The sequence below is a fragment of the Streptomyces sp. NPDC127595 genome, assembly GCF_042671685.1.
GTDB lineage: Bacteria > Actinomycetota > Actinomycetes > Streptomycetales > Streptomycetaceae > Streptomyces.
The window spans coordinates 279,011-331,860 of record NZ_JBHXWK010000010.1 but is presented as its reverse complement, the minus strand read 5'-3'; the positions used below and the strand labels follow the sequence as shown (position 1 = coordinate 331,860).

At 69.9% G+C, this 52,850-nt stretch carries 49 protein-coding genes, 3 tRNA genes and 1 riboswitch (1 of these 53 cut by a window edge); of the genes, 33 read left to right on the top strand and 19 right to left on the bottom strand.

Features of this window, described 5'->3' with window-relative positions; genetic code table 11:
• Window positions 1-67: 67 nt before the first annotated feature.
• The 3 genes from ACFVKT_RS30020 to ACFVKT_RS30010 all read right to left on the bottom strand — a co-directional run bounded on the left by ACFVKT_RS30020 (window position 68) and on the right by ACFVKT_RS30010 (window position 4,827).
• Complete coding sequence (locus tag ACFVKT_RS30020) at window positions 68-814, bottom strand: transglycosylase SLT domain-containing protein (RefSeq protein ID WP_385737317.1); 747 nt, start codon at window positions 812-814, stop codon at window positions 68-70.
• Between the two features lie 4 nt (window positions 815-818).
• Window positions 819-970, bottom strand: a riboswitch (cyclic di-AMP (ydaO/yuaA leader).
• Between the two features lie 335 nt (window positions 971-1,305).
• Window positions 1,306-3,309 (bottom strand): CocE/NonD family hydrolase, encoded by a 2,004-nt coding sequence (locus tag ACFVKT_RS30015; protein WP_385737315.1) that lies wholly within the window; start codon window positions 3,307-3,309, stop codon window positions 1,306-1,308.
• 9 nt (window positions 3,310-3,318) lie between these two features.
• Window positions 3,319-4,827, bottom strand: coding sequence for a peptide MFS transporter (locus ACFVKT_RS30010; RefSeq protein WP_385737314.1), 1,509 nt, complete (start codon window positions 4,825-4,827; stop codon window positions 3,319-3,321).
• A gap of 354 nt (window positions 4,828-5,181) precedes the next feature.
• Between ACFVKT_RS30010 and ACFVKT_RS30005 the strand changes: the two genes are divergently transcribed.
• The 4 genes from ACFVKT_RS30005 to ACFVKT_RS29990 all read left to right on the top strand — a co-directional run bounded on the left by ACFVKT_RS30005 (window position 5,182) and on the right by ACFVKT_RS29990 (window position 9,619).
• Window positions 5,182-6,192, top strand: a complete 1,011-nt coding sequence (locus ACFVKT_RS30005) for a polyprenyl synthetase family protein (protein ID WP_385737312.1) — start codon at window positions 5,182-5,184, stop codon at window positions 6,190-6,192.
• A gap of 250 nt (window positions 6,193-6,442) precedes the next feature.
• Window positions 6,443-7,660 carry an outer membrane lipoprotein carrier protein LolA gene (locus tag ACFVKT_RS30000; protein ID WP_385737310.1) on the top strand — a complete coding sequence of 406 codons (1,218 nt, stop codon included), beginning with the start codon at window positions 6,443-6,445 and terminating at the stop codon, window positions 7,658-7,660.
• A gap of 44 nt (window positions 7,661-7,704) precedes the next feature.
• Complete coding sequence (locus tag ACFVKT_RS29995; RefSeq protein ID WP_385737308.1) at window positions 7,705-8,733, top strand: ABC transporter ATP-binding protein; 1,029 nt, start codon at window positions 7,705-7,707, stop codon at window positions 8,731-8,733.
• Window positions 8,734-8,737: 4 nt separating this feature from the next.
• Window positions 8,738-9,619: an ABC transporter permease gene (locus ACFVKT_RS29990; RefSeq protein WP_385737306.1), complete on the top strand. Its 882-nt coding sequence runs from the start codon at window positions 8,738-8,740 to the stop codon at window positions 9,617-9,619.
• A 17-nt stretch (window positions 9,620-9,636) separates the two neighbouring features.
• On the opposite strand, the gene ACFVKT_RS29985 is transcribed toward ACFVKT_RS29990, so the two are convergent.
• The gene (locus tag ACFVKT_RS29985) at window positions 9,637-10,218 is read right to left on the bottom strand and encodes a flavodoxin family protein (RefSeq protein WP_385737304.1); all 582 of its coding nucleotides are present in this window, start codon (window positions 10,216-10,218) and stop codon (window positions 9,637-9,639) included.
• Between the two features lie 308 nt (window positions 10,219-10,526).
• Between ACFVKT_RS29985 and ACFVKT_RS29980 the strand changes: the two genes are divergently transcribed.
• A complete protein-coding gene (locus tag ACFVKT_RS29980) occupies window positions 10,527-11,891 on the top strand; it encodes a tetratricopeptide repeat protein (protein ID WP_385737302.1) in 1,365 nt (454 codons plus the stop codon).
• A gap of 67 nt (window positions 11,892-11,958) precedes the next feature.
• Here the strand turns inward: ACFVKT_RS29980 and ACFVKT_RS29975 are convergent, their stop codons facing one another.
• The gene (locus ACFVKT_RS29975; protein ID WP_385737300.1) at window positions 11,959-12,900 is read right to left on the bottom strand and encodes a M28 family metallopeptidase; all 942 of its coding nucleotides are present in this window, start codon (window positions 12,898-12,900) and stop codon (window positions 11,959-11,961) included.
• A 158-nt stretch (window positions 12,901-13,058) separates the two neighbouring features.
• Window positions 13,059-13,517, bottom strand: a complete 459-nt coding sequence (locus ACFVKT_RS29970) for a VOC family protein (RefSeq protein WP_385737298.1) — start codon at window positions 13,515-13,517, stop codon at window positions 13,059-13,061.
• 37 nt (window positions 13,518-13,554) lie between these two features.
• Between ACFVKT_RS29970 and ACFVKT_RS29965 the strand changes: the two genes are divergently transcribed.
• On the top strand, window positions 13,555-14,163 hold the full coding sequence (locus ACFVKT_RS29965; protein ID WP_385737346.1) for a CGNR zinc finger domain-containing protein: 609 nt from the start codon (window positions 13,555-13,557) through the stop codon (window positions 14,161-14,163).
• A gap of 599 nt (window positions 14,164-14,762) precedes the next feature.
• Here the strand turns inward: ACFVKT_RS29965 and rarD are convergent.
• Together rarD and ACFVKT_RS29955 are read right to left on the bottom strand one after the other, a co-directional pair.
• Window positions 14,763-15,785, bottom strand: a complete 1,023-nt coding sequence (gene rarD / locus ACFVKT_RS29960; RefSeq protein WP_385737296.1) for an EamA family transporter RarD — start codon at window positions 15,783-15,785, stop codon at window positions 14,763-14,765.
• Window positions 15,786-15,927: 142 nt separating this feature from the next.
• The gene (locus ACFVKT_RS29955; RefSeq protein WP_385737294.1) at window positions 15,928-16,782 is read right to left on the bottom strand and encodes an SDR family oxidoreductase; all 855 of its coding nucleotides are present in this window, start codon (window positions 16,780-16,782) and stop codon (window positions 15,928-15,930) included.
• Window positions 16,783-16,871: 89 nt separating this feature from the next.
• On the opposite strand from ACFVKT_RS29955, the gene ACFVKT_RS29950 reads away from it, so the two are divergent.
• Window positions 16,872-17,243, top strand: coding sequence for a winged helix-turn-helix transcriptional regulator (locus tag ACFVKT_RS29950; protein WP_385737292.1), 372 nt, complete (start codon window positions 16,872-16,874; stop codon window positions 17,241-17,243).
• Window positions 17,244-17,291: 48 nt separating this feature from the next.
• Here the strand turns inward: ACFVKT_RS29950 and ACFVKT_RS29945 are convergent, their stop codons facing one another.
• From ACFVKT_RS29945 to ACFVKT_RS29925, 5 genes are all read right to left on the bottom strand, one after another.
• Window positions 17,292-18,371, bottom strand: coding sequence for a 2-oxoacid:ferredoxin oxidoreductase subunit beta (locus ACFVKT_RS29945; RefSeq protein ID WP_385737290.1), 1,080 nt, complete (start codon window positions 18,369-18,371; stop codon window positions 17,292-17,294).
• Window positions 18,364-20,295: a 2-oxoacid:acceptor oxidoreductase subunit alpha gene (locus ACFVKT_RS29940; RefSeq protein WP_385737288.1), complete on the bottom strand. Its 1,932-nt coding sequence runs from the start codon at window positions 20,293-20,295 to the stop codon at window positions 18,364-18,366. The genes ACFVKT_RS29945 and ACFVKT_RS29940 overlap by 8 nt, the downstream gene beginning before the upstream one ends.
• 347 nt (window positions 20,296-20,642) lie before the next feature.
• The gene (locus ACFVKT_RS29935) at window positions 20,643-21,332 is read right to left on the bottom strand and encodes a response regulator (RefSeq protein ID WP_385737286.1); all 690 of its coding nucleotides are present in this window, start codon (window positions 21,330-21,332) and stop codon (window positions 20,643-20,645) included.
• A 215-nt stretch (window positions 21,333-21,547) separates the two neighbouring features.
• The gene (locus ACFVKT_RS29930) at window positions 21,548-22,903 is read right to left on the bottom strand and encodes a sensor histidine kinase (protein WP_385737284.1); all 1,356 of its coding nucleotides are present in this window, start codon (window positions 22,901-22,903) and stop codon (window positions 21,548-21,550) included.
• Between the two features lie 291 nt (window positions 22,904-23,194).
• Window positions 23,195-24,445 (bottom strand): sensor histidine kinase, encoded by a 1,251-nt coding sequence (locus ACFVKT_RS29925; protein WP_385737282.1) that lies wholly within the window; start codon window positions 24,443-24,445, stop codon window positions 23,195-23,197.
• Between the two features lie 303 nt (window positions 24,446-24,748).
• On the opposite strand from ACFVKT_RS29925, the gene ACFVKT_RS29920 reads away from it, so the two are divergent.
• The 14 genes from ACFVKT_RS29920 (at window position 24,749) to ACFVKT_RS29855 (ending at window position 38,749) form a co-directional block, all read left to right on the top strand.
• A complete protein-coding gene (locus ACFVKT_RS29920) occupies window positions 24,749-25,192 on the top strand; it encodes an NADH-quinone oxidoreductase subunit A (RefSeq protein WP_385737281.1) in 444 nt (147 codons plus the stop codon).
• Entirely contained in the window at window positions 25,183-25,863 is a 681-nt protein-coding gene (locus tag ACFVKT_RS29915) for an NADH-quinone oxidoreductase subunit B (RefSeq protein WP_385737279.1), read from the top strand. Before ACFVKT_RS29920 ends, ACFVKT_RS29915 begins: the two co-directional genes overlap by 10 nt.
• Window positions 25,860-27,413: an NADH-quinone oxidoreductase subunit C gene (locus ACFVKT_RS29910; RefSeq protein WP_385737277.1), complete on the top strand. Its 1,554-nt coding sequence runs from the start codon at window positions 25,860-25,862 to the stop codon at window positions 27,411-27,413. Before ACFVKT_RS29915 ends, ACFVKT_RS29910 begins: the two co-directional genes overlap by 4 nt.
• The gene (locus ACFVKT_RS29905; RefSeq protein WP_266831156.1) at window positions 27,410-28,378 is read left to right on the top strand and encodes a complex I subunit 1 family protein; all 969 of its coding nucleotides are present in this window, start codon (window positions 27,410-27,412) and stop codon (window positions 28,376-28,378) included. Before ACFVKT_RS29910 ends, ACFVKT_RS29905 begins: the two co-directional genes overlap by 4 nt.
• A gap of 2 nt (window positions 28,379-28,380) precedes the next feature.
• On the top strand, window positions 28,381-29,133 hold the full coding sequence (locus tag ACFVKT_RS29900) for a NuoI/complex I 23 kDa subunit family protein (protein WP_385737275.1): 753 nt from the start codon (window positions 28,381-28,383) through the stop codon (window positions 29,131-29,133).
• 35 nt (window positions 29,134-29,168) lie between these two features.
• Window positions 29,169-29,921 (top strand): NADH-quinone oxidoreductase subunit J, encoded by a 753-nt coding sequence (locus ACFVKT_RS29895; protein WP_385737344.1) that lies wholly within the window; start codon window positions 29,169-29,171, stop codon window positions 29,919-29,921.
• On the top strand, window positions 29,921-30,346 hold the full coding sequence (gene nuoK / locus ACFVKT_RS29890) for an NADH-quinone oxidoreductase subunit NuoK (RefSeq protein WP_385737273.1): 426 nt from the start codon (window positions 29,921-29,923) through the stop codon (window positions 30,344-30,346). The genes ACFVKT_RS29895 and nuoK overlap by 1 nt, the downstream gene beginning before the upstream one ends.
• Window positions 30,343-32,334, top strand: a complete 1,992-nt coding sequence (locus ACFVKT_RS29885; protein ID WP_385737271.1) for an NADH-quinone oxidoreductase subunit L — start codon at window positions 30,343-30,345, stop codon at window positions 32,332-32,334. Before nuoK ends, ACFVKT_RS29885 begins: the two co-directional genes overlap by 4 nt.
• Before the next feature lie 6 nt (window positions 32,335-32,340).
• A complete protein-coding gene (locus tag ACFVKT_RS29880) occupies window positions 32,341-33,918 on the top strand; it encodes an NADH-quinone oxidoreductase subunit M (RefSeq protein ID WP_385737269.1) in 1,578 nt (525 codons plus the stop codon).
• Window positions 33,915-35,438 carry an NADH-quinone oxidoreductase subunit N gene (locus ACFVKT_RS29875; RefSeq protein WP_385737267.1) on the top strand — a complete coding sequence of 508 codons (1,524 nt, stop codon included), beginning with the start codon at window positions 33,915-33,917 and terminating at the stop codon, window positions 35,436-35,438. Before ACFVKT_RS29880 ends, ACFVKT_RS29875 begins: the two co-directional genes overlap by 4 nt.
• A 188-nt stretch (window positions 35,439-35,626) precedes the next feature.
• Window positions 35,627-36,487, top strand: coding sequence for a zinc metalloprotease HtpX (gene htpX, locus ACFVKT_RS29870; RefSeq protein WP_385737265.1), 861 nt, complete (start codon window positions 35,627-35,629; stop codon window positions 36,485-36,487).
• Entirely contained in the window at window positions 36,484-36,876 is a 393-nt protein-coding gene (locus tag ACFVKT_RS29865) for a YccF domain-containing protein (RefSeq protein WP_385737264.1), read from the top strand. Before htpX ends, ACFVKT_RS29865 begins: the two co-directional genes overlap by 4 nt.
• A gap of 15 nt (window positions 36,877-36,891) precedes the next feature.
• Complete coding sequence (locus ACFVKT_RS29860) at window positions 36,892-38,061, top strand: barstar family protein (RefSeq protein WP_385737262.1); 1,170 nt, start codon at window positions 36,892-36,894, stop codon at window positions 38,059-38,061.
• 121 nt (window positions 38,062-38,182) lie between these two features.
• Window positions 38,183-38,749, top strand: a complete 567-nt coding sequence (locus tag ACFVKT_RS29855; RefSeq protein ID WP_385737260.1) for an SMI1/KNR4 family protein — start codon at window positions 38,183-38,185, stop codon at window positions 38,747-38,749.
• Between the two features lie 151 nt (window positions 38,750-38,900).
• Here the strand turns inward: ACFVKT_RS29855 and ACFVKT_RS29850 are convergent, their stop codons facing one another.
• On the bottom strand, window positions 38,901-40,202 hold the full coding sequence (locus tag ACFVKT_RS29850; protein ID WP_385737259.1) for an APC family permease: 1,302 nt from the start codon (window positions 40,200-40,202) through the stop codon (window positions 38,901-38,903).
• 204 nt (window positions 40,203-40,406) lie between these two features.
• Here ACFVKT_RS29850 and ACFVKT_RS29845 point away from each other — a divergent pair, with 204 nt between their 5' ends.
• Window positions 40,407-40,673: a GlsB/YeaQ/YmgE family stress response membrane protein gene (locus ACFVKT_RS29845; protein ID WP_385737257.1), complete on the top strand. Its 267-nt coding sequence runs from the start codon at window positions 40,407-40,409 to the stop codon at window positions 40,671-40,673.
• 155 nt (window positions 40,674-40,828) lie between these two features.
• Here the strand turns inward: ACFVKT_RS29845 and ACFVKT_RS29840 are convergent, their stop codons facing one another.
• The gene (locus ACFVKT_RS29840) at window positions 40,829-41,317 is read right to left on the bottom strand and encodes a YajQ family cyclic di-GMP-binding protein (RefSeq protein ID WP_385737255.1); all 489 of its coding nucleotides are present in this window, start codon (window positions 41,315-41,317) and stop codon (window positions 40,829-40,831) included.
• Between the two features lie 200 nt (window positions 41,318-41,517).
• Between ACFVKT_RS29840 and ACFVKT_RS29835 the strand changes: the two genes are divergently transcribed.
• Both ACFVKT_RS29835 and ACFVKT_RS29830 read left to right on the top strand, forming a co-directional pair.
• Window positions 41,518-41,599 (top strand) — tRNA-Tyr (locus ACFVKT_RS29835).
• Between the two features lie 116 nt (window positions 41,600-41,715).
• On the top strand, window positions 41,716-41,928 hold the full coding sequence (locus ACFVKT_RS29830; RefSeq protein ID WP_385737253.1) for a hypothetical protein: 213 nt from the start codon (window positions 41,716-41,718) through the stop codon (window positions 41,926-41,928).
• Between the two features lie 118 nt (window positions 41,929-42,046).
• Here the strand turns inward: ACFVKT_RS29830 and ACFVKT_RS29825 are convergent, their stop codons facing one another.
• A complete protein-coding gene (locus tag ACFVKT_RS29825; RefSeq protein ID WP_385737251.1) occupies window positions 42,047-42,703 on the bottom strand; it encodes an SDR family oxidoreductase in 657 nt (218 codons plus the stop codon).
• 129 nt (window positions 42,704-42,832) lie between these two features.
• Here ACFVKT_RS29825 and ACFVKT_RS29820 point away from each other — a divergent pair, with 129 nt between their 5' ends.
• Window positions 42,833-43,870: a hypothetical protein gene (locus ACFVKT_RS29820; protein ID WP_385737249.1), complete on the top strand. Its 1,038-nt coding sequence runs from the start codon at window positions 42,833-42,835 to the stop codon at window positions 43,868-43,870.
• Window positions 43,871-44,105: 235 nt separating this feature from the next.
• Here the strand turns inward: ACFVKT_RS29820 and ACFVKT_RS29815 are convergent, their stop codons facing one another.
• Window positions 44,106-45,350 carry an amidohydrolase family protein gene (locus ACFVKT_RS29815; protein ID WP_385737342.1) on the bottom strand — a complete coding sequence of 415 codons (1,245 nt, stop codon included), beginning with the start codon at window positions 45,348-45,350 and terminating at the stop codon, window positions 44,106-44,108.
• Between the two features lie 602 nt (window positions 45,351-45,952).
• Between ACFVKT_RS29815 and ACFVKT_RS29810 the strand changes: the two genes are divergently transcribed.
• From ACFVKT_RS29810 to ACFVKT_RS29775, 8 genes are all read left to right on the top strand, one after another.
• Window positions 45,953-46,025, top strand: a tRNA-Thr gene (locus ACFVKT_RS29810).
• Between the two features lie 46 nt (window positions 46,026-46,071).
• Window positions 46,072-46,144: transfer RNA gene (locus tag ACFVKT_RS29805), tRNA-Met, on the top strand.
• Between the two features lie 89 nt (window positions 46,145-46,233).
• Window positions 46,234-46,398 (top strand): 50S ribosomal protein L33, encoded by a 165-nt coding sequence (gene rpmG, locus ACFVKT_RS29800; RefSeq protein WP_004571794.1) that lies wholly within the window; start codon window positions 46,234-46,236, stop codon window positions 46,396-46,398.
• A 211-nt stretch (window positions 46,399-46,609) separates the two neighbouring features.
• Window positions 46,610-47,056 carry a MaoC family dehydratase N-terminal domain-containing protein gene (locus ACFVKT_RS29795; RefSeq protein WP_385737245.1) on the top strand — a complete coding sequence of 149 codons (447 nt, stop codon included), beginning with the start codon at window positions 46,610-46,612 and terminating at the stop codon, window positions 47,054-47,056.
• A 2-nt stretch (window positions 47,057-47,058) separates the two neighbouring features.
• Complete coding sequence (locus ACFVKT_RS29790) at window positions 47,059-47,487, top strand: MaoC family dehydratase (RefSeq protein ID WP_385737242.1); 429 nt, start codon at window positions 47,059-47,061, stop codon at window positions 47,485-47,487.
• Window positions 47,488-47,610: 123 nt separating this feature from the next.
• Window positions 47,611-48,210, top strand: coding sequence for a TetR/AcrR family transcriptional regulator (locus ACFVKT_RS29785; protein WP_385737240.1), 600 nt, complete (start codon window positions 47,611-47,613; stop codon window positions 48,208-48,210).
• Between the two features lie 148 nt (window positions 48,211-48,358).
• Window positions 48,359-49,798: a DHA2 family efflux MFS transporter permease subunit gene (locus tag ACFVKT_RS29780; RefSeq protein ID WP_385737237.1), complete on the top strand. Its 1,440-nt coding sequence runs from the start codon at window positions 48,359-48,361 to the stop codon at window positions 49,796-49,798.
• 115 nt (window positions 49,799-49,913) lie between these two features.
• Window positions 49,914-50,969 carry a UDP-N-acetylmuramate dehydrogenase gene (locus ACFVKT_RS29775; RefSeq protein ID WP_385737234.1) on the top strand — a complete coding sequence of 352 codons (1,056 nt, stop codon included), beginning with the start codon at window positions 49,914-49,916 and terminating at the stop codon, window positions 50,967-50,969.
• A gap of 4 nt (window positions 50,970-50,973) precedes the next feature.
• On the opposite strand, the gene ACFVKT_RS29770 is transcribed toward ACFVKT_RS29775, so the two are convergent.
• Together ACFVKT_RS29770 and ACFVKT_RS29765 are read right to left on the bottom strand one after the other, a co-directional pair.
• Window positions 50,974-52,002 carry an adenosine deaminase gene (locus tag ACFVKT_RS29770; RefSeq protein WP_385737231.1) on the bottom strand — a complete coding sequence of 343 codons (1,029 nt, stop codon included), beginning with the start codon at window positions 52,000-52,002 and terminating at the stop codon, window positions 50,974-50,976.
• 141 nt (window positions 52,003-52,143) lie between these two features.
• On the bottom strand, window positions 52,144-52,850 hold the 3' portion of the coding sequence (locus tag ACFVKT_RS29765; RefSeq protein WP_385737228.1) for a pyridoxal phosphate-dependent aminotransferase. Its footprint extends 520 nt past the window's final position; the window shows 707 of its 1,227 coding nt (coding positions 521-1,227); the start codon falls outside the window, past its right edge; its stop codon occupies window positions 52,144-52,146.

Sequence of the window (52,850 nt, the reverse complement as noted above, 5' to 3'; positions counted from 1 at the left end):
CGTCCGCCCCGGGCACCCGCTCGCCCGGGGCGGACGCACCCGACAGCCATACGTCTGAACTGCCGCGTCAGTAGGCCCCGTTGACGTTGTCGATCGAGCCGTACTTGTCCGCGGCGTAGTTGCAGGCCGCCGTGATGTTCGCGACGGGGTCGTAGGGGTCCATCGAGGTGCCGGCCACGTGGTAGGCGGCGAAGGTCGGGTCGATGACCTGGAGAAGACCCTTGGAGGGGGTGCCGGCGGCGGCGTTGGAGTCCCAGTTGTTGATGGCGGTGGGGTTGCCCGCGGACTCGCGGATGATGTTGCGGTAGATGCCGTCGTAGGTGCCCGGGATCCCGGCCTTGGCCATGACGGCCAGGGATTCCTTGATCCAGCCGTCGAGATCGTTGCTGTAGGTCGCGGGGGCCGCCGCGGACTTCGTGGTCGAGGTGGCGGTCGAGGCGGTCGACGCCCCGGACTTCGTGCCCACGGTCAGGGTGGTGCCCGGGCGGAGCAGCGCCGGGTCGGAGCCGATGACCGCGGCGTTGGCCTTGTAGAGCGCCTGCCAGCCGGCGTCCTTCGTCTGTTCCCGCGCGATCTTGGACAGGGTGTCGCCCGCGACGACCTTGTACGTGACGAGCTTGACGTCGGGGACGGCGGCCGGAGCGGCCTTCGTCGCGGCGGTTGCCTGAGCCGGAACACTGGTCGCGGTGGCGGCGTGCGCGCCGGTCGCGCTCACCAGGGGGAGTGCGAGCGCGGCTCCGCCCGTTCCGGCGGCGACCATGCCGCGGGTGAGGTGGCTGGTCCTGGGGCGGCGGTGTTTGCCTCGTGCGGGCATGACGAATTCCTCTCCGGCGCCTGCGAGGTGAGCTGTCGGGTTCGGGCGGGAGCTGCCCGGCCGCATGGGTGGGTGCGGCTTCACCCCTAGCCGTTCCGGTACGCGGATCGGCGGCTTACCTGGGTCCCCCGCTCCTGCCGTGAGCGTGTGGATGGCTGGGTTCCGGGCGGCGGCAGGATTCGGCGTTCCGCCTGGATCGACGTGAACGTATGCGAGAGCACATGTCCGGAACAAGGCCCGATTTGACGCCGTAGATCGCTTTCGCCTGCGCGCACAACAGGGGGAATCGCCCGATTGTGCCCGGAATATGAAACTCAACTTACCTTTTGCGAATGGGCAATTGCGCGGCATTGTGAGGCGGACCGAGAAGTCGATCTTGCCCGGACGTGACCCATTTCACGCGACCAAGCATGAACAAAGCGGCACCGCAGGCAATCCGGGTGCAATACGGGCATCCATCAGCTCGGCTCCACCCCGCCGCCGGCCGGGTCCTACCCCGCCGTCCGCGGGATCCTCTTCTCCCACGTCCGGTGGAAGACCACCTCGTCCCCGTCCCGGCAGATCACCTCGTTCGAGGTGATGAAGTCATCGGCGTCGCAGGAGATTTCGGACCTCGTCGAGACCCGCGCGTCCCACGGCAGGTCCGGGCGGTGCAGCCGGATCGACCACGTCGAGCGGGCGCGGGCCGACAGCGGATCCGACTCGTCGATCGTGTACGTCTCCTGTGCGTCCTCCGTGAATTCGAGGCCGTCGGGATAGACACGGGTGCCGCCGTAGCGGGGGTCGACCTCGAGGCGCCACTCGCCCTTGGCCACGTCGCGCACGACAAGGCGTTCGGGGCGGGGTTCGTCCAGGGTCGCCGGCAACACCACGCCCAGGGGTTCGGACTGCTCCGGCTCCTCGAAGGCGATCGGGAACGCCGACTGCCTTGCCCGTACCGGGAGTTCGAGGACGCTGCCCGCCGGGTCCAGGGTGAAGCCGGCCTCCGAGCCCGGCTGGGGCCAGATCCAGGGCCAGTACGCGGAGGAGACCGCGAGGCGGATCCGATGACCGGGCGGGAACGCGTAACCGATGCCGTTCAGGTCGAGAACCACGTCCTCCGTGGAGCCCGGTGTCCAGGGAACCGCCTGGTCACGGCCATGGCGCGCCGACAGATTCAGTACGCCTCGGGTGACGAGTGTGGAGGAACCGTCGGGCGCCACGTCGCAGAGCCGGGCGATCACCTGGCCGCGCGCGGCCTCCGACGTCAGCCGCAACCGAACCTTCGGACGGCCCAACACCCATGTCTCCTGCGGGACTTCGAACTCGAAGCACGCGGAGCGCCCGTCCTCCTCCCGCTGGTCCGGCGGCAGATCCGCGTCATTGCCGAAGGGGAAGAAGCGGCCCGCGTCGACGCCCGTGTGCTGCGGCGAGCGCACCAGCACCGGTGCGCCTCGGAGGCCGTACGAGACCGGTGTCACGGAGGGGGAAGGCCAGGCTTCGTCGCCCACCCAGCGGCCGGGCAACTCGGCGTACACCGTGGCCGGACGGTGCGAGTCCATGACGTACGAGCGCAGGAGCGGCTCCGCCATCACCCCGGTGTCACCGTCGCGCAGCCAGTGGTCCCACCAGCGCAGTGTCTCCTGGAGGAAGCCGATCGCGGGGCCGGGCGGCAGGCCCCGGTCGGGGTACTGGTGCGACCAGGGGCCGATCAGACCTCGTACGCGATCCGGTGGAAGGTTCTCGACCAGGCGCAACACCGTGTCCCGGTACGGGTCGTGCCAGCCGCCGACCGCCAGGACGGCGGCCCGGATCGCGCCGTAGTCCTCGCAGACGCTGCCGTGCTTCCAGTACGCGTCCCGGGTCTGGTGCGACAGCCAGGGGTGGAGGTACGGCTCCACCGCCTCAAGGCGTTTCACCCACAGGTCGTGCCACATCACCTCGCCGACGTGCACCGGGTCCGGCGGGCGGGCGACGAAGGCGAGCATCGTGGCCGCCCAGGCGTGCATGTCGACGGCGAGGACGGAACCGCCCATGTAGTGCACGTCGTTGTCGTAGCGGTCGTCCGTGGAGCAGACCGTGACGACCGCCTTGAGCGGCTCGGGCGCGAGGGCCGCGATCTGGAGTGAGTTGAAGCCGCCCCAGGAGATCCCGAACATGCCGACCCTGCCCGAGCACCAGGGCTGGGACGCGAGCCAGTTGACCACCTCCACCCCGTCGGCGAGCTCCACCTCCGAGTACTCGTCCGTCGGCATGCCCTCCGAGTTGCCGTGGCCGCGGACGTCCACGCGGACGGAGGCGTAGCCGTGGCCGGCGTACCAGGGATGGCGTTGCCAGTCGCGCGGCGCGGTCCAGTCCGTGAGGCGGTAGGGGAGGTATTCGAGGAGCGTCGGTACGGGCTTGTCGGTCACGGGGCGCCAGATGCGGGCGTACAGCCGCGTGCCGTCCGGGAGGGGGATGAGGACGTCCTCGTGAGCGGACCGGTAGGGGAAGGACGTACGGATGTGCGTGCTCATGGGATCACCTCAGTGGACGGGGTGCATCGTGCGGCGCAGCCAGGGGGCGAGTGCCATCACGGCGAGGCCCGCGGCCACCGCGATCGCGCCGTTCACGCCGAAGTAGGCGGGCTTGGAGACGTCGTCGTAGAGCTTCACGGTCTGCGCCTGGATGCCGTTGGCGAGCGCGAGGGACAGGAACCAGAGGGACATCGTCTGGCTGGAGAAGGCGACGGGGGCGAGCTTGGTGGTGGCGGACATGCCTGACGTCTCCAGGAGGATGTCGCCGAGGCCGAGCAGCAGGTAGGAGCCGACGATCCACCAGGCCGACATCAGGTAGTCGTCGCTGCTGTGGCCGCTCGTCGGCAGCACGATCAGGAGGAAGGACAGCCCGCCGAGTACGACCCCGATCGCGATCTTGTTGGAGGCGTGCGGCTGGTTGCGGCCCATCCGGACCCACAGCGCGGCGACCACGGGCGCGAGGGCGACCTCGAAGGCGCCGAGCGCGGAGGCGTACCAGCCGGCCGGGAAGTCGTAACCGAGGATCCTGCTCTCGGCGTTCGAGGCGGCGAGCAGCATCATCGTCGAGTACGCCTGGAAGAGGATGAAGTTGAAGACGGTAGAGGCGAGGAAGAGGACGATGTACGGGCGGAGCCGGCCGCGTTCCGCGTCCGTCACACGGGGGCTCCTGAACATCACCGCGAGGTAGACGACCGGCGCGACCACCGAGATGAGCGTGAGCAGGTCGACGAAGCGGTCCATCGTCAGATAGCCGGCCAGGGCGAGGAAGGTCGCGAGGACGGCCGCCGCGAGGAGGCCGAGCACGATCAGCCGGACTGTGCGGCGCATCGCCTCGGGTGCGAGGGCGAATTCCGCCGCGTGCCTGCGTCCGGCCAGGTGACGGCGGCCGGCGACGTACTGGATCAGGCCGAACGTCATGCCGACCGCCGCGGCCGAGAAACCCCAGTGCCAGCCCCGGTGGTCGCCGAGCCAGGCGGTGACGAGCGGGCCCGCGAAGGCGCCGATGTTGATCGACATGTAGTAGAGGGCGAACCCGGCGTCACGACGGTCGTCCTCGGTGCGGTAGAGCTTGCCGACCATGGTGGCGACGTTGGGTTTGAGCAGGCCGGTGCCCGCGCTGATCAGGCCGAGGCCGACCCAGGTCATGGTGGCCGTCGGGACGGCCATGGAGTAGTGGCCGCAGGCGATCAGGATGCCGCCCCACAGGACCGCGCGGTATGAGCCGAGCATGCGGTCGGCGAGCCAGCCACCGGCGACCGAGACCAGATAGACGAGCGTTCCGTACGCGGCCGACACGGAGGCGGCCGTGCCCGAGGCCATGCCCAGGCCGCCGTGGGCGACGGTGTCGGCGAAGTAGAGGACGAGGATCGCCTGCATGCCGAGGAACGAGAAGCGTTCCCAGACCTCCAGGCCGGAGAGGGTGAGCAGGCCCCGGGGCTGGCCGAAGAAGGCGTGGTCGTCTCCGGGAGGAGGCGGCGGCTCGCTGCCTGGCTCGGATTCGACGGTGCTGTGGGACACGGCGGCCGGTCTCCTTACGAGGCGCTGACGGGCCAGGGGAAGTGTGGCAAGAAGGCGGATATCGGGTCGTATTAATTGATCAAGAACATACCGCTCGTGATGTCGCACCGCCGGACGTGGAGTCGCCTCCCGTTCGGGTGGAGGTTCCGTTTCTCTGGCGCCGTGGACTGTCCGTCCCGCCCGGGGGAAGTCGTGAGGGAAGTCGGCGATGGGGACGGTGGGCGCTCGTGGTGATCGAAACGTGACCGGATACGCTGACTTGAGTGATGGCAGCGACACATCGACAAACCGCGTCACCGACCGAATGATCGACCGAGTTCGCCATGTGATCGTCAGCAGACAGGAGAACCTCTCGTGACCGTCGTCGGGCCGTTCGGGCTGAGCGTGCGGGACCAGGCTCTCGAAGCCGATGTCCAGGCCGGATTGGCGGCTGTCGAGGAGGGTTTGCTCGAAGCCACCAAGAGCGAGGTTCCGTTCATCACGGAGGCCGCCCAGCACCTGGTGCGGGCCGGCGGCAAACGTTTCCGGCCACTGCTCGTGACGCTCGCCGCGCAGTTCGGAGATCCCTACGCGCCGGGTGTCGTGCCCTCGGCCGTGGTCGTCGAGCTGACGCATCTCGCCACGCTGTACCACGACGACGTGATGGACGAGGCGGACGTACGGCGCGGAGTGCCGAGCGCCAACACCCGCTGGGGCAACTCGGTGGCCGTCCTCACCGGCGACTTCCTCTTCGCGCGCGCCTCCTACATCCTGGCGGACCTCGGTCCCGACGCCGTCCGCATCCAGGCCGAGGCGTTCGAACGGCTCGTCACCGGACAGATCCTGGAGACCGCGGGTCCGCGCGACGGCCGTGACCCGGTCGACCACTATCTCGATGTGCTCAGCGGCAAGACCGGTTCCCTGGTCGCGGTCGCGTGCCGGTTCGGCGCGATGATGTCGGGGGCCGAGGAGACGGTCGTGGATGTGCTGACGCAGTACGGGGAGCGGCTGGGCGTCGCCTTCCAGCTCGCGGACGACGTACTGGACATCGCGTCCGACTCGCACGAGTCGGGCAAGACGCCGGGCACGGATCTCCGTGAGGGGATCCCCACGATGCCGGTGCTGCGACTGCGGGAGCGGGTGGCCCGGCTCGGTCTCCCCGAGGACATCGCCCTCAGCGAGCTCCTGGACTCCGACATGACCGACGACGCCCGGCACGCCGAGGCGCTCGCCCGGCTGCGCGCGCACCCGGCCCTTGAGCAGGCCCGGCGGGACACCGTGCAGTACGCGGAGGACGCGCGGGCCGCACTGGCCCCCCTGCCGGAGTGCGACGCGAAGGCGGCGCTGGTGGAGCTGTGCGACGCGGTGGTGCATCGCGCGGGGTGACCCGAACCGGGGTAGGAAATCCGCACGCAACCCGTAGGAGCCTTTCCGACCCCTACGGGTTGCGGGAGGCACCACCGCGTTACGTCATACCCCAGGAGTACGTGGAGTTGAGTCCGGGGTCTGACGCATCTCTGCCGCCGATTTGGTCAGATGGTGAACACCACTCCTCACCGGTTCGGGTGAGAATGGCGGCTGAGAGTGGACCAGTGCAGTACGACGAGCCGCCGCCGACGACGGAGGTAAGGCACACATGGCACCGTACGAATCCGACCACAGCACGAACGCCGACGAGGCCGATGACGTGCGCGCCGGCCGGCGGAAGGCGGCGCGTTACGTCGTCCCGGTCGCGGTGATGGGAGTGGCTGCGGCGACCATCGGGCTGGTCCCGGCGCTCGCCGACTCCGGTGACCCCGATCTGCCCAAGATCAGCGCCCAGCAGCTCATCGAGAAGATCGCCAAGTCGGACGTGGAGCAGCTGTCCGGCACCGTCAAGATCAGCACCGACCTGGGGCTTCCCGACCTCGGTGGCCTGGAGAGCAGCTTCGCCTCCGGGGCCGTACAGGGCGGTGACAGTGGCGGTTCGTCCGCCGATCCGTCTTCCAAGCTCCTGGAGCTGGCCACCGGCACGCACACGCTGCGCGTCGCGGCCGACGGCCCGGACAAGGCCAAGGTCTCCCTCCTGGACAGCGCTTCCGAGTACAGCGTCATCCACAACGGCACGGACCTGTGGGGCTACGACAGCAAGTCGAACGAGGTCTACCACTCGACCGCGTCCAAGTCCGGCACGGACAAGGACCGGGCGGAGGAGGTCCCGACCACTCCCCAGGAGCTCGCCGACGAGGCCCTGAAGGCCGTCGACGACACCACCTCCGTGACCGTCGACGGCACCGCGCAGGTCGCGGGCCGTGACGCCTACAAGCTGCTCATCAAGCCGAAGCAGTCCGGTTCCACGGTCGGCGCGATCACCATCGCCGTCGACTCCGAGACGGGGCTGCCGCTGAAGTTCACGCTCACCCCGGCAAGCGGCGGCGCGGCCGTCGTGGACGCGGGCTTCACCAAGGTCGACTTCTCCAAGCCGGCCGCGTCGACCTTCGACTTCACCCCGCCCAAGGGTGCGAAGGTCACCGAGGGCGACGACGTCAAGGCGCCGGAGTCCTCCCCGGGGTCCTCCCCGAAGTCCGGCGAGGACCTGGACAAGGGGCTCGAAGGACTCAAGACCATCGGCGAGGGCTGGAACGCCATCGCCGAGTTCGACACCGGTGGCGAGGGCGTACCGACCGGCTCCTCCGGCAACAGCGACGTCGACGGGTTCCTGAACTCCCTCGGCGACCAGGTCACCGGCAAGTTCGGCTCGGGCACGGTCTTCTCGACCCGCCTGGTCAACGCGCTGATCACGGACGACGGCAAGGTGTACGCCGGTGCCGTCACCAAGGACGCACTGGTCAAGGCGGCCAACGCGGCCCAGTAGTCCTCGTATGGACAGGCCGGAGCACAGGACGAATTGAGGAGTCCATGGAGGAGCTGTCCGCCGCGGAGCCCGACCCGGTGGGCGACACGGGAGGGGCGGTGAGCGCGGTAAGGGCGACAACGGTTGAGGTGAACTCGGCTGAGGACACCGTGATCGTCACCCGCGCGCTCACCAAGCGCTTCCGCGGCGGACAGCTCGCCGTCGACGGCCTGGACCTGACCGTCCCGGCGGGCAGCGTCTTCGGCTTCCTCGGGCCGAACGGCTCGGGCAAGACCACCACCATCCGCATGCTGATGGGCCTGATCCAGCCGACCTCGGGCACGGCGCGTGTCCTGGGGCAGCCCATGCCCCGGGCCACCCGCGCCGTGCTCCCGCAGGTGGGCGCCCTCATCGAGGGTCCCGCGCTGTACGGCTTCCTCTCCGGCCGCGACAACCTCCTCCGGTACGACGCCGCCGACCCGACCGCCGACCCGCGCACCCGGCGCACGCGCGTCGCCGCCGCCCTCGACCGCGTCGGGCTCGCCGCCGCCGCGGGCAAGAAGGCGAAGGCTTACTCACTCGGCATGAAGCAGCGGCTCGGGCTCGCGGCGGCGCTGCTCCAGCCCCGCCGCCTGCTCGTCCTGGACGAGCCGACCAACGGCCTCGACCCGCAGGGCATGCGTGAAATCCGTTCCCTGGTAAGGGAGTTGGCCTCGGACGGCACGACCGTCTTCCTCTCCTCACACCTGCTCGACGAGATCGAGCAGGTGTGCACACACGCGGCCGTGATGGCGCAGGGCCGGCTCATCACCCAGGGCGCGGTGGCCGATCTCGCGGCGGGCGCGCGCGGGCGTCTCGTCGTGACGACTCCCGATCCGGCGGACGCGGCGCGCGTACTGAAGGAACAGGGAGTCGGGGATCTCGTCGTGACGGACACCGGGGTGACCGCCGAGCCTCCGGAGCGCGAACTCGCCGAGCTGAACGCCGCGTTGGTCACGGCGGGCGTCCGGGTCCGCGGTTTCGGGGTCGAACGGGCCTCGCTGGAGGACGCGTTCGTGGCGCTGACGGGGGAGGGCTTCGATGTCGCGGGCTGAGGTCATGTCCCAGGCTGAAGCAGTGAGTGTGCGTTCCCCCAGTCCACTGTGGACGTTCGGGCTGTTCCGCAGCGAGCTGGTCACCACCTTCCGCAGGTGGCGGACCATCGCGCTGCTCGGCGTACTCGCGGCGGTGCCGGTCCTCATCGGTATCGCCATCAAGATCGAGACGAGCGACGCGTCCGGGGGCGGCCCGGGCGGCGGCGGTGGCGAAGGGCCGGCGTTCATCTCGCAGATCACCAACAACGGCCTGTTCCTGGTGTTCACGGCGCTGGCCGCGACGCTCCCCTTCTTCCTGCCGATGGCGATCGGCGTCATCGCGGGCGACGCGATCGCGGGCGAGGCGAACGCGGGAACCCTGCGCTACCTCCTGGTCGCACCCGCCGGCCGCACCCGCCTCCTCCTCACCAAGTACGCGACCACCATGACGTTCTGCCTGGTCGCGACCCTCGTCGTGGCGGCCTCGGCGCTCGCGACGGGGGCGCTGCTGTTCCCCCTGGGCGAGCTGACGACGATCTCCGGAACCCGGATCAGCTTCGCGGAGGGACTCGGCAGGGCCCTGCTGATCGCCCTGGTCGTCGCCGCCTCACTGATCGGTGTCGCGGCGCTCGGCCTGTTCATCTCGACGCTGACGGGCAGCGGCATCGCCGCGATGGCGACGACCGTCGGCCTCCTCATCACCATCCAGATCCTCGACCAGATCCCCCAACTCCACGCGCTCCAGCCGTACTTCTTCTCCCACTACTGGCTGTCCTTCGCCGACCTCATGCGCGACCCGGTGTACTGGGACGACCTGGTCCACAACCTCGGCCTGCAAGCCCTGTACGCGGCGGTGTTCGGATCGGCGGCCTGGGCGCGGTTCACGACGAAGGACATCACGGCCTGAGACCTGGCCTTGGCGGCTCAGTTGTCGTAGGGGAAACGGGCGAGGGGCGGGTCCTGCGCGAAGAACGTCTTCGCGCGGGCCAGGGCCTCGCTGTCGTCGAGTACGTCACCGGGCTTGCTGCCGTTGCCCAGCAGGACTCCGCCGAAGCGCATGCCCATGTACGCGGCCGAGTGGTTGAGGGTGCCGATCAGCGGGTCGGCGACCTCCTGCTCCTCGTGCGCCAGCGCGGTGACACCCCAGAGGGTGCGCCCCGCCATCGTGGCCTTGAAGTCGACGCCGGGGGTGCGCAGCCAGCCCGACCAGTAGTCGAGGTAGCGCTTGGTGGTCGCGGAGACCGAGTACCAGTACAGCGGCGAGGCGATGACGATGTCCGTCGCGGCGAGCGTCGCGTCGAGGAGCAGGCCCGTGCTGCCCTCGGTCGGGCGTACGTGGTCACTGTCGTGCCGCAGGTCCGCGAAGTCCGGCAGCGGATGCTCGGCGAGGCTGAGCCACCGTTGCCCGGCCTCCGCGGGGAGCTGGTCGGCGGCCTCGCGGGCCAGCAGCTCGGTGTTGCCGTCGGCGCGGCTGCTGCCGAGCAGGAACAGGAAATGGCGGCTCATGGGTCCCCCTAGGGTGCGTGCGCGAACGGCGGCTGCCGCGACTACATGCGTGGACAATATATGCGCACGCATCTATTCGTCCAGTGGGTTCCCCTTGCGGACCCCCGGCCAGGGCCGGAGTGGAGCGGGAGGCGAGGATGGGTACGAGGGCGATCGGCACCGGGGCCGTCCCCGCCCGCGACCGTCGGCGTTGACGCACTGTGGTCCGCGGGACCAGGGTGGACCGGTGGGCACACGCGCGGACATCCTTCTCGGCGCCGACCTCCCTGTCCCCCCTTCCTCCCCCGATCACCCCGAGTGAGGGCACGATGTCTCGACTCAGCCGCGAACAGAAGCGGGAACTCAAGCGGCGGCGCGCTGAGGAGGGTGCCGATTCCGGGGAGTATCCGGACCCCGCGGTGACGCCGGTGGAGGTGCGGGTGCCCGCCTCCGCGGGGGGCGCCGCGGCCGGCGACGGGGCCACGGTCGGCGGCGTGCCGGTCTACGCCGCCCCCGGCCAGACCGTCCAGGCCGCCGTCCTCGACCACCTCCACCGCCTGGCCCTCACCACCGGCCGGCCCGTACGCGCCGCGATCCACGACGAACGCACCGGCTTCGTCGTACCGATTCAGGTGTACGTGGACGGGTCGAGCTCGTACATGGGGGAGCCGCGCCGATTCCAGCCGCACCCACAGCCGCAGCCGTACTCGGACCCGCAGTCGCAGCCGTACTCGGACCCGGAGCCCCAGTCGTACTCCGACCCGCAACCGCACTCGCACGCGCCGGAGCCCGTCCGTGGCGACGAGGGCGGGCAGGTGCGACAGCCCCCGATGCCACCGCCACCGCCCCCGCTGCAGTCACCGCCGCCACCGCCGCCGGTTCCGTCCGTGCCGCCGGGCGGGACGCCCCCGGTGCCCCCGGCCCCGCCGGCCGACCCGGTATGGCCTCCGGCGCCCACCGACCCCGCGCCGAGCGTCCTCCCTCCCTCGGCTTTCGCGCTGCGGACGCTGCCGGAGCCGACGGGGCATACGCCGACCGGGGTCGCCGGACCCCCGACGGGCGAGTTCGGCCCGCCGCCCGACCTGACCCCCGCGCGGAAGGCCGCCAGGTCCCCGATCGCGCTGAACCTGGATCTGGAACCGGCCCCCGAACCGGAGCCGAAGCCCGTTCCCGTGCGGGGCTTCGATGCCGTCGCCGAAGCGGTACTGGCGCCGGTGCCGGAAGGCGCGGGCGAGGCGGCCTTCCTGTCGGAACGCCTGACGCGGATCAACGAGGCCGTGCAGGAGGGCAGGATCGACGAGGCCACGGGCCTTGCCGAGCGCGCCGTCGCGGAGGCCGCGCAGACGCTGGGCCCGGAACACCCGGAGGCGCTGCGGGTGCGCGAACTGACCGCGTACATCGCCTACTTGGGCGGCGACGCGCCCCGGTCCTTCCAGCTCTCGCTCGAACTGGCCAGGGTGCACAGAAGGCACCGGGACGCGGACGCCGCGTACGGGAACGTACAGAGCGCGGCCACCGCCTGGCGCGCCGTCCGCGACCCCGCGCAGGGTCTGGACCTCGGACGCGACCTGATCGGCGTGTGGACCGAACTCACGGCCGACGGCGGCCCGGCCGCCGACGACATCGAGCAACTCGAGAAGACCCGCACCCGCATGGGCCGCCTGACCGAACGCGCCCGCGGCCGGTCCGACTAGCCCTGCACCCACCAGAACAGGGGAACTACGAGGAACTACGGGGGGCTACGGGCGAACTGCGGGGGAGTCAGAAGGACAACTCCCACACCGCGTAAGCCAGCGCGTCCCCGTTCCGGTCCAGAGCCGTGTCGTTGATGTTCGACGCAGTGTCGCAGGACGCGTGGTAGCAGCGGTCGAAGGCCAGGCCGGCCGTGCCGCCCCACTTGGCGGCCTGGGCCGCGGTCTTGATGTAGTCCGCGCCGCTGAACAGACCGCCGACCGGGATGCCCGCACTGTCGAACGGCGCGTGGTCGGAGCGGCCGTCGCCCTCGGTCTCGATCTCCGTCGCCACACCGATCCCGGCGAAGTAGGTCTGGAAGGTCTTCTCGATGGCGGGGTCGTCGTCGTAGACGAAGTACCCCGGGTTCGGCGAGCCGATCATGTCGAAGTTCAGATAGCCGCTGATCCGCTGCCGGTCGGCGGTGGCAAGGCTGTTGACGTAGTAGCGCGAGCCGACCATGCCCAGCTCCTCGGCGCCCCACCAGGCGAACCGCAGGTGCTTCGTGGGCTGGTACCGCGCCCGCGAGACGGCGAGCGCGGTTTCCAGCACGGCCGCCGAACCCGACCCGTTGTCGTTGATGCCGGGCCCCGCCGTCACGCTGTCGAGGTGCGAGCCTGCCATGACGACCCGACCCGTGTCACCGCCGGGCCAGTCGGCGATCAGGTTGTACCCGGTACGGCCACCGGACGTGAACTGCTGGACGGTCGTGGTGAATCCGGCGGCGTCCAGCTTGGCCTTCACATAGTCGAGTGAGGCCTTGTATCCGGTGCGGCCGTGCGCGCGGTTGCCGCCGTTGGCGGTCGCGATGGACTGGAGCTGTGCGAGATGGGCCTTGATGTTGGCCACGGGGAGATCAGGCGCGGCGGCCACACGTGCGGGCGCCGCGCCGGCTATCGAGCCGGTGGTGAGAAGCGTGACCACGGCGACGACAGCAGCGGCACTGGCACGCCCGGTAGCGGAGAGCTTCATGTGGGGGGCTCCGAATTCCGCGGGAATCCACAGGGATTCCACAGTGAATGGGGTGCCTGGATGGTGAAGCTGTGACTGACTCTCCGTCAAGAGCGCTATTTGGTCAGGTGAGTTCGCATAGCGGGGCAAGGGTTGATGAAGGTCCCCTGTGCGACGCTCTACTGAACACAGAACTCGTTCCCCTCGGGGTCCGTCATCACCACCCACTCGCCGCCCGGCTCCTTCACCTGCCGCAGCACCGCCGCCCCCAGCTCCTCCAGCCGGGCGACCTCGTCCGAACGCCGCTCGGCTCCCGCGTGCAGATCGAGATGGAGCCGGTTCTTGACGGTCTTCGGCTCCGGTACGCGCTGGAAGAGCAGCCGTCGCCCGAGCCCGGTCCCGCTCTCCTCCTCGTACGGATCATCCGGATGCCGTACGGCGATCAGATCCCGGAAGGCCCGGTGACCGTGGGACTCCACGGTGAGCTCGGCCGGTACGGCACCGAGGCCCAGCAGCTTTTCGACGAGCGCGCTGTTGTCCTCGACCTCGTAGCCGAGGGCGGCGGCCCAGAAGTCCGCCTGGGCGTGCGGGTCTTCGGCGTCGATGACGAGCTTCCAGTGCAGGGTCGCGTGGGTCATGGTAACCACTTATAGTGGTTACGTGAGCGACCGCGCAATGGAATCGCCGGGGTTGACCCTCGTGTCGTACGGCGGAAAGTCCTACCGCTTCGACCCCGGCGCGCTCTGCCTGGAACTGCTGACGACGGGCGGTCCGGGCGAGTTCGCCCGCTACGAGGTGCTGCACGAGCCGTCGGACCTGGCGCACTGGGCGGCTCGGAGCCGCCTCGCGCCGAACCTCGAACTGGCCACAACCCAGCGGGAGTTGGAGCAGGCGCGAACCGTTCGCGATGGACTGTTCCTACTGACCGCCGCCCGCGCCCACGGCCGCCCGCCGAGCCCCCGCGACCTGGCCGTCGTCAACGCCGCCGCGGCCGAACCGCCCCTGGTCGCCCGCATCGCGCCGGACGGCACACACGCCTGGGCCCCCGGCGCCACCGGCACCCAGCTCCTCTCCACCGTCGCGCGCGACGCCGTCGCCCTCTTCACCGGCCCGCACGCCGACCGCATCCGCGAGTGCGGCTCCGACAACTGCCACCTGCTCTTCGTCGACACCTCCCGCCCCGGCCGCCGCCGCTGGTGCGCCATGGAGCACTGCGGCAACCTCCACAAGTCCCGCACCCACAGGGCCCGCCGAGCGGAGGCGCCCCGCCCGCCCGGCGACTGAGGACGGAGAGACCCCGCCTCTTGAGCCTCGGCCGGCAACCATCAGCCCGTCCGGCGCTTGAGGGCGACCCGGCGCCATCCCGATCCCTCACCCACCCGTGGGGACTGCGCCCCGTTTCAGCTGGTCCGGCGGTTTGAGGGCGACCCGGCGCCTTCCCGATCCCTCACCCACCCGTGGGGACTCCGCCCCGTTTCAGCTGGTCCGGCGGTTTGAGGGCGACCCGGCGCCATCCCCATCCCCCACCCACCCGTGGGGACGGCACACTTCAGCCCCGGCCGAGGTAGATCTTTCAGCCCGTCCGGCGTTTGAGGGCGACCCGGCGCTTCCCGCTCCCCCACCCACCCGTGGGGACGGCACACTTCAGCCCCGGCCGGGGTAGATCTTTCAGCCCGTCCGGCGTTTGAGGACGAGCGCGTTCAGCGCGATGCGGGGGTCTGGGGGCGGCAGCCCCCAGGAGCAAGGGACGGGCAGGGGCGGAGGGGGCGAGAAAAGCCGGTCGGCCCTCGGCGGGCAGAGTCGGAACAGGGCCTGGCGAGTGGGCTGTTGACCACGGCGACGCAGTTCGGCTCGGCGATCGGGATCTCGGCGGTGACCGCGGTCTACGGCTTGGCGTCGACGGGATCGGGGCCGGGTGACCCGGCCGCCAGCCTGTCGGCCTTCCGCGCGGCGCTGACCGTGCCGGTCGCGATGGTCGTCCTGGGAACCCTGGTCTCGGCCCCGAGTGCCCGAGCCGCCCGGCGCGCGGTGCGCAGCGCGTCGAACGTGAGCAGCGACAGCGCGAGCCAGACCAGCGCGAACCCGGCCCAGCGCTCGGGCGGCATGGCCTCGTGGAAGTAGAGGATGCCGAGCAGGAACTGGAAGACCGGTGCGAGGTACTGCAGCAGCCCCAGCGTGGACAGCGGTACGCGGATCGCGGCGGCGCCGAAGCAGACCAGCGGAATCGCGGTCACCACACCCGTCGCCGCGAGCAGCGTCATGTGCCCGGCGCCCTCCGCGGCGAAGGTCGCCTTCCCGGTCGACCCCAGCCACAGCAGAAAGCCCAGCGCGGGCAGGAACTGGACGGCCGTCTCGGCGGCGAGCGACTCGATGCCGCCGAGGTTGACCTTCTTCTTGACCAGCCCGTAGGTGCCGAAGGAGAAGGCGAGGATGAGGGAGATCCAGGGCGGGCTGCCGTAGCCGAGGGTGAGGACGGCCACCGCCGCGAAGGCGACGCCGACAGCCGTCCACTGCAGGGGCCGCATCCGCTCCTTGAGGATCAGTACACCCAGCGCGATGGAGACCAGCGGGTTGATGAAGTAGCCGAGCGAGGCCTCGACCACGTGCCCCGAGTTCACGGACCAGATGTAGACGCCCCAGTTCACGGTGATGAGGGCCGCGGCCAACGTGATCAGTCCGAGTTTGCGCGGCTGCCGGATCAGCTCACCGGCCCAGGCCCAGCGGCGCAGCACGACGAGCGCGATCCCGACGAAGGCCAGCGACCACACCATCCGGTGGGCGAGGATCTCGGCCGCCCCGGCGGGTTCGAGCAGCGGCCAGAACAAGGGGACGAGGCCCCACATGCCGTACGCGGCGATGCCGTTCAGCAGACCTATGTGCTGCTCGCCCCTGGCCTTCACCGCCACCGCGTCCTCCTCGCCCGTACGGCCGTGCTCGTACGGCCTTCAAGAAGGTAGCGCCGAGCGCCCCCGCCTGTCATGCCCGTATCGCCATACGGTCATGACAGGCGGGGGCGCCCGAAAGCGGCAGCGAGGGCCCGAGGGGGAATCAGCCCTTCAGTGCCGCCGCGACCGACTCGGCGATCGGCGTGGTCGGGCGGCCGGTCAGCCGGGACAGATCGCCGGTCGTGACCGCCACCTCACCCTTCTCGACGGACGCGTCCACGCCCACCATGATCGTGGCGAAGGCCTCGGGCAGCCCGGCGCCGGTCAGGACGCCGAAGTAGACGTCGGCGGGAACGGAGTTGTACGCGATCTCCTTGCCGGATTGCTTCGCCACCTCGGCGGCGTACTCGGCGTAGCCGAACGTGGTGTCGCCGCTCAGCTCGTACGTCGTGTTCTCGTGGCCCTCGCCGGTCAGCACCGCCACGGCGGCATCGGCGTAGTCGGCGCGCGCGGCACTGGCGATACGGCCGTCACCGGCGGCCTGGACGACGGCGCCGTGCTCGAGGACGGGGGCGAGGTTCTCGGTGTAGTTCTCGTTGTACATGCCGTTGCGCAGCAGGGAGTACGGCAGCCCGGACGCGAGGATCGCCTCCTCCGTGGCCCGGTGGTCGTCGGCCAGGGCGGCCGTGAGACTGCCGGGAGCGCTGGTGTACGCGAGGAGCGCGACCCCGGCGGCCTTGGCGGCGTCGATGACGACCTGGTGCTGGCCGACGCGGCCGAGGTGGAACTCGTTCCCGGAGATCAGCAGCACCTTGTCGCCGGCGGCGAAGACGCCGTCGAAGGTCTCGGGGGCGTTGTAGTCGGCGACCGCGATGTTCACCCCGCGGGCCGCGAAACCGGCGGCCTTCGTCTCGTCCCGGACGACAGCGGTGATCTGGTCGGCCGGAACCTTCTCCAGCAGTCCCTCGATGACGTGGCGGCCGAGGCTTCCGGTGGCTCCGGTGACGACGATGCTCATGTTTGCTCTCTCCTTGAGGGGGGCTTGGCACTAACCCTAGGAGCTGCACTAACTTCTCGAAAGTACCCACTTTGAAGTAAGGTACTGGCATGTCCGTAAGCAAGTGGAGCGTCGAGGGCGAGGCCATGTGCCCGCACCGCCTCGTCCTGGAGCACGTCACCAGCCGCTGGGGCGTCCTCGTCCTGATCGAGCTGAACGAACGCCCGTACCGCTTCAGCGAACTGCGCCGGGCGATCGGCCGTGTCAGCGAGAAGATGCTGACCCAGACCCTCCAGACCCTGGAGCGCGACGGTCTCGTCCATCGCGACGCCAAGCCCGTGATCCCGCCCCGGGTCGACTACTCCCTCACCGATCTGGGCCGCGAGGCCGCCCAGTTGGTGAGTGCGCTCGGGGTCTGGACGAATGAGCGGATGGACGACGTGGTGAAGGCGCGCGAGGTGTACGACAGGGCCCGGACCTGATGGCCCGGGCCCTGTAGCTGTAGCTGTACCTGCGGGCGTACGGGCCGATCAGCCGACGACCGTCCAGGTGTCGCCGCCCGCGAGCAGCGCGGCCAGGTCGCCCTTGCCGTTCTGTTCGATGGCTGTGTCGAGCTGGTCGGACATCTGGGTGTCGTAGACCGGCCGTTGGACGGAGCGCAGGACCCCGATCGGGGTGTGGTGCAGGGTGTCGGGGTCGGCGAGGCGGGACAGCGCGAACGCGGTCGTGGGCGAGGCCGAGTGCGCGTCGTGGACCAGGATGTCGGTTTCGTTATCCGGGGTGACGTCGACGACCTTCAGGTCGCCGCTCACCGGGTCCCGTACGACGCCCCTGGCCAGGTCGGTGCCGAAGCGGATGGGCTGCCCGTGCTCCAGGCGGATCACCGCCTCCTGGGCCTGCTGCCTGTCCTTCAGCACCTCGAAGGCGCCGTCGTTGAAGATGTTGCAGTTCTGGTAGATCTCCACCAGCGCCGTACCGGGGTGGGCGGCGGCCTGCCGCAGCACGTCGGTGAGGTGCTTGCGGTCGGAGTCGACGGTGCGGGCCACGAAGGAGGCCTCGGCGCCGATGGCCAGCGACACCGGGTTGAAGGGTGCGTCCAGCGAGCCCATCGGCGTCGACTTGGTGATCTTGCCGATCTCGGAGGTGGGCGAGTACTGGCCCTTGGTCAGGCCGTAGATCCGGTTGTTGAAGAGCAGGATCTTCAGGTTCACATTGCGGCGCAGGGCATGGATGAGGTGGTTGCCGCCGATGGACAGCGCGTCGCCGTCACCGGTGACCACCCAGACGCTCAAGTCCCGTCTGCTGGAGGCGAGTCCGGTGGCGATGGCGGGAGCGCGGCCATGGATGGAGTGCATCCCGTAGGTGTCCATGTAGTACGGGAAGCGGGAGGAGCACCCGATCCCCGAGACGAAGACGATGTTTTCCTTCGCCAGGCCGAGTTCGGGCATGAAACCCTGCACGGCGGCGAGGATCGCGTAGTCACCGCAGCCGGGGCACCAGCGCACTTCCTGATCGGACTTGAAGTCCTTCATGGACTGCACGCCCTCGGCCTTGGGGACGAGAGAAAGCGCCTCGATCGTGCCCGTGCCTTCCGTGGTCGTCTCAGCCATCGATGGCCTCCTTGAGAGCCGTGGCGAGCTGCTCAGCCTTGAACGGCATGCCGTTGACCTGGTTGTAACTGTGGGCGTCCACCAGGTACTTCGCCCGGATGAGCGTGGCGAGCTGGCCGAGGTTCATCTCGGGGATCACCACCTTGTCGTAACGCTTCAACACCGCGCCCAGATTCCGCGGGAAGGGGTTGAGGTGGCGCAGATGGGCCTGCGCGATGGACTCCCCGCCCGAACGCAGCCGCCGTACCGCCGCCGTGATGGGTCCGTAGGTCGAACCCCAGCCCAGGACAAGGGTGTTGGCGGCCGCCGACGGGTCGTCCACGTCCACGTCCGGGACATCGATGCCGTCGATCTTCGACTGCCGGGTGCGGACCATGAAGTCGTGGTTGGCAGGGTCGTAGGAGATGTTGCCCGTGCCGTCCTGCTTCTCGATGCCGCCGATGCGGTGTTCAAGACCCGGGGTGCCCGGGATCGCCCACGGTCGGGCGAGGGTCTGCGGGTCGCGCTTGTAGGGCCAGAACACCTCGGTGCCGTCGTCCAGCGTGTGGTTGGGTCCCTGGGCGAACTGGACGCGGAGGTCGGGGAGTTCGTCGGTGTCCGGGATACGCCACGGCTCGCTGCCGTTGGCCAGATAACCGTCGGAGAGCAGGAACACCGGCGTGCGGTAGGTGACCGCGATACGGGCCGCCTCGATCGCGGCGTCGAAACAGTCCGCCGGCGTCCTGGGGGCCACGATCGGGACCGGGGCCTCGCCATTACGGCCGAACATCGCCTGCAACAGGTCCGCCTGCTCCGTCTTCGTCGGCAGACCGGTCGAAGGCCCGCCGCGCTGGATGTCGATGACCAGCAACGGCAGTTCCAGCGACACTGCGAGGCCGATGGTCTCCGACTTCAGCGCCACACCGGGGCCCGATGTGGTGGTGACGGCGAGCGAGCCGCCGAAGGCCGCGCCGAGCGCCGCGCCGATACCGGCGATCTCGTCCTCCGCCTGGAAGGTGCGGACGCCGAAGTTCTTGTGCTTGCTCAGCTCGTGCAGGATGTCCGAGGCCGGAGTGATCGGGTACGAGCCCAGGTAGAGGGGCAGATCCGCCTGCTTCGAGGCGGCGATCAGGCCGTACGACAGGGCCAGGTTCCCGGAGATGTTGCGGTAGGTGCCGGTCGGGAACGCCGTCGACGCCGGCGCGACCTCGTAGGAGACAGCGAAGTCCTCCGTCGTCTCGCCGAAGTTCCAGCCCGCGTGGAACGCCGCCAGGTTCGCCTTCATGATCTCGGGCTTCTTGGCGAACTTGGCCTTCAGGAACCTCTCCGTGCCCTCGGTGGGCCGGTGGTACATCCATGACAGCAGCCCGAGGGCGAACATGTTCTTGCTGCGCTCGGCCTCCTTGCGGGAGAGGTCGAACTCCTTGAGCGCCTCGACGGTCATGGTGGTGAGCGGGACGGGGTGGACGCTGTAGCCGTCCAGGGAGCCGTCCTCCAGCGGATTCGTGGCGTAGCCGACCTTCGACATCGCCCGTTTGGTGAACTCGTCCGTGTTGACGATGATCTCCGCGCCGCGCGGCACATCGGCGATGTTCGCCTTCAGGGCCGCCGGGTTCATGGCGACCAGGACGTTCGGCGCGTCGCCGGGCGTCAGGATGTCGTGGTCGGCGAAGTGCAGCTGAAAAGACGAAACGCCCGGCAGGGTGCCTGCGGGCGCTCGGATCTCGGCGGGGAAGTTCGGAAGGGTCGAGAGGTCGTTGCCGAACGACGCCGTCTCCGAGGTGAAGCGGTCGCCGGTGAGCTGCATACCGTCACCCGAGTCACCCGCGAACCGGATGATCACCCGGTCCAGCCGACGGAGCTCTTTCGCCCCTGCCGGTTTGCGCTGTTCTCCTACGACGGCTCCGTCGGCCTGTTCCGCTGCGCTACTGACCTGGCTGGTCACTGAACTGGACCTCCCTCGAGGCGGCTGTCTGGGAGCGGCCTTCCCGCAGGCCATCCCAGGATCAACCCTACGTCTGTAAGGGTCGCCTTCCCGGGGTCATTCGCACAGTGGACACCATTTTGAGACTGCTTGACGGCCTGACTTGTCATGACTTGCCCGCCCCCCGACGCTTCCCTTGAAGACGCTCCCGCTCATCCTTCGGTTCTCGTACCGCTCGGCCGGCTCCCGCTCATCCTTCGGTTCTCGCACTGCTCGGCCGGCTCCCGCTCATCCTTCGGCTTCTTGCCGCTCGGCCGGCTCTCGCTCTGCCCGGTATTTTCACTGCCATCTGACACAGTGTCAGATGATCAGGACTTCAGATAGGTGAGGACCGCCAGGACACGTCGGTGGTCTCCGTCGCTGGGGGAGAGCCCCAGCTTCAGGAAGATGTTGCTGACGTGCTTCTCGACGGCCCCGTCACTCACGACGAGCTGCCGGGCGACGGCGGAATTGGTCCGGCCCTCGGCCATCAGCCCCAGGACCTCCCGTTCCCTCGGGGTGAGCCCCGCGAGCACGTCCTGCTTGCGGCTGCGCCCGAGCAGCTGCGCGACCACCTCCGGGTCCAGGGCGGTACCCCCCTTGGCCACCCGCACCACCGCGTCCACGAACTCCCGCACCTCCGCCACCCGGTCCTTGAGCAGATAACCGACGCCACGGGTCGAACCGGCCAGCAGTTCGGTGGCGTACTGCTCCTCCACGTACTGCGACAGCACGAGCACACCGAGTCCCGGATGCGCCTTCCGTAGCTGTACGGCGGCCCTGACCCCCTCGTCGGTGTGCGTCGGCGGCATCCGGACGTCGGCGACGACGACGTCCGGCAGCTCGTCCCGGTCCGCGAACTCGGTGATCGTCTTGATCAGCGCTTCCCCGTCCCCGACCCCCGCCACGACGTCATGCCCGCGATCCGTCAACAACCGGGTCAGGCCCTCCCTGAGCAGCACTGAATCCTCGGCGATGACGACCCGCACTCGGTCCTCCACGATTTTCGGCCCCCCCATTTGTGTGACAGCTCCCCAGCATTCCAGCATTGGGGCCGGAGGGGAGCGGTTCAGCCCGTCCGGCGTTCGAGGACGAGGCCGTTCAGGCCGACAGCGGGGGTCTGGGGGCGCGGCCCCCAAGTACGGGAATGGGTAGGGGCGGCGCGGGGCGAAAAAACGCCCCACGCCGCCCAGGCCCCCCCTTTTTTTCGGGGCTCAACCCCCTTTTTCGGGGCTCACCCCCGCCAGGGCAGCTCCGCGGTGATCCGGGTGGGCCCGCCCACCGGTGAGTCCACCACCAGAATCCCGTCCACCGCCCCGAGCCGCTCCGCGAGCCCCGCCAGCCCCGACCCGGCGGAGCCATCGGCGCCGCCCACCCCGTTGTCCACGACCTGAAGCATCAGCCGGTTCTCGACGCGCCAGACGTCCACCGTGGCGCGCGTGGCCCGGGAGTGCTTGCTGATGTTCTGCAGCAGCTCGGAGACCGTGAAGTACGCGATTCCCTCGATCGCGGGCGCCGGCCGGGCCGGCAGATCCACATCGACCTGCACCGGCACCGTGCACCGCGAGGCCACCGCGGACAGCGCGGCGTCCAGGCCGCGGTCGGTGAGGACCGCCGGGTGAATACCGCGGGCCAGATCCCGCAGCTCCTGCAAGGCCGTCTTCACCTCACCGTGCGCCTCGCCCACCATCCGCGCGGCCGCCTCCGGGTCCTCCGTAAGCTTCTCCTTGGCCAGCCCCAGATCCATCGCCAGGGCGACCAGCCGGGCCTGCGCCCCGTCGTGCAGATCGCGCTCGATACGCCGCAGGTCGGCCGCCGCGGTGTCGACCACGACCCCCCGGTCCGACTCCAGCTCGACCACCCGCGTCGCCAGCCGAGAAGGCCCGAGCAGCCCGCGCACCATCAGCCCGTCCACCGTCGTCAGCCCGCGCACGATCCACGGCGTGGCCATGGTGAACAGCAGCCCCACCAACGCCGTCACGGTGACCTCGAAGGGGTTGTTCAGATAGACGCTGTGCGCGTCGTCGCCGTAAAGCTGGAGCCCGTCCTGACCCCCGTACATCGGGAAGATCCAGAACCACAGCGGATACGTCAGCAGCGCCCACCCCCACGCCCAGAAGTTCAGCGCCACCACGAACGAGAACACCGACCACGGGAACTGCACCACCGCGTACAGCAGATGCCGCCAGGACGCTCCGCTCCTGAGTACGGCACCCATCCACGCCATCGCCCCGTTCTTCCGCATCCGCAACGGCTCGGGCGCGGCCACCTCGACCCCGAGCAGCAGGCGCGCCCGCGCCCGCTCCAGCGAGCCGAACCCCCGGCAGCCGGCCAGGGCACCGGCGAGCACCGGGACTCCGAGGAAGGTGATCAGCAGGCCCGCGCCGAGCGAGAACATCGTGACGGCGTACGTGAACATGAGGATGCCGAGCGGCAGGCTCAGCAGCACAAAGCCGAACTCGCGCCAGCTGCGGGCCTCGATCGGCGCCCGCAGCGGGGCCGGAAGACGCAGCCGCCGTTCACCGGCACCCGCCCCGTGGAATCCGGGCCCACCCTGCTGCCCGTACCCCTGTCCGTAATCCGTGGCCATCGGTCCCGTCCGTTCTACTCGTCCTGCTCGTCTGCTCGTACCTCAACCCTGCTGTCCAGCGCGCCCGGCGACCATGGAGCGCGTCGGCGTCTCGGAGCGGGGGTTTTCCCTACCTCGGAGGACGGGCGGGACGGCGGTGGTACGGGGTGCGTGCCGAATCCGGCCGTACGGCTACGTGTGCGTGCTGGGCCTTGGCCGTACGCGCGGATCCGGCGGCGTCGGGCCGCACGGGGGACGGGGGACGGGGGACGGGGGACGGGCGCGGCGTGACGGTGACCGCTATCGCGCTGGCTAGTTCCGCCGGTCTCGGTCTCGGTCTCGGTCCCGGTCTCGGTCCTTGCCTCCGCCGAGGCCCCGGTCCCGCCAGGGCAGCTCCGCGGTGATGACGGTCGGACCGCCGGGTGGCGAATCGATGACGAAGAGGCCGTCGACCGCGCCGAGCCGGTCGGCGAGCCCCGCCATCCCCGTGCCGCCGTCGATGCTGGCCCCGCCGTTCCCGTCGTCCCACACCTGGATGAGCAGCCGCTCGTCCGTCCGCCACACGTCCACGGACGCGGACCGCGCACCGCTGTGCTTGCTGATGTTCTGCAGGAGCTCGGAGACGGTGAAGTACGCGATTCCCTCGATCGCCGCGGCCGGTCGCGCATCCAGGTCGGCCGTCACCTTCACCGGCACGGTGCAGCGCGAGGCGACCGCGGACAGCGCGGCGTCCAGACCGCGGTCGGTGAGGACCGCCGGGTGGATGCCGCGGGCCAGGTCGCGCAGTTCCTGCAACGCGAGCTTCACCTCGCCGTGCGCCTCGTCGACCATGGCCGCGACGGTGTCGTCGGCCTGGCCCTCCAGGAGCTTCTCCTTTGCCAGCCCGAGCCCCATCGCCAGGTTGACCAGCCGGGCCTGCGCCCCGTCGTGCAGATCGCGCTCGATGCGTCGCAGGTCGGCGGCGGCGGTGTCGACCACGACCCCCCGGTCCGACTCCAGCTCGGCGATACGCCGCTCCAGGTCCTCGGAGGGCGACAGCAGCCCGCGCACCATGGCCCGGTCCACGTTCGTCAGCCCCCGCGCGAGGAACGGCAGTACCGGCCACAGCACGAACAGCGACGTCAGCGTGACCGTGAAGGTGAGGATGCCCCAGGGCAGCCGTATGAAGTCGTACAGGACCGTCCGCCAGCCCACCGGGTCCTTCAGCGCCAGCCACAGCTGGGCGAAGAAGCCGCCCCGGCCGCGCAATGGCAGCGGGCTAGGCTCGTCGATCCGCACCCCGAGCAGCGCCCGGGCCCTGGCCCGCTCCATCTTGCCCAGCAGGCGCGCACCCATCAGCCCGGCCGCGAGCAACGGCAGTCCGATCACGGTCACGGTCAGCCCGACGCCCGTGAACAGCACTGTCACCACATAGGTGAATCCGAGCAGTGTCACCGGCAGATTGGCCAGCAGATGCGCGATCTCCTTCCACGTCTGCCGGTCGAGGGCGAAGCGCGCGGGAGGGAGCCGGTCGACGTCGGACGTTCTGTCCGGCGTTCCGGGGAGCGGGATGCGTTCGGTCATATCCGCTAGCGTGCCCGGCCGCGAGCCGCGGCGCCATGAGGTGGGCCTCCGGGATCCACTGGGGAAAACCCCACCCCCGGAGCGGACCCGGGTGACGACTCAGCTCGTGCCCGGGTGACGACTTCGCTCGTGTCCGGGTGACGACTCCACTCGTGTCCGGGCGATGACTCCACTCGTGTCGAGGCGATGACTTCGCTCGTGTCCGGGCGCGACGGGCTGCTTACCGTTTCTTTAGCAGGCCCTAGACTCCCGTCCGTACAGATCGTCGAACGAGGCGCAGCACAGAGGGAGTGAGGGGCTGAAGTGCCGGAACCGACCGTTGTCACGGCAACCGGGACCGCCGTCGCGGCGGACTACTTCCACGGGACCGCTGTCGCGGCGGACTACTTCCAGTCGTACTCGGTCGTCGGACTTCTCGCCGTCGTCGGCGTGCTGTTCGTCGCCGTCGCCTTCGGCGCGGGACGTCTGCTGCGGCCGATCGTCCCCACCCCCGAGAAACTTCTGACGTACGAGTGCGGCGTCGACCCCGTCGGCGAGGGCTGGGCCCATACCCAGGTCCGCTACTACGTCTACGCCTTCCTCTACGTGATCTTCGCCGTCGACTCGATCTTCCTCTTCCCCTGGGCGACCGTCTTCGCCGCACCCGGCTACGGCGCGGCGACCCTCGTGGAGATGTTCATCTTCCTCGGCTTCCTGGCCGTGGGCCTGCTGTACGCCTACAAGAAGGGCGTCCTGGAATGGACGTGACCCCCGAGACCGAGCCCTCCGGGCAGCCGACGACCGCTGGTCAGGTGGTGAGTTCCGGGCAGCCGGTTTTCGTGCCGGAGCCCCAGCGCCTCGGCGCGCTCTCCCGCCTGGCCCCCGAGCCGATGAAGGTGGTCCTCAACTGGGGCCGCCGCTACTCGCTCTGGGTCTTCAACTTCGGCCTCGCCTGCTGTGCCATCGAGTTCATCGCCGCGTCCATGGCCCGGCACGACTTCATCCGGCTCGGCGTGATCCCCTTCGCGCCCGGCCCGCGCCAGGCCGACCTGATGGTGGTGTCGGGCACGGTCACGGACAAGATGGCGCCGGCGGTGAAGCGCCTCTACGAGCAGATGCCGGAACCGAAGTACGTCATCTCCTTCGGCGCCTGCTCCAACTGCGGCGGCCCGTACTGGGATTCGTACTCCGTCACCAAGGGCGTCGACCAGATCATCCCCGTGGACGTCTACGTGCCGGGCTGCCCGCCCCGCCCGGAGGCCCTCCTCCAGGGCATCCTGAAACTCCAGGAGAAGATCGCGCGCGAGTCGCTGGGCGAGCGGTACGGGTCGGTGTCGCGGCCGTCGCCGGCCGCCCTCCAGAGCGGTCTGGTCCAGCCTCCGGCTCCAGCGGCTCCGGCTCCGGCGGCTCCGGCCTCGGACTTGGGAGACGCCCGATGACCGGCTGGCTCCCCGCTCCTGTCGAGGAACTGTTCGGCCCCGAGGCCACGGCAGAGGAGTCGTACGAGGTCCTGACGGTCGACGTCCCGCCCGCCTCCTGGACCGCGGCCCTGGAGACCTCCCGCGAGGTCCTGGGCTGCACCTACTTCGACTGGCTGAGCGCCGTCGACGAACCGGCCACGGGCTTCCGCGTCATGGCGCATGTGGCGGCACTGGGTCCGCTACGGCGCCTTCTCCTCCGTACGACGGTCCCGCACTCCGCGCCCGTCCTCCCGTCGGCCGTATCCGTGTACGCCGGAGCCGGCTGGCACGAGCGCGAGACCCACGAGATGTTCGGCGTCACCTTCGAGGGCCACCCGGGCCTGGACCACCTGCTCCTGCCGGAGAGCTTCGAAGGCCACCCCCTCCGCAAGGACTTCGTCCTCGCCGCGCGCGTCGCCAAGGCCTGGCCCGGCGCGAAGGAGCCCGGCGAGTCCGAACACGGCGGCCCCAAGCGCCGCCAGATGCTCCCGCCCGGCGTCCCCGACCCCAACGAGTGGGGCCCCCTCAAGGGCCAGCTCCCACCGGCCCCGGCCCGCCCCGCCCGCGGCACCACCCGCCCGCCCGGCGACCGCCCGGCCCGCCGTGCCCGCACGGCGGGGGAGGGGCCGGCCGGCCAGGTCGCGAGTGCGGATACCGCGGGTACGGGTCCGGCGGAGGCAGGGTCGGCGGAGGCGGGGTCGGCGAATACAGGGTCTGCGAATACGGGATCTTCGGATACGGGGTCTTCGGATACGAGGTCGGTGGGCGCGGGCTCTGCCGGGCCCGGGGCCCGGGCTTCAGGAGCGCCGCGTCGGGCTCGGAGCGCGAGTCAGGGGTCTGCCAGTCAGCAGGGGGCGACACCAGTCCCTGGGTCCGAGACAACTCCGGACGCTCCGGCGGCCGTTGAACCGACGGCCGTTGAACCGGCGGCGACTCCTGTCCCGGAGGCTGGGGCAACTCCGGACGGCCCGACGGCCGTTGAACCGGCGGCGACTGATCCCGCGGCGACTGAACCGGCGGCTCCTGCCGGTCCGCGCCGCGCACGCAGTGCGAGCCAGGGCTCGGCGACGCAACGCGCGGAGGGCACCGAACCGGCGGCCCCCGCCGCGCCTCCAAGCCCCGCCCCGCCGCGCAGCTCGGACGCCCCTTGGCACCACGCACACCCTGCTTTCGACGAGCAGAAGCCGGAACCGGAACCGGAGCCGGCGCAGAAGTCGGATCAGAAGCAGGAGCCGGATCCGCAGAAGCCGGTGCCGGAGCCGGAACAGAAGCCGGAACGGGAACCGGAACCGGAGCCGGCGCAGAAGTCGGAACAGAAGCAGGAGCCGGAACCGCAGAAGCCGGAGTCGGAGCCGGAACAGAAGCGGGAGCCGGAACCGCAGAAGCCGGAACCGGAGCCGGCGCAGAAGCCGGAGCCCGAAGCCACCCCGAAACAGCCGGCCGCACCTCCCGACCTCGACCCCAATACCTCCACCCCGCCCCCCACTCCAACCCGCGACCCCGACGACCCCTCCGGAGGCACGCAGTGAACGACGCTCTCGACGTCGCCCTGCGACTCCTCGTCGTCTTCGTCGTGTTCCTGACGTTCCCCCTGATCGTCGGGCAGACCGAGCACAAAGTGATGGCCCACATGCAGGGCCGCCTGGGCCCGATGTACGCGGGCGGCTTCCACGGCTGGGCTCAACTCGTCGCGGACGGCGTCAAGTTCGCGCAGAAGGAAGACATCGTCCCGGCCGGGGCGGACCGCCGTATCTTCCAACTGGCCCCCGCCGTGGCCCTCCTCCCGTACCTCCTGGTCCTCCTCGCCATCCCCATCGGCCCGGGCGAGGGCGCCGTGGGGGAGGTCGTCGACGCGGGCATCTTCTTCGTACTCGCCGTCATGGGCGTGGGCGTCCTCGGCTCACTCATGGCGGGCTGGGCCTCGGCCAACAAGTTCTCCCTCCTCGGCGGCCTCCGTACCGCCGCCCAACTCCTCGCGTACGAACTCCCGATGCTCCTCACCGCCGCCTCCGTCGCGATGGCGGCCGGCACCGTCTCGCTCCCCGGCATCGTGGACGCCTTCGAGTGGTGGTGGCTGCCCTGGCAGATCGTCGGCGCGATCGTCTTCTTCGTGGCCGGCCTCGCGGAGCTGCAACGACCCCCCTTCGACATGCCCGTCGCCGACTCGGAGATCATCTTCGGCGCGTACACCGAGTACACCGGCCTCCGCTTCGCCCTGTTCCTCCTTGCCGAGTACGCCGGAATCGTCGTCCTGTGCGGTCTGACCACCGTCCTCTTCCTGGGCGGCTGGCACGGCCCCTGGGGCGCCGACGGCCTCGGCTGGGTCTGGACCCTCCTCAAGGCGGCCGTCCTGGCCTTTGTCGTCATCTGGCTGCGCGTCACCTACCCCCGCCTCCGCGAGGACCAGCTCCAGAAACTCGCCTGGACCCTCCTCGTCCCCCTCGCCCTCGCCCAGATCGCCCTCACCGGCATCGTCAAGGTGGTGATCTCCTAACCATGGCTGAGCCTCTCCCGCCCACCCGTCCCCGCATTCCCGGCTCCGGCCTCGCCAAGGGCCTGGCCGTCACCCTCCGCACGATGACGAAGAAGACCGTCACCGCGCAGTACCCGGACGTCCAGCCCGAACTGCCGCCCCGCTCCCGAGGCGTCATCGGCCTCTTCGAGGAGAACTGCACGGTCTGCATGCTCTGCGCCCGGGAGTGCCCGGACTGGTGTATCTACATCGACTCCCACAAGGAGACGGTGCCGCCCGTCGCTCCCGGCGGCCGCGAGCGCAGCCGCAACGTCCTCGACCGCTTCGCCATCGACTTCGCCCTGTGCATGTACTGCGGTATCTGCATCGAGGTCTGCCCTTTCGACGCGCTGTTCTGGTCCCCGGAGTTCGAGTACGCCGAGACCGACATCCACGAACTCACTCACGAACGCGACAAGCTCCGCGAGTGGATGTGGACGGTTCCCGCACCGCCCGCCCTGGACCCCGCCGCCGAGGAGCCCAAGGAACTGGCCGCCGCCCGCAAAGCAGCCGAAAAGCTCGCGGCAGCCCAGACCGAGCCGTCACCCCCTCCCTCTGTCTCCGCCTCGGCCCCGGCCCCGGCCCCGGCCCCGGCCCCGGCCCCGGCCCCGGCCTCGGCCCCGGCCCCGGCCTCGGCCTCGGCCCCGGCCCCGGCCCCGGCTCCGACTGAACCGCCCGCCCGGCCCGAGCCCTCCGCCCGGCCCGACTCCGCCAATCCGCAGGAGGGCGAGTCGTGAGCGTCGCAGCAGCCACGGTCACGGCGGCGCACGCCATGACTACCGCCGCCGCCAACTCGGCAGGCGCCGAAGGCCATGGCTTCCTCTCCCCGACCGGCGTCGAGATCGCCTTCCTCCTCGTCGGCCTGGTCACCCTCGGCGCCGCGATCGTCACCGTCACCACCAAGCAGCTGGTGCACGCCGCCCTGTGGCTGGTGGTGGCGCTCGGCGGCCTCGCCGTCGAATACCTCCTGCTCACCGCGGAGTTCATCGCCTGGGTACAGGTCCTCATCTACGTCGGTTCCGTCGTCGTCCTCCTCCTGTTCGGTCTGATGCTCACCAAGGCACCCATCGGCCGCTCCCCGGACGCCGATTCCGGCAACCGCTGGGCCGCCCTGACCGTGGCCGTCGCCTCCGCGGCCGCCCTGGTCTGGGTCGTCGTCGACGCCTTCCGCACGACCTGGATGGATCTGGAGGGCGCGGCCGCCGGCTCCACCGAGGTGACCGGCAAGGCCCTCTTCCAGAACTGGGTCCTCCCCTTCGAGGCCCTCTCCGTCCTTCTCCTCGCCGCCCTGGTCGGCGCGATCGTCCTCTCCCGCAAGGCGAACGAGGACACGGCGACCACGACCGGCGCCCCGGCCCCCCGGAGCATCCCGCCCACCGGCACGGCTCCCACCGCCCCGGCCCCCCGGAGCATCCCGCCCACCGGGACCGCCCCCACCGCCCCGCCGGCCCGGAGCGAGACGCCGCCGGCTTCCCGGAGCGAGACGCCGCCGGCCCCCCGGAGCGAGAAGGAAGGCACCCGCTGATGCACCTCGCTTACCCCGCCGTGCTCTCCGCCCTCCTCTTCTGCACCGGCCTGTACGGAGTCCTCGCGCGCCGCAACGCGATCCTGGTCCTGATGTCCGTCGAGCTGATGCTCAACGCCGTCAACCTCAACCTCGTCGCCTTCGACGTATGGCTGAGCAAGACCGCCCAGGACACCCTGCACTCCGGCCAGGCCCTGACCCTGTTCACCATCGCCATCGCCGCGGCCGAGATCGGCATCGGCCTGGCGATCGTCCTCGCCGTCCACCGCAACCGCGGCACCTCGGACATCGACAAGCTCCGCGACACCGCCGAGGGCCCGGACACAGACGGCCCCGACGACTGCCCCGACAGCGACGGCTCCGGCAGCGGTGGCCCCCAATCAGCCGCCGCCCCGCCGGTCGAGAAGGCTGAGGCCACCGCGTGACCACGACCACCCTCGCCGTCCTCGTCCCCCTCCTTCCGTTCCTGGGCGCAGTGACCGGCCTCCTCCTCGGCCGCACAGCCCCCGGTTTCGTACGCCCCCTCGCCGTACTTCCCACTCTCGCGGCGTTCGCCCTCGCCGTCCTGGTAGCCGTACGTCAGGGCGGCGACCAGGCCGTCGACGCCGCCACCGAACTCACACCCACCGGCTCCGTCCCCATCGAGCTCGCCCTGCACATCGACGGCTTCGCCGTCCTCGTCGCCGTCCTGGTCGGCCTGGTCGCCTCCTGCGTGCAGATCTATTCGACGGGGTACCTGCGCGACGACCCGCGCTACCCCTCGTACGCCGCCCTTGTCTCCCTCTTCACCTCCGCGATGCTGCTCGTCGTCTACTCCGGCGACCTGATCGTGCTCCTGGTCGGCTGGGAGATCATGGGCATCTGCTCGTACTTCCTGGTCGGCCACTACTGGGAGACCCCCGAGGCCCGCGCCGCCTCGATCAAGGCCTTCCTGGTCACCAAGCTCGGCGATGTCCCCTTCCTGATCGGCCTGTTCGCCCTCGCCACCGACGCCGGGTCCTTCCGCATCACCAAGGTCCTCGGCACCGTCGCGAGCGGCGGCCTCGATCACCCGACGCTGATCGCGCTGCTGCTCCTCGCCGGTGTGGCGGGCAAGTCGGCGCAGTTCCCGCTGCACACCTGGCTGCCCGACGCGATGGCGGGCCCGACTCCCGTCTCCGCGCTGATCCACGCCGCGACGATGGTCGCCGCCGGTGTCTACTTCATCGCCCGTCTCCTCCCGGTCTTCGAGGCCTCCTCGGCCGCGATGGTCGTCCTCGCCGTCATGGCCGCCGTCACGATGGCCGGTTCAGGGCTCGCCGCACTCGCCCAGGACGACATCAAGCGCGTCCTCGCCTACTCGACGATCGGCCAGCTCGGCTACATGACCGGCGCACTCGCCGTCGGCGACCGTGGTGCCGCCGTCTTCCACCTCCTGTCCCACGGCGCCTTCAAGGCGCTGTTGTTCCTCACCGCCGGCGTGATCATCCACGCCTCCGGCACCAACTCGCTCGCCGCCATGTCCCGTATGAAGGACCTGCGCGCCCGCGTCCCCGACGCCTACTGGACGATGACCGTGGCGCTGCTGGCACTCATCGCGATCCCGCCGTTCAGCGGCTTCTTCTCCAAGGAGGCCGTCCTCGGCGCCGCCGAGCACGTCGCCACCGGCCACACCGAGCACGCCCCCGGTGTCGCGGGCTGGATCGTGCTCGTCGCCGGCCTGGTCAGCGCCGTACTCACCGCCGCGTACGCCACCCGGCTGTGGCTGCTCGCCTTCCACGGCCGGGGCGTCGAGGCCCCCGACCACGGCAGACAGCCGTTCACCATGACCGCCGTGCTGTGGGTGCTCGCCGTACCGTCGCTCGCCCTCGGGCTGGCATACGGCCCGCTGCCCGACTGGTTCGACGGCCGCGACCTGACGCCGGTGCTCACCACCTCCGTCCTCGGCACGGGTCTCGCGCTGGTCGGCGTGATCGTCACCTACGGCGCCTGGCAGCACACCAGCGCGCTGGCCGCCCACATCCCGCTGGGAGCGGTCGCCGCCCATCCCGACGCCGATGCCGGCCTGGTCGAGGCCGAGGCGATCGCAAGCCACGCGCCCGCCTACGGAGACGTGGCCTACACCCCCGACCCGGCGGACCCGGGCCGACTGCTCCTCGGCCCGCTGCACCGCCACGCGGCCGTCGGCTTCCACCTCGACGCCGTGTACACGGCACTGTTCGTCCGCCCGGTCCAGGCCGGAGCGGCACTCGTCCAGTTCCTCGACCGAGAGGTCGTCGACACCTACGTACGCGGCGCGGCCGCCCTGCCCCGCTGGTTCGGCGAGGCGGTCCGGCGTGCCCAGACCGGCAATGTGCAGACCTATGTGAGCGCGCTGCTCGCCGGCGCCGTCGTCCTGGTGGTCGCCGCCCTCCTAGTCGCCACGGGAGCGTGAGCAGGCGTGATCGATATCAGTGAATCCGTGATGCAGATCCTTCTGGCATTCATCGTCGTCGGCCCGCTCATCGGCGCCGCCGCGGCTCTTCTGCCCGCCCCGCCCGGACTGAAGGGAAAGTCGCCCGAGCAGGCCGTGCTGCGGCACGGTGTGACCGTCACCGGCGCAGTGCTCATCGCCGCGATCGTCCTCACGCTCGGCTTCGACCACGACCACCCGTCAAGGATGCAGGCCACGACGGACATCAGCTGGATCCCCGCACTGGACGTGCGGATCCACCTCGGCATCGACGGCATTTCCCTCCCCCTCCTCGTCCTTACCGCGCTGCTGACCTTCCTCTGCGCGCTGTACAGCTACTTCAAGATGCCCGCGGGCCCGACCCCGAAGGCGTTCGTCGCACTCGTCCTCGTCCTCGAGTCAGGCACCCTCGCCACCTTCGCCGTCCTCGATCTCCTGCTGTTCTTCCTCGCGTTCGAGATGGTGCTCATCCCGATGTACTTCCTCATCGCCCGCTGGGGCGGTGAGCAACGGACCCAGGCCGCTTGGAAGTTCATCCTCTTCACCCTCCTCGGATCCGTCGTCATGCTGCTGGGCCTGCTCCTGATCGGAATCAAGTCCGGCACATTCGACATGGTGGCACTCGCCACTGACAACGGCCGGTCGCTGACCACATCCGTGCAGGTCATCGCCGTTTTGGCGATCGGAATCGGGCTCGCGGTCAAGACGCCGATGTGGCCGCTGCACAGCTGGCTGCCGGACGCCCACACCGCCGCGCCCACCGTCGGCTCGGTCCTGCTGGCCGGCGTCATGCTGAAGATGGGTACGTACGGTTTCGTCCGCATTCTGCTGCCGATCGCACCCGAGGGCATGCGCACCTTCGCCCCGTACCTCGCAGCCTTCGCCGTGGTCGGAATCATCTACGGATCCCTGGCCTGCCTCGCCCTCGTCAGACAGGGCGCGAAAGGCGACCTCAAGCGGCTCATCGCCTACTCGTCCGTCGGCCACATGGGCTTCGTACTTCTCGGCATCGCCACGATGACGCCGACCGGCGTGAACGGCGCGCTCTTCGCCAACATCGCCCACGGCCTCATCACCGGCCTGCTCTTCTTCCTGGTCGGCGCGCTCAAGGACCGCACGGGCACCACCGACCTCGACGCCCTCGCCGAGGAGACCGGAGCCGCCCTCTACGGCAAGGCACCCCGCTTCGGCGGCCTCCTCGCCTTCGCCGCGGTCGCCTCGCTCGGGCTGCCCGGCCTCGCCGGATTCTGGGGCGAGATGCTGGCACTGTTCGGCGCGTTCAAGCCCGCCGACGACCTCAGCCGCCCCGCGTTCCTGACGTTCATGGCGATCGCCGCCTTCGGCACGCTGCTGACCGCCGCGTACATGCTCCTCGTGGTACGCCGCGTCTGCATGGGCGCCACCCCACAGCCGGAGAGCCCCAGGCTCGCCGACATCAAGAGCTACGAGTTCGCCGCCTGGGCCCCGCTCGTCGCCCTCACGGTCGTCGGCGGACTCTGGCCCAAGGCCCTCCTCGGTCTGACCGACCCGGCCGTACAGCAGCTCTTCGCAGGAGGCACCCGATGAGCTCCCTGGCCCAGCCCGTGGCTCAGTCCCTCGTCCAGTCCGTCGACTGGCTCGCGATCGCGCCCCCCACCATCGCCGCGGTCGTCGGACTCGCCGTGCTCGTCGCCGACCTCTTCCTCGGCGACGCCAGGAAGACGATGCTCGGCTGGGTGTCGGTCGCGGGACTCGCCGCCGCCACGCTCATGCTGCTGCCCCTCCTGGACGGCGACCGCGCCACCTTCTGCCTGACCGGTGACGGCGATGTCTGCAGCTACACGGCGGACCGCTTCACGCTCGTCATCCAGCTCCTGGTCCTCGGCGGCGCCCTCCTGACGGCACTCCTCTCGGTCACCGCCCTGAAGGACGCCAACAGGGAACTCCCCGAAGGGGAGTACTGGTTCCTGTTGCTCTCCTCCGCCGCGGGCGCCGCCCTGCTCCCCGCCTCGCGCGACCTCGCCACCCTGATCGTCGCCCTGGAAGTCGCCTCCCTGCCCGCCTTCGCCCTTGTCGGCATCAAGCGCGGCGACAAGAAGTCCTCCGAAGCGGCCCTGAAGTTCTTCCTGTCCTCCGTCACCGCGACCGCCGTGAGCCTGATGGGCGTCAGCTTCGTCTACGCCACGACCGGCACCCTCTACCTCACCGAGATCGCGAACAAGATCCAGCAGGTCGACAGCCAGTTCCACACGCTCGCCCAGGCGGGCGTCGCCCTCACCCTCGTCGGCTTCGCCTTCAAGACGGCCGCCGTGCCCTTCCACTTCTGGGTGCCCGACACCTACGTAGGGGCGCCTCTGCCGATCGCCGCCTACTTGTCGGTCGTCGGCAAGGCGGTCGGCTTCTCCGGGCTGATCCTCGTCACCGTCATCGCCTTCCCGTCGTACGCCGACGTCTGGGGCCCGGCACTCGCCGGACTGGCCGCCCTCACCATGACGGTCGGCAACGTCGGCGCCCTGCGGCAGCAGGCCACGCGCGCGTACAGCGCGGTACGGCTGCTCGCCTGGTCCTCCGTCGGCCAGGCCGGCTACCTCCTGGTGCCGATCGCGGCCGCCGCGTACTCCAAGGACGCGGAGAAGGCCATCGGCTCCACCGTCGCGTACGCCCTGATGTACGCCGCCGTGAACCTCGGCGCCTTCGCGGTGGCCGCCCTCGTCGCCCGTACCAGCCCCCTCAACCGCGTCAGCGACTACCGGGGCCTGTACGCCGCGAGCCCCCTGTCGGCGCTGCTCCTCGGCTTCTTCCTGCTCTGCCTCGCAGGCCTGCCGCCGGGCATCATCGGCCTCTTCGCCAAGGTCACCGTCTTCTCGGCGGCCGTCGACGCCGGCCTTGGCTGGCTGGCCGTGGTCATGGCCGTCAACGTGGTGATCGCGCTCTTCTACTACCTGCAATGGACGACACTGCTGTTCCGCGCCCCCGAAGGAGAACCCGCCAAACACCGAGTCCCGGCCCCGCTCACGGCGGCGATCGCCCTGACAGCCGTCCTCGGCATCGCCCTCTCCGGAGCACCACAGCTGGCCCTGCGCTTCTCGGCGACCGCCCTTTTCTGACGCCCATCGGGCACGCGCGCGCGTGGACCATCACCCGGACGGACCACGCCCGCAGGTGCGCGCACAAGGGAACTAGTGCTCCTCGTCTGGCGTTGACCAGTACGGGAGGGTCCACTGAAGAGTGGAAGCAGAGCATCAGTAGTCAGTAGGCAGAGGGTTCCCCTGCGGCACCATTTGGAGGGCGTACCGTGCACCGCCGGCACAACGGGCTCAGGACCGCCGTTCTCCTCGGGGGACTGTCCGCACTCATCATCCTCATCGGCAGCTTCTTCGGGCGCACCGGCCTCGTCATCGCACTGGTCATCGCGATCGGCACGAACGCCTACGCGTACTGGAACAGCGACAAACTGGCTCTACGCGCGATGCGCGCGCGCCCGGTGAGCGAATTCGAGGCCCCGGCGCTGTACCGCATAGTCCGCGACCTCTCCACACAGGCCCGCCAGCCCATGCCACGCCTGTACATCTCACCGACGGAGGCCCCGAACGCGTTCGCCACGGGCCGCAACCCGCGCAACGCGGCCGTGTGCTGCACCGAAGGCATCCTGCGCATCCTCGACGAGCGGGAACTGCGCGGTGTCATCGGCCACGAACTCAGCCACGTCTACAACCGCGACATCCTGATCTCGTCGGTCGCCGGCGCCCTGGCCTCCGTGATCATGTTCCTGGTCAACTTCGCCTGGCTCATCCCGATCGGCCGCTCGAACGACGATGACGGACCCGGCATCCTGGGCATGCTGATGATTGTGATCCTGGGCCCGCTCGCCGCGTCCCTCATCCAGCTCGCCATCAGCCGCTCCAGGGAGTACGAGGCGGACGCGTCCGGCGCCCAGCTCACCGGCGACCCCCTCGCCCTCGCCAGCGCTCTGCGCAAGCTCGACGCGGGCACCAAGCAACTGCCGCTGCCCCCCGAGCCGCGCATCGAGACGGCAAGCCACATGATGATCGCGAACCCCTTCCGCCCCGGACAGGGCATGTCGAAGATGTTCTCCACGCACCCGCCCATGGCGGAGCGCATCGCCCGGCTCGAGAAGATGGCAGGTCACCAGTGAAGACAATCCTGAACGTCATCTGGCTCGTCCTGAGCGGCTTCTGGCTGTTCCTCGGGTACGTGTTCGCGGGCGCGCTGCTGTGCGTCACCATCATCGGCATCCCGTTCGGGATCGCCGCGTTCCGTATCGGCGTCTACGCCCTGTGGCCCTTCGGCTATACGACGGTGGAGCGCCGGGACGCGGGCGCGCCGTCCTGCATCGGCAACGTCCTGTGGCTGGTGCTCGCGGGCTGGTGGCTCGCCCTCGCCCACATCGTCACCGGCGTCGCCCTGTGCCTCACGATCATCGGCATCCCGTTCGGCATCGCCAACTTCAAGCTCATCCCCGTATCGCTGCTCCCTCTGGGACGCGAAATCGTGCCCACGGACCAGCCGTTCGCGACGCGCTAGCGAGCGGGCCCGGGGGTGGAGCCGCCGAAGTACCTACTGCTTTCCTACGACGCCGAAGCCGAGTTCAACGCCGAGGACGGGTACACGGAGCCATGGGCGTCGTGCGCGGAGGCCGAGGGACTCTTCAGCGATCCGCCCCGTCCCGAGCGAGGGACGTACGAGCTGCTCGGCTGCGCCCTGGAAGGCGGGTTGCGGACCGCCCTCACGCGCGCGCGTGCCGACGGTTCGGCGCCGCTCGGCCTTCTCGTCCTGGAAGTCCTGGACGAGAAGGCCGAGTGCGTCGTCGAGTGGGAGCTGGACTACGCGCGTGTCATCGACGACCGCCCGTGCGCGCGTGACCTGACGCTCCGCGACATCACCGTGGAGGCGTCGGAGTCCGTCGACAACGCGTCCGACTATCCCCAGTGCCCGCCGCTCTCGCCGGGCTACCGGTTGTCCGGCGGGCCGGAGAACCGCCCCTGGGGCACCTGCAAGGACCTGGCGCACATCCGCAACGGACCGCCCGGCCAACCCGAACCCCTGGAGCCGTCACTGCGGCTGCTCGGCTGCTCCCCGAGCGGGGCGCTGCGTGCGGCACTGGACGCGGGCGAGGAGGACCTGGGACATGCCAAGGTGCTACGACTCGACGCGCACGGCCGCACCGTGCAGCCGGCCGTCGAGGGTGAACTCACCGGGTGGATCCCGTCGGCGCGTGGCCGAGGCCTGGTCGACCTCACTCTCGAACCCTGGTCGGAGCGTCCGCCGACCGCGGCCCTCGAGGTCTGGGACCTGTGGTGGGCCGGACGCCCGACCGAGCCCAACCTCTGGGCGCAATGCAGTGCTGCAGGCCGCGAGTTCTGGCTCCGCACAGCCCTGACGAACCACACATACGGCCGGCCCGACAGGCCGCCCGGCACCACCTATCACCTCGACGGCCGCCACATCACGGACGCGAGCGGATTCTTCTGCGCGATCGGCGAAGCCGTGAACGGCGCCGGCGGATACTTCGGCTGGGGCCTCGACGCCCTCGACGACTGCCTCCGCGGACGCTGGGGCGCCGGCCCGCCCTTCACTCTCGTCTGGCACGACGCGGACGTCGCCCGCACCTGCCTCGGCGTCACCCCGCACACCGGCTCCCGCCCGGTGACCTTCGAAGAACTGCTCGTCTTCTTAGCCGGGAAGCACATCGACGTCCGTCTCCTCTGACTGCGCAGGACTGCGTCTGACGGCGCAAGGGTGTCCCGGACTGCGCCGGGCTGTGCCGCGTGGTGCCTGAGGGTTATCCACAGGCTGCCCGATTGTCAGTGCCGCGCTGCATCATGAACCCATGACCGAAATCGAGCAGTTGCTGCAGAAGGTGGCGGAAGGGGCCCGCAACACCCGCCCGTGGGGCTGGCCTTCACTCCCGGAACCCGTGGACACGGCCGCGGTCGCCCGCGCCGAGGCCACGCTCGGCTTCCCACTGCCCGCGCTGCTCGCCGCGCTCTACCTGCGTATAGGGGACGGCGGATTCGGCCCCGAATACGGCCTGCTGCCACTGCTCGACGGCTCTGCGTCCGGTGAACCCGCCGCTGTCCCGCAGTACCTCGCCAACAGAAAGAGCGGCCGCAAGGACCCGGACTGGCCCTGGCCCGAGGGCGTCCTGCCGATATCCCACTGGGGCTGCGGAATGTACGCGTGCGTGGACTGCCAGAACCCGGACGGCACGGTCCTCCTGTTCGAGCCGAACGCGGACGAGGCCGACCACGCCTGGTACGTGGACGCGCCCGACCTGGCGACCTGGCTGCACACCTGGCTCGACGGCGCCGGTTGGTACGAGGAGTCCACCGACGACATGGACATGGCCCCGTGGCCCGAGTTCCGGATACGCACGGCGGCGCCACGAGCCTCGTAGCGCCGCTCAGGGAACTGCGGTCGGCCATGCCTTGGCCGCCTGCGTCACGGAGGCGACCGCGCCGCCTCAGACCAGGCCGCCCTTCACGCCAACTGCGCCCGCCGCCTCGGGCAGTTGCGCGCCGCCCGTCGGCAGCCCGCTGCCGCCGCCGCTACGGCTGTTGCTGCGAACCGCCCGCCCATCGCCGTACCCCGTAGGCCGCCGCTCCCACCGCCAGCACAGCCGCACCCGACACCACGGAAACCCCAGGCAGCGCGAACGCCAGTGTCACGCATCCGACAAGCCCGACCACCGGCGCCACCCGGGACAGCGGGGCCGAACCCAACGTCCAGGCCGCGGCGTTCGCCACCGCGTAGTACGCCAGCACACCGAAGGAGGAGAAGCCGATCGCACCCCGTACATCGACCGACGCGGCCAGCACGGCGACCACCGCGCCCACGGCCAGCTCTGCCCGGTGCGGTACCCGGAAGCGCGGATGTACGGCGGCCAGGGCGCGCGGCAAGTGACGGTCACGCGCCATGGCCAGTGTCGTCCGCGACACGCCCAGGACCAGGGCGAGGAGTGAGCCGAGCGCGGCCACGGCGGCACCCACCCGCACCACCGGCACGAGCCCCGGCACACCGGCCGCCCGCACCGCGTCGGCCAGCGGCGCCGAGACCTGCCCGAGCCCACCCGACCCCAGCACGGAAAGGACAGCGACTGCCACCGCCGCGTAGACCACGAGCGCGATACCCAGAGCCACCGGGATCGCGCGCGGGATGGTGCGCGCAGGATCCCGCACCTCCTCACCGAGCGTCGCGATCCGCGCGTACCCCGCGAACGCGAAGAACAGCAGCCCGGCCGCCTGAAGCACCCCGCCCGCGCCGGCGGAGAGCCCGACGCCCAGCCGCTCGGTGTCGGAGGCGCCCGAGCCGAGACACACGACCACCACGGAAGCGAGGACCGCGAGGACCACTGCCACGATCGCCCGCGTCAGCCAGGCCGACTTCTGTACGCCGCCGTAGTTCACCGCGGTCAGGGCCACCACGGCCGCGACCGCCACCGCATGCGTCTGTCCCGGCCAGACGTACGTGCCCACGGTGAGCGCCATCGCCGCACAGGAGGCTGTCTTGCCGACGACGAACGACCAGCCCGCCAGGTACCCCCAGAAGTCTCCGAGCCGCTCGCGTCCGTATACGTACGTGCCGCCGGAGGCGGGATACCGGGCGGCGAGCCGAGCCGAGGACATCGCGTTGCAGTACGCGACCACGGCGGCGACCGCAAGGCCGAGCAACAGCCCGGACCCGGCCGCCCGCGCCGCGGGGCCCAGCGCCGCGAAGATCCCGGCACCGACCATCGACCCGAGACCGATGACAACCGCGTCCCCGACGCCGAGCGTCCGGCGCAGCTCGGCACCGGCCTGCGAACTGTCGCCCTCTTGCCCGCTGGGCAGGCTCGCACCGGAATGTGTCATGCGCCGCACCCTACTGATCGCTGCAACCGAGCAGCGTCGACAAGGCGTCCTCCCCGGCAACAAGCCGCCAACACACGTGCGATCAGCAGCTTGATGGCAGTGAAGGCATCAAGGCATCAAGGCGTCGCGGCGTCAGGGCTTGACCACAGCCTGGCCGGAGCAGGAGTACAGCGCAGGCACAGTACGGAGAGGCAGGTTCAGGGCATGGGCATCATCAGCTGGATCATTCTGGGACTGTTGGCCGGGGCCATCGCCAAATTCCTGCTGCCGGGCCGCGACCCGGGCGGCTTCATCGGAACGACGGTCATCGGAGTCGCGGGCGCCTTCATAGGCGGCTGGATCTCCGCCCGTTGGCTGGACCACCCCATCACCAAGCAGTTCTACGACGGTGCCACCTGGGCCGCCGCGATCGGCGGCTCGCTCGTCCTGCTGGTTCTCTACCGCGTCTTGTTCGGCGACTCGCGCCGCTGAGCGCGTACCCCGAGGCCGCAGCCGGCAGGTGAGAAGGGTGGGCACCCGAGGGACTCCGGGTGCCCACCCACTCTCGTAAGCGCAACGGACCGACCACTGCCGTCAGTCGACGAAGCAACTGCTACCGCTGGCTGGCGCAGCATGGGCAGTGAGGACTACCGGTAGTTCACGAACTGCAGGGCGAAGTCGAAGTCCTTGCCCTTGAGCAGTGCCTGGACGGCCTGAAGGTCGTCACGGCTCTTCGAGCTGACGCGCAGTTCCTCGCCCTGCACCTGGGCCTTGACGCCCTTCGGGCCCTCGTCACGAATGATCTTCGCCACCTTCTTCGCGTTGTCCTGGGAGATGCCCTCCTCGATCGACGCGAAGATCTTGTACTCCTTGCCGGAGAGCTGCGGCTCACCGGCGTCCAGCGCCTTCAGCGAGATACCGCGCTTGATCAGCTTGGTCTCGAACACATCGAGGATGGCTTTGACCCGCTCCTCGGAGTTCGCCTCCATGAGGATTTTCTCGCCGGACCAGGAGATGGAGGCGCCTACGTTCTTGAAGTCGTAGCGCTGCGAGATCTCCTTGGCGGTCTGGTTGAGGGCGTTGTCGACCTCCTGCCGCTCGACCTTCGAGACGATGTCGAAACTGGAGTCGGCCATGTCCTGTGGCTCCTTGTATCGGGGTGCGTAGGGGCGGCCGTCGAGCCCGGCGTGGTCCCCGGCCGCATCCGCATAAGCCTAGCCACCCCCTCCCCTCCGGGGGCCGATCAATCGGGTGGCGAAGCACCCCCGGTCATCAGGTATCGTTTACGTCGTTGCCACAGAGCGCCGCCAAAACGGTCCTCCCGGCAGCAACCCCTGGCGGTGTGCCCGAGCGGCCAAAGGGAGCAGACTGTAAATCTGCCGGCTTCGCCTTCCGTGGTTCGAATCCACGCGCCGCCACATGGGAAATAAAGGCCCCGTGACCTGCCCTCTACGCAGGTCACGGGGCCTTTCTCATGGCTTTCGTGCGGGTGGGGAGCCGAGGGATTGTCAGTCCGGGCGGGCACACTGATGTCATGTCTTCGCGTCGTAGGAACTGCCCCGAGTGCCGTCGGGAGATCGCCGTTGTCGCGGGGCGGTTCGCTCGGCATGATCCGCCGGGTGCGCGGGGGAGCGGGGAGCTGGTCTCGTGCCCGGGGTCACGCAGGCAGGCTGAGCTCGGGGCGGCCCAGCCGGCGCTGGACGGGTATGCCGTTCCTGAGTTCTCCGGCCAGCTTCCCCTGTTCTGACCTCTGATTCATCAGCAGACAGGGGTCATGAACCAGAGGCGCTCGTGACCTCTGGTCCTGATCCCCGTCTCCCTGCCTCCCGTCTCCCGTCTCCCTGTCCCCCGTCTCCCCGGTTCTCCTAGTTCCCCGCCACCGACTTGACCGCCACCGAGATCGGGGTCGAACCGCTGATCAGTTCCAGCGTCAGGCCGACGGTCGCCGGGGTGTCCACCAGCTCGGCCAGGACCGCGGCGACGTCGTCGCGCGGGATCGGGCCACGGCCGGTGGAGGCTTCCAGGCGTACGAGGCCGGTGCCGGCGTCGTCGATCAGGCTGCCCGGGCGCAGGATCGTCCAGTCCAGGGCCGCACGGCTGCGTACGTAGTCGTCGGCCTCGCCCTTGGCGCGCAGGTAGGCGTCGAAGACGTCGTCGCCCGGGTGTGCCGAGTCCGCGCCCATCGAGGAGACGACGAGGTGACGGCGTACGCCGGCGCGCTCCGCCGCGTCCGCGAACAGGACGGCTGCACCCCGGTCCACCGTGTTCTTGCGGTCTGCCCCGCTGCCCGGGCCCGCGCCCGCCGCGAAGACGGCCGCGTCCGCACCCTGCAGATGCGCGGCGACCTCCTCCAGCGAGGCGGACTCCAGGTCGCACAGGACTGGCTCGGCGCCGGCCGCCCGCAGGTCGTCGCTCTGTTCGGCGCGGCGGATGATCCCCGCGACCTCGTCACCACGCGCGGCGAGCAGTCGCTCCAGCCGCAGCGCGATCTGACCATGACCTCCAGCGATAACAATGCGCATGTTTCCGACCGTACGCCCGGATGGACGCGTTCGCCGCACAACCCTGTGGACGACTCATGGGTCACATGGGTGATCACTGTGAACAAGGGGGACGTCGTGCCAGTCGCGCTGCGTCGTAAGGAGAACGCCATGACCGCCATACGCAAGACCTTCATCGCGGGCGGCAGCGCCGCCGTTCTGCTCGCCACGGCGGCCGCCTGTGGCACGGTTCAGAATCTCACCGCAGGCCAGAAGGTGGACCAGGCCGTCGACAAGCTCGGCGAACGGAAGTCGCTGGCCTTCGAGTTGGACCTGGACGCTGATTCCGACGCGCTCACGGCGCTGGCGGGCGAGGCCGGTTCCGAGGAGGAGCTGCCGCCGGAGTTCGCGAAGTTCCTCGCGGGGCTGCGCGTCGAGGTCTCCGTCAAGTCCAAGAAGCCGTTGGCGGATTCGGGTGAGAAGGATCTCATCGGCACGGGTGTCAGGATCGAGGGCTCCGAAGGCGTCCTGGCCGAGTACCGGGTCGTCGGCGACTTCACGTACTACCGCGCCGACATGAAGGCCCTCGGCGAGACCATGGGCATGCCCATGCCGACGGCCGAGCAACTCCCGGAGAGCGAGAAGGAGTTCAGGAAGGTACTCGAGGGCGAGTGGGTCAAGATCGACACCAGTGCCCTGGAGGAGGCCCAGAAGCCCGAGTCGTCCTCGGGCGGCGCTGACGAGACCGCCGGGATCGACGCCAAGACCCAGCAGAAGATCATCGATGCCGTACGTGGTGTCTTCTCGCGCGAGGTCACCCTCAGCACAAAGGACGGCGGCGACGGCACCGAACACGTCGTCGCCAAGGCCAACTTCCGTGACCTGATCACCGGAATCGTGGACAAGCTCGGTCCGTTGGAGGGCGAGCTTCCGCCGGGTACCGAACTCCCCACCGCCAAGGACCTGAAGGGCGCCCCGAACAAGAAGGTCGCGGTCGACCTCACGTTGAAGAACGGCGACCTGACCCAGGTCGAGGTCGATCTCGCCGCCCTCGCCGACGCCCCGAAGGGCACCAGGCTCCCGCTGGTCATGAAGTTCACCGACGCCGGCGACGTCAGCGCGCCGTCGGGGGCCACGGAGATCCCCGGGGGCATGGTGCCTGGCGGCAGCCCGTTCGTCGGCGGTCTGTTGGGCGGCGGCGAGCTCTGAGCACCGGGTGCGCCGACGGGCGAAAGAGCGGCCACACGGGTAGTCGGTAATCGCTGTCCACGCGCGCGTGGATGTTACGAGAACGAGCCATGCGCGCGTGGATGTTACGAGAACGAGCCATGTGCGCGTGGACGTACGAAAGCGGTCCATGCGCGTGCGCTCACAAGAACCCGCCCCCGGCCCGCCCAACTCAGCCTCAACCCGTCCCCTCCGCCTCCCTCTCCCCCCGCCCCCGTCAGGACGGCTCCCCCCGCCCCTGCCGTGGCAGGTCCAAGCCCGCCGCCGAGTTGCAGTACTCCCGCACTGCGCTGGTCCGCGCCACCACGCGCGCCCGGTGCACCACGATCCGGCTGTACGCCAGTGACAGCGCCCCCGCGAGCCGGTCCCCCCGTACGGCGAGCAACTCGGCCGGGAATCCCGCCTCCACGCGTACCTCTGGCAGCCCCAGGGCGGTGCGGGCGACGGAACTCACGGCTTCGTACGCGTCCTCGGGCCGCAGCCCGTCTCGCGAGGCCAGCAGATACGCGGCCTCCAGCGGGTCGCCACGGCCCACCGGATTCGCCACGTCGCGCAGGGCGCCGCTGCCCGCGGCGACCCGGACGCCGGCCGCCCGCAACAGCCGTACCGGAGCCGTCCCGCGGCGGTCCACGGGTCCGCAGCCGCCCTGCGGCAGGCACACGACGGTCACTCCGGCCGCGGCGAGTTGCTCGGCGGCGCGGGAGGCGACCTCGGCGGGCAGCCGGCCGAGTCCGCCGCACGGACCGAGCGTCACTCCGGGGCGCAGGCCGCCCGCCATCGCCGCGAGCCGTCCGAGCCGGGCGGGGTCGGCGGCGTCCGTGTGCAGGTCGACCGGGCAGCCGTGCTCGGAGGCGAGCTCCAGGACCGCCTCGACGTAGCCCGTCGGATCGGGGTCGGCGTCCGGGCATCCGCCCACCACGGAGGCACCCATTTTCACCGCGTCCCGCAGCATCGCGAGCCCGTCCGCCCCGGCGATCCCGGTCAGCAGCCGGGGCATCGCCACCGCGGTCAGCTCGGTGAGCCCGCGCAGCGACCGCCGCGCCTGGAGCACCGCGGCCAGCGCGTCGAGCCCCTGTACGTCGCCGACGTGCACGTGTGAGCGCAGCGCCGTGGCCCCGTGCCCGAGTTGCAGCAACGCGGCCTCGGTGGCACGGCGTTGGACCTCCTCCGCGTCGTACGAGGCGGGGCCGTCGCCCTCGGCGGTCAGGGCCGTGTCGCCGTGGGCGTGCGGCTCGGCCGGGGCCGGCAGCAGGAGGTAGCCGCTCAGGTCCACGCGCGCGCTGTGCGCGCTGAGACTCCCGGCGGTGCCGACCGCCTCGATGCGCCCGCCGCCCAGCCGTACGTCCACGGTCCGGCCGTCGGTGAGCCTTGCCCCGCACAGCAGGAGGGTGGCCGTGTCGGCAGGCGTATGTCCCGACGGGGAGGACGAGGAGTGGGGCGGCTGCGGCTGACTGTCGGGCATCGGACTGTCGGGCATCGCGCTCCTGGGGCTCGGGGGCGGCTGCGGAATGGGTGACTGCGGAGAGTGGAGACGCAAGATCACACAGCGTGAGCCGAGCCTAGGGTGGCGACCCGCCCGCATCGGGGAGGAGCGAAATAGTCGTATCGGTGTGGTCCGTCAGGGAGAAAAGGCCGAGGGCACAGGCCGACGGGCCGAGGGGATCGACTGGCCTGGCGAGCGGGCCTGGCGAGCAGCACGACGAGCGGGCCTGGCGAGCAGGCACGACGAGCAGGCACGACGAGCAGGCACGACGAGCGGCCATGACGAGCGGCCATGACGAGCGGGCACGACGATGAGGATCAAGCGGTGCGCTGATGGCGATCAACCGGTGTGCCGATGGCGATCAGCAGGTCTGACGATGGCGATCAGCAGGCCTGACGATGGCGATCAGCGGGTCTGGCGAGGGGGGATCAGCAGGCCCGATGATGAGGAGCACCGCTGTGGTTCGTGGTGCGCGAGAGGTCCGCGGGAACGCCTGCGGACCAGCGGGGAACAGGCCGGGGCGGTTGCCGCGAAACGGATTTGGGCGATCGGCGGCCGACCGTGTAATGTCTTCATCGCTCGCCCCAATAGCTCAGTCGGTAGAGCGTCTCCATGGTAAGGAGAAGGTCTACGGTTCGATTCCGTATTGGGGCTCTGGTGTGGGAGGTTCTCGTCGGAAGGCGGGAACCGATCGCATCTCAGCGGTGTAGCTCAGTCGGTAGAGCAAGCGGCTCATAATCGCTGTGTCACCGGTTCAAGTCCGGTCACCGCTACTGACAGTAGCCGATTGTGGGGTCGGTCCTTCGATCGGCTACTCTTCTATGCGTTAATCGTCCTATCTGTTTCGTCAAGGAGCACTCCTGTGGCTGCCACAGACGTCCGCCCGAAGATCACGCTGGCCTGCGTGGAGTGCAAGGAGCGGAACTACATCACCAAGAAGAACCGGCGCAACGACCCGGACCGACTGGAGATGAAGAAGCACTGCCCGCGTTGCAACGCGCACACCGCGCACCGCGAAACGCGATAACTTTCAGGCTCGTACACGAGGCCGTCCCCTTCGCGGGGGGCGGCCTCGCGTCGTTACGCGGCGTTCGTCACGACAGTTCCAGTGACGCGGCGCTGGTCACACAGCGCTAGTAGTGCAGCCCGTGCAGCCCGTGCAGCCAGTACAGCCCCAGTCACCCAGCCCCAGTCACAGTCTTCGTTTCACCGGCTGAAAGCCAGGAGGTGCCGAGCTCATGGCGCTCGACCAGTCCTTCGTCGGGCGGTCCTATCCGCCCACCGACCCCTATGAGGTCGGGCGGGAGAAGATCCGCGAGTTCGCGGAGGCCGTGGGGGACGCCAACCCGGCCTACACGGACCCGGAGGCCGCCAAGGCGCTCGGATACCCGGACGTGATCGCCCCGCCGACGTTCGTCTTCGCGATCAGCTTCAAGGCCGCGGGGCAGGTCATCGAGGACCCGCAACTGGGGCTCGACTACAGCCGCGTCGTGCATGGCGACCAGAAGTTCGCCTACAGCCGCCCGGTGCGTGCGGGTGACCGGCTCACGGTCACGTCGACCATCGAGGCGATCAAGTCCATGGCGGGCAACGACATCCTGGACATCCGTGGCGAGGTCCATGACGAGGCGGGCGAGCATGTGGTGACCGCGATCACCAAGCTCGTGGCGCGGGCGGAGGGCTGATCATGACGGCGAAGATCGCGTACGAGGATGTCGAGGTCGGCACCGAGCTGCCGGCCCAGTCCTTCTCCGTGACCCGGGCCACGCTCGTGCGTTACGCGGGCGCCTCCGGGGACTTCAACCCGATCCACTGGAACGAGAAGTTCGCGGTCGAGGTCGGGCTTCCCGATGTCATCGCGCACGGCATGTTCACCATGGCCGAGGCGATCCGCGTCGTCACCGACTGGGTCGGCGACCCGGGCGCGGTCGTCGAGTACGGCGTCCGCTTCACTAAGCCCGTCGTCGTCCCGAACGACGACCAGGGCGCGACAGTCGAGGTCAGCGCCAAGATCGCTGCCAAGCTCGACGACAACACCGTCCGCGTCGACCTCGTCGCGACCAGCGCAGGCAAGAAGGTCCTGGGCATGTCACGAGCGGTCGTACGGCTGTCCTGAGGGCGGTCTGGGTGGCATAGGCGACTCGGGTAAGGGGCGTCCGCAATGGCGGGCGCCCCTTACGCGCGCCGAACGTGCGCCTACCCCTTGACCTAGTTAGTGATTGAGTACTAACTTACTTGCATGGTCAGGATGAGCGCGGAGGAGCGGCGCGAGAGCGTCATCCGTGCGGCGATGAGTGAGTTCGCCCGCGGCGGATACAGCGGTACCTCCACCGAGGCGATCGCCAAGCGGGTGGGTGTCTCGCAGCCGTACCTCTTCCGGCTCTTCCCGAGCAAGAAGGCGATCTTCCTTGCGGCTTCCGAACGCTGCATGGACCTCTTCCGGCAGACGTTCGAGGAGGCCTCCAAGGGGCTGGAGGGCGAAGAGGCCCTGCATTCCATGGCCAACGCGTACACCAGGGTCATCGCGGAGGAGCCGGAGCGGCTGCTCATGCAGATGCAGACGTACGCGGCGGTGGCGGCGGCCGAGGAGTCCGGCGACCCCGAACTCGGCGAGCTGGTGCGGGACCGCTGGATGCGGCTCTGGGATACCGCCCACATCCCGCTCGGTGCGGACGTGAACGAAACCACGACGTTCATGGCGTACGGAATGCTCGTCAACTGCCTGGTGGCCATGGGCTTTCCGCCGGAGCACCGGGTCTGGGAAGGGCTCTATCCGTCGGCGCGGGCGAAGGGGCGGCTCGAAATCGATCCCCCGAAAGCCGCTGTCGGTGAAGGCTGAGCCAGGAAGCGTGGATGAGGGGGCGGAGGTCCGCGCCTCTTCATGCACACAAAAGTTAGTCATCAATAACTAACCAACTAGTCATCATGGGCCAACGCCGTGGAAACCACGTTGGCAACGTCGATAGTGATCACCCTCTGGGGGAGCGATGTCACAGCAGAAAGAACGTCGCGGGGGAGCCGTCTGGGCCCTCGTCATCACCAGCGTCGCCGGGTTCATGGCGGCCCTCGACAACCTCGTCGTCACCACCGCCCTGCCCTCGATCCGGGAGGACTTCGGTGGAGGGCTGGACGACCTGCAGTGGACCGTGAGCGCGTACACGCTCGCTTTCGCCGTGCTGCTGATGTTCGGGGCGGCCCTGGGGGACCGGTTCGGCCGGCGGCGGCTCTTCCTCGTCGGTCTCACCGTCTTCACCGGCGCGTCCGCCGCCGCGGCGATGGCGCCCGGCATCGACTCGCTGATCGCCGCCCGTGCGGTCCAGGGTGTCGGGGCGGCGATCATGATGCCGCTGACGCTGACCCTGCTGACGGCCGCGGTTCCGGTGGCCAAGCGCGGGATGGCGTACGGCATCTGGGGTGCCGTCAACGGACTCGCGGTCGCCTCCGGGCCCCTCATCGGCGGCAGTCTCACCGAGCACGTGTCCTGGCACTGGATCTTCTGGCTGAACGTCCCGCTGGGCCTCGCCCTGCTGCCGCTCGCCCGGCTGCGCCTCCGCGAGTCCTACGGCACCGGTGCCCCGCTCGACATCACCGGCACCGTGCTCGCGAGCGGCGGTCTCTTCGGGGTCGTGTACGCGCTGATCCGCGGCAACGTCGACGGCTGGAGCAGCGTTCCCGTGCTCACCGGCCTGATCGCGGGCGGCGTACTGCTCGTCGGCTTCGTTCTCCATGGCATCCGTGCCAAGAACCCGATGCTGCCGATGCGGCTCTTCCGCAGCCGCGCCTTCTCCGCGATCAACGCCGCCAGCCTGCTGATGTTCGTCGGGATGTTCGGCTCGATCTTCCTGCTGAGCCAGTTCCTCCAGGGTGTTCTTGGCTACTCGCCGACCGAGGCGGGTCTGCGGATGCTCCCGTGGACCGGCATGCCGATGATCGTCGCTCCGATAGCCGGGTATCTGTCGGACCGGATCGGCGGACGCCCGGTCGTCACCGCGGGCCTCGTACTGCAGGCCGTCGGGCTCGGCTGGTTCGCCCTGGTCGTGTCGCCGGAGATGTCGTACGCGGCCCAGTTGCCCGCGCTGATCATCAGCGGCATCGGAATGGGCCTGTACTTCGCCCCGTCCGCCGCCCTGGTGATGTCCAGCGTCGTCCCGTCCGAGCAGGGCATCGCCTCCGGCGCCAACAACGCCCTCCGCGAGGTCGGCGGCGCACTCGGTATCGCGGTCCTGGCCTCGGTCTTCTCGGCCCAGGGCGGCTACGAGTCCGCGCAGCGCTTCGTGGACGGCCTCTCGCCCGCACTTTGGGTGGGCGCCGTGGTCGTCGGCGTGGGCGCGGTGGCCGCGGCGCTGCTGCCCCGCCACCGGCCGACGACCGGGACCCAGGTCGCGGCCTCCGCTCCGGCACGCACCCTCGACACCGTCTCCCACTGACGACCCCGAGGAGCCAGGCCGAGCAGGACACGGAAGGGCCCCGTCAGACAGGCGGGGCCCTTCTCCCGTGCCCGGCCGGCCGGGCACCCCCGGTCCTTCTCGTAGTCTTGAGCCCGTGCAGGTACTCCAAGACGCCACGCTCGCCCCGCTGACCACCTTCAGGCTCGGAGGTCCGGCGGCCCGGCTGATCACCGCCACGACCGACGCCGAGGTGATCGCCGCCGTCCGAGAGGCCGACGACGCCGGTACGCCGCTCCTGGTGATCGGCGGCGGATCCAACCTGGTCATCGGCGACAAGGGTTTCGCCGGGACCGCCCTGCGTATCGCGACGCGAGGCTTCGAACTCGACGGCGGGACGCTGGAGCTTGCCGCGGGCGAGGTGTGGACCGACGCGGTCGCCCGCACCGTCGAGGCGGGTCTCGCCGGCATCGAGTGCCTCGCCGGGATCCCCGGCTCGGCGGGTGCGACACCGATCCAGAACGTGGGCGCGTACGGCCAGGAAGTGTCGTCGACCATCACCGAAGTGATCGCGTACGACCGGAAAACGCGTGACACGGTCACACTGACGAACGCCGAGTGCGCCTTCTCGTACCGGCACAGCCGCTTCAAGGCCGACCCCGAGCGCCATGTCGTGCTGCGCGTCCGCTTCGAACTGGAGGATGCGGAGGGACTCAGCGCGCCCGTCAGGTACGCCGAGACGGCCCGCGCGCTGGGTGTCGAACCCGGCGACCGCGTACCCCTGGAAAAGGCCCGGGAGACCGTCCTGAAGCTGCGTTCCGGCAAGGGCATGGTGCTCGACCCCGAGGACCACGACACCTGGTCGGCCGGGTCGTTCTTCACCAACCCGATCCTTACGGACGAGGAGTTCGCCGCCTTCCACGCGCGCGTGCAGGAGCGCCTCGGCGCCGAGGCCGCACCGCCCGCCTACCCGGCGGGCGACGGCCACACCAAGACCTCCGCGGCCTGGCTCATCGACAAGTCGGGCTTCACCAAGGGCTACGGCAACGGCCCCGCCCGCATCTCCACCAAGCACACCCTGGCCCTCACCAACCGCGGCGAAGCCACCACCGAAGACCTCCTCGCCCTGGCCCGCGAGGTCGTCGCCGGAGTACGTGACGCCTTCGGAATCACTCTGGTCAACGAGCCGGTGACGGTCGGAGTGGACCTCTAGTACGTCAGGAGACGGGGCCGGCGAGCCACTCGTCGACCCCGGCCAGCAGTTTCTCCCGTACGTCTTGCGTGGCCGCCGATGCGCGGATGGACTGGCGGGCCAGTTCGGCCAGTTCGGGGTCCGTGAAGGCGTGGTACTCGCGGGCGATCTCGTACTGGGCGGCCAGGCGGGAGCCGAAGAGGAGGGGGTCGTCGGCGCCGAGGGCCATGGGGACGCCGGCTTCGAAGAGGGTGCGCAGGGGGACGTCTTCCGGTTTTTCGTAGACGCCCAGGGCGACGTTCGAGGCGGGGCAGACCTCGCAGGTCACCTGGCGGTCCGCGAGGCGCTTCATGAGGCGCGGGTCCTCCGCGGCGCGCACCCCGTGGCCGATCCGGGAGGCGTGCAGGTCGTCCAGGCAGTCACGGACCGATGCCGGGCCCGTCAGTTCGCCGCCGTGCGGCGCGGCCAGCAGACCGCCCTCACGCGCGATCTCGAAGGCCCGGTCGAAGTCCCGCGCCATGCCCCGCCGTTCGTCGTTCGAGAGCCCGAAACCGACGATGCCCCGGTCCGCGTACCGCACGGCCAGGCGGGCCAGCGTGCGGGCGTCCAGCGGGTGCTTCATACGGTTCGCGGCCACCAGGACCCGCATCCCGAGCCCGGTCTCGCGCGAGGCGGAATCCACCGCGTCCAGGATGACCTCAAGAGCCGGGATCAGACCGCCCAGGCGGGGGGCGTACGACGTCGGGTCGACCTGGATCTCCAGCCACCCGGAGCCGTCCTTCACGTCCTCCTCGGCGGCCTCGCGCACCAGCCGCTGGATGTCCTCGGGCTCTCTGAGGCAGGACCGCGCCGCGTCGTACAGCCGCTGGAACCGGAACCAGCCCCGCTCGTCCGTCGCCCGCAGCTTCGGCGGCTCTGCGCTGGTCAGAGCATCGGGCAGCCGCACGCCGTACTTGTCGGCCAGCTCCAGCAGGGTCGTGGACCGCATCGACCCGGTGAAGTGCAGGTGCAGATGGGCCTTAGGCAGTTCACTTACATCACGTACGCGCTCCATCCCAGGATCTTGCCGTACGCGGATGACCTGCCGGTAGCGCTTTCCCTGATCGTGGGCTTGTCCGAACAGAATCCCTAACCAAGAAGACGGGGCACCCACCTCGAAAAAGTGGGTGCCCCGCGCGCGTGGTGCGCGAAAACGTCAGTCCGTGGCCTCGGACAGCAGCTTCTGGAGGCGCGAGATACCCTCGACGAGGTCCTCGTCACCCAGCGCGTACGACAGACGCAGATACCCCGGAGTGCCGAAGGCCTCGCCCGGGACCACCGCGACCTCGGCCTCCTCCAGGATGAGCGCGGCCAGCTCGACCGTGTCCCGGGGGCGCTTGCCGCGGATCTCCTTGCCGAGCAGGGCCTTCACCGAGGGGTACGTGTAGAAGGCGCCCTCCGGCTCGGGGCAGAGCACGCCGTCGATCTCGTTCAGCATGCGCACCATGGTCTTGCGGCGGCGGTCGAAGGCCTCGCGCATCTGCTCGACGGCCGTCAGGTCGCCGGAGACGGCGGCGAGCGCGGCGACCTGGGCCACGTTCGAGACGTTCGAGGTGGCGTGCGACTGGAGGTTGGTCGCGGCCTTGATGACGTCCTTGGGGCCGACGACCCAGCCCACCCGCCAGCCGGTCATGGCGTACGTCTTGGCGACGCCGTTCACGATGATGCACTTGTCGCGCAGCTCGGGCACGACCACCGGCAGGGAGTGGAACTCCGCGTCGCCGTAGACCAGGTGCTGGTAGATCTCGTCGGTCAGGACCCACAGGCCCTTCTCGGCGGCCCAGCGGCCGATCTGCTCGATCTGCTCGCGGGAGTAGACCGAGCCCGTCGGGTTGGACGGGGAGACGAAGAGCAGCACCTTGG

Excerpts from the sequence above, each read along its gene's own strand:
- ACFVKT_RS29975 (WP_385737300.1), bottom strand. The coding sequence starts at position 12,900 with ATGAAGCTCTCCGCTACCGGGCGTGCCAGTGCCGCTGCTGTCGTCGCC.
- ACFVKT_RS29955 (WP_385737294.1), bottom strand. The coding sequence starts at position 16,782 with ATGAGCATCGTCGTCACCGGAGCCACCGGAAGCCTCGGCCGCCACGTC.
- ACFVKT_RS29930 (WP_385737284.1), bottom strand. The coding sequence starts at position 22,903 with ATGGCCACGGATTACGGACAGGGGTACGGGCAGCAGGGTGGGCCCGGA.
- ACFVKT_RS29970 (WP_385737298.1), bottom strand. The coding sequence starts at position 13,517 with ATGACCCACGCGACCCTGCACTGGAAGCTCGTCATCGACGCCGAAGAC.
- ACFVKT_RS29825 (WP_385737251.1), bottom strand. The coding sequence starts at position 42,703 with ATGCGCATTGTTATCGCTGGAGGTCATGGTCAGATCGCGCTGCGGCTG.
- ACFVKT_RS29845 (WP_385737257.1), top strand. The coding sequence starts at position 40,407 with ATGGGCATCATCAGCTGGATCATTCTGGGACTGTTGGCCGGGGCCATC.
- ACFVKT_RS29935 (WP_385737286.1), bottom strand. The coding sequence starts at position 21,332 with ATGGGGGGGCCGAAAATCGTGGAGGACCGAGTGCGGGTCGTCATCGCC.
- ACFVKT_RS30000 (WP_385737310.1), top strand. The coding sequence starts at position 6,443 with ATGGCACCGTACGAATCCGACCACAGCACGAACGCCGACGAGGCCGAT.
- ACFVKT_RS29855 (WP_385737260.1), top strand. The coding sequence starts at position 38,183 with ATGACCGAAATCGAGCAGTTGCTGCAGAAGGTGGCGGAAGGGGCCCGC.
- ACFVKT_RS29815 (WP_385737342.1), bottom strand. The coding sequence starts at position 45,350 with ATGCCCGACAGTCAGCCGCAGCCGCCCCACTCCTCGTCCTCCCCGTCG.
- ACFVKT_RS29770 (WP_385737231.1), bottom strand. The coding sequence starts at position 52,002 with ATGGAGCGCGTACGTGATGTAAGTGAACTGCCTAAGGCCCATCTGCAC.
- nuoK (WP_385737273.1), top strand. The coding sequence starts at position 29,921 with ATGCACCTCGCTTACCCCGCCGTGCTCTCCGCCCTCCTCTTCTGCACC.
- ACFVKT_RS29795 (WP_385737245.1), top strand. The coding sequence starts at position 46,610 with ATGGCGCTCGACCAGTCCTTCGTCGGGCGGTCCTATCCGCCCACCGAC.
- ACFVKT_RS29785 (WP_385737240.1), top strand. The coding sequence starts at position 47,611 with ATGGTCAGGATGAGCGCGGAGGAGCGGCGCGAGAGCGTCATCCGTGCG.
- ACFVKT_RS29990 (WP_385737306.1), top strand. The coding sequence starts at position 8,738 with ATGTCCCAGGCTGAAGCAGTGAGTGTGCGTTCCCCCAGTCCACTGTGG.
- ACFVKT_RS29850 (WP_385737259.1), bottom strand. The coding sequence starts at position 40,202 with ATGACACATTCCGGTGCGAGCCTGCCCAGCGGGCAAGAGGGCGACAGT.
- ACFVKT_RS29925 (WP_385737282.1), bottom strand. The coding sequence starts at position 24,445 with ATGACCGAACGCATCCCGCTCCCCGGAACGCCGGACAGAACGTCCGAC.
- ACFVKT_RS29840 (WP_385737255.1), bottom strand. The coding sequence starts at position 41,317 with ATGGCCGACTCCAGTTTCGACATCGTCTCGAAGGTCGAGCGGCAGGAG.
- ACFVKT_RS29900 (WP_385737275.1), top strand. The coding sequence starts at position 28,381 with ATGGCTGAGCCTCTCCCGCCCACCCGTCCCCGCATTCCCGGCTCCGGC.
- ACFVKT_RS30015 (WP_385737315.1), bottom strand. The coding sequence starts at position 3,309 with ATGAGCACGCACATCCGTACGTCCTTCCCCTACCGGTCCGCTCACGAG.
- ACFVKT_RS29980 (WP_385737302.1), top strand. The coding sequence starts at position 10,527 with ATGTCTCGACTCAGCCGCGAACAGAAGCGGGAACTCAAGCGGCGGCGC.
- ACFVKT_RS29790 (WP_385737242.1), top strand. The coding sequence starts at position 47,059 with ATGACGGCGAAGATCGCGTACGAGGATGTCGAGGTCGGCACCGAGCTG.
- ACFVKT_RS29945 (WP_385737290.1), bottom strand. The coding sequence starts at position 18,371 with ATGGCTGAGACGACCACGGAAGGCACGGGCACGATCGAGGCGCTTTCT.
- ACFVKT_RS29910 (WP_385737277.1), top strand. The coding sequence starts at position 25,860 with ATGACCGGCTGGCTCCCCGCTCCTGTCGAGGAACTGTTCGGCCCCGAG.
- ACFVKT_RS29895 (WP_385737344.1), top strand. The coding sequence starts at position 29,169 with ATGACTACCGCCGCCGCCAACTCGGCAGGCGCCGAAGGCCATGGCTTC.
- ACFVKT_RS29995 (WP_385737308.1), top strand. The coding sequence starts at position 7,705 with ATGGAGGAGCTGTCCGCCGCGGAGCCCGACCCGGTGGGCGACACGGGA.
- ACFVKT_RS29830 (WP_385737253.1), top strand. The coding sequence starts at position 41,716 with ATGTCTTCGCGTCGTAGGAACTGCCCCGAGTGCCGTCGGGAGATCGCC.
- ACFVKT_RS29985 (WP_385737304.1), bottom strand. The coding sequence starts at position 10,218 with ATGAGCCGCCATTTCCTGTTCCTGCTCGGCAGCAGCCGCGCCGACGGC.
- ACFVKT_RS29875 (WP_385737267.1), top strand. The coding sequence starts at position 33,915 with ATGAGCTCCCTGGCCCAGCCCGTGGCTCAGTCCCTCGTCCAGTCCGTC.
- ACFVKT_RS29780 (WP_385737237.1), top strand. The coding sequence starts at position 48,359 with ATGTCACAGCAGAAAGAACGTCGCGGGGGAGCCGTCTGGGCCCTCGTC.
- ACFVKT_RS29915 (WP_385737279.1), top strand. The coding sequence starts at position 25,183 with ATGGACGTGACCCCCGAGACCGAGCCCTCCGGGCAGCCGACGACCGCT.
- ACFVKT_RS30020 (WP_385737317.1), bottom strand. The coding sequence starts at position 814 with ATGCCCGCACGAGGCAAACACCGCCGCCCCAGGACCAGCCACCTCACC.
- ACFVKT_RS29820 (WP_385737249.1), top strand. The coding sequence starts at position 42,833 with ATGACCGCCATACGCAAGACCTTCATCGCGGGCGGCAGCGCCGCCGTT.
- ACFVKT_RS29965 (WP_385737346.1), top strand. The coding sequence starts at position 13,555 with ATGGAATCGCCGGGGTTGACCCTCGTGTCGTACGGCGGAAAGTCCTAC.
- ACFVKT_RS29950 (WP_385737292.1), top strand. The coding sequence starts at position 16,872 with ATGTCCGTAAGCAAGTGGAGCGTCGAGGGCGAGGCCATGTGCCCGCAC.